General features: G+C 57.3%; 55 protein-coding genes (2 of these 55 running past the window's edge). 19 read left to right on the plus strand and 36 right to left on the minus strand.

The annotated features are described in order from the left end of the window. The 6 genes from ACR0JX_RS10180 to hslO form a co-directional block, all read right to left on the minus strand. On the minus strand, positions 1 to 815 hold the 5' portion of the coding sequence (locus ACR0JX_RS10180; protein ID WP_480543684.1) for a class I SAM-dependent RNA methyltransferase. The gene continues 415 nt to the left of window position 1, outside the view; only the first 815 of its 1,230 coding nucleotides appear in the window; its start codon is at positions 813 to 815; its stop codon lies beyond the left edge, outside the window. Positions 816 to 854: 39 nt separating this feature from the next. Beyond that, complete coding sequence (locus ACR0JX_RS10185; protein ID WP_480543686.1) at positions 855 to 2,687, minus strand: ABC transporter ATP-binding protein; 1,833 nt, start codon at positions 2,685 to 2,687, stop codon at positions 855 to 857. Next, complete coding sequence (locus ACR0JX_RS10190; protein ID WP_480543688.1) at positions 2,684 to 4,522, minus strand: ABC transporter ATP-binding protein; 1,839 nt, start codon at positions 4,520 to 4,522, stop codon at positions 2,684 to 2,686. Before ACR0JX_RS10190 ends, ACR0JX_RS10185 begins: the two co-directional genes overlap by 4 nt. A 191-nt stretch (positions 4,523 to 4,713) precedes the next feature. Next, positions 4,714 to 5,868, minus strand: coding sequence for a CCA tRNA nucleotidyltransferase (locus ACR0JX_RS10195; RefSeq protein WP_480543690.1), 1,155 nt, complete (start codon positions 5,866 to 5,868; stop codon positions 4,714 to 4,716). Beyond that, a complete protein-coding gene (locus ACR0JX_RS10200) occupies positions 5,865 to 6,479 on the minus strand; it encodes a CoA pyrophosphatase (protein WP_480543692.1) in 615 nt (204 codons plus the stop codon). Before ACR0JX_RS10200 ends, ACR0JX_RS10195 begins: the two co-directional genes overlap by 4 nt. Further along, positions 6,454 to 7,440 (minus strand): Hsp33 family molecular chaperone HslO, encoded by a 987-nt coding sequence (gene hslO, locus ACR0JX_RS10205; protein ID WP_480543694.1) that lies wholly within the window; start codon positions 7,438 to 7,440, stop codon positions 6,454 to 6,456. The genes ACR0JX_RS10200 and hslO overlap by 26 nt, the downstream gene beginning before the upstream one ends. Positions 7,441 to 7,516: 76 nt before the next feature. Here hslO and ACR0JX_RS10210 point away from each other — a divergent pair, with 76 nt between their 5' ends. Further along, complete coding sequence (locus ACR0JX_RS10210) at positions 7,517 to 7,960, plus strand: NUDIX hydrolase (protein WP_480543696.1); 444 nt, start codon at positions 7,517 to 7,519, stop codon at positions 7,958 to 7,960. On the opposite strand, the gene ACR0JX_RS10215 is transcribed toward ACR0JX_RS10210, so the two are convergent. Continuing rightward, positions 7,957 to 9,228: a PP2C family protein-serine/threonine phosphatase gene (locus ACR0JX_RS10215; protein ID WP_480543698.1), complete on the minus strand. Its 1,272-nt coding sequence runs from the start codon at positions 9,226 to 9,228 to the stop codon at positions 7,957 to 7,959. The two genes, ACR0JX_RS10210 and ACR0JX_RS10215, sit on opposite strands and share 4 nt — an antisense overlap. 155 nt (positions 9,229 to 9,383) lie before the next feature. Between ACR0JX_RS10215 and ACR0JX_RS10220 the strand changes: the two genes are divergently transcribed. Beyond that, entirely contained in the window at positions 9,384 to 9,713 is a 330-nt protein-coding gene (locus ACR0JX_RS10220; RefSeq protein WP_480543699.1) for an Hpt domain-containing protein, read from the plus strand. Here ACR0JX_RS10220 and ilvA read toward each other — a convergent pair. Together ilvA and ACR0JX_RS10230 are read right to left on the minus strand one after the other, a co-directional pair. Beyond that, positions 9,710 to 10,936 (minus strand): threonine ammonia-lyase IlvA, encoded by a 1,227-nt coding sequence (gene ilvA / locus ACR0JX_RS10225; protein ID WP_480543700.1) that lies wholly within the window; start codon positions 10,934 to 10,936, stop codon positions 9,710 to 9,712. The genes ACR0JX_RS10220 and ilvA overlap by 4 nt on opposite strands. A 59-nt stretch (positions 10,937 to 10,995) precedes the next feature. Then, the gene (locus ACR0JX_RS10230; protein ID WP_480543701.1) at positions 10,996 to 11,766 is read right to left on the minus strand and encodes a hypothetical protein; all 771 of its coding nucleotides are present in this window, start codon (positions 11,764 to 11,766) and stop codon (positions 10,996 to 10,998) included. 144 nt (positions 11,767 to 11,910) lie between these two features. On the opposite strand from ACR0JX_RS10230, the gene ACR0JX_RS10235 reads away from it, so the two are divergent. From ACR0JX_RS10235 to msrA, 3 genes are all read left to right on the plus strand, one after another. Beyond that, the gene (locus tag ACR0JX_RS10235; RefSeq protein WP_170534242.1) at positions 11,911 to 13,137 is read left to right on the plus strand and encodes an argininosuccinate synthase; all 1,227 of its coding nucleotides are present in this window, start codon (positions 11,911 to 11,913) and stop codon (positions 13,135 to 13,137) included. A gap of 134 nt (positions 13,138 to 13,271) precedes the next feature. Further along, positions 13,272 to 13,553 (plus strand): SCP2 sterol-binding domain-containing protein, encoded by a 282-nt coding sequence (locus tag ACR0JX_RS10240; protein ID WP_480543702.1) that lies wholly within the window; start codon positions 13,272 to 13,274, stop codon positions 13,551 to 13,553. A 95-nt stretch (positions 13,554 to 13,648) separates the two neighbouring features. Then, positions 13,649 to 14,320, plus strand: a complete 672-nt coding sequence (gene msrA, locus ACR0JX_RS10245) for a peptide-methionine (S)-S-oxide reductase MsrA (protein WP_480543703.1) — start codon at positions 13,649 to 13,651, stop codon at positions 14,318 to 14,320. Here msrA and ACR0JX_RS10250 read toward each other — a convergent pair. Then, a complete protein-coding gene (locus tag ACR0JX_RS10250) occupies positions 14,317 to 15,189 on the minus strand; it encodes a ribokinase (protein WP_480543704.1) in 873 nt (290 codons plus the stop codon). The two genes, msrA and ACR0JX_RS10250, sit on opposite strands and share 4 nt — an antisense overlap. A gap of 3 nt (positions 15,190 to 15,192) precedes the next feature. Continuing rightward, positions 15,193 to 17,448 carry an NADP-dependent malic enzyme gene (locus ACR0JX_RS10255; protein WP_480543757.1) on the minus strand — a complete coding sequence of 752 codons (2,256 nt, stop codon included), beginning with the start codon at positions 17,446 to 17,448 and terminating at the stop codon, positions 15,193 to 15,195. A 161-nt stretch (positions 17,449 to 17,609) separates the two neighbouring features. Here ACR0JX_RS10255 and mutS point away from each other — a divergent pair, with 161 nt between their 5' ends. After that, positions 17,610 to 20,222 (plus strand): DNA mismatch repair protein MutS, encoded by a 2,613-nt coding sequence (gene mutS / locus ACR0JX_RS10260; RefSeq protein WP_480543758.1) that lies wholly within the window; start codon positions 17,610 to 17,612, stop codon positions 20,220 to 20,222. Between the two features lie 58 nt (positions 20,223 to 20,280). On the opposite strand, the gene ACR0JX_RS10265 is transcribed toward mutS, so the two are convergent. Further along, positions 20,281 to 20,844 carry a nucleotide exchange factor GrpE gene (locus tag ACR0JX_RS10265; RefSeq protein WP_170534249.1) on the minus strand — a complete coding sequence of 188 codons (564 nt, stop codon included), beginning with the start codon at positions 20,842 to 20,844 and terminating at the stop codon, positions 20,281 to 20,283. 10 nt (positions 20,845 to 20,854) lie between these two features. Continuing rightward, positions 20,855 to 21,919 carry a heat-inducible transcriptional repressor HrcA gene (gene hrcA / locus ACR0JX_RS10270; protein ID WP_170534251.1) on the minus strand — a complete coding sequence of 355 codons (1,065 nt, stop codon included), beginning with the start codon at positions 21,917 to 21,919 and terminating at the stop codon, positions 20,855 to 20,857. A 112-nt stretch (positions 21,920 to 22,031) separates the two neighbouring features. Between hrcA and rph the strand changes: the two genes are divergently transcribed. From rph to ACR0JX_RS10290, 4 genes are read left to right on the plus strand one after another with little or no spacing between them, the layout of a single operon-like run. After that, positions 22,032 to 22,745, plus strand: a complete 714-nt coding sequence (gene rph / locus ACR0JX_RS10275) for a ribonuclease PH (RefSeq protein ID WP_480543705.1) — start codon at positions 22,032 to 22,034, stop codon at positions 22,743 to 22,745. Beyond that, complete coding sequence (rdgB, locus tag ACR0JX_RS10280; RefSeq protein WP_480543706.1) at positions 22,742 to 23,356, plus strand: RdgB/HAM1 family non-canonical purine NTP pyrophosphatase; 615 nt, start codon at positions 22,742 to 22,744, stop codon at positions 23,354 to 23,356. The genes rph and rdgB overlap by 4 nt, the downstream gene beginning before the upstream one ends. Beyond that, positions 23,346 to 24,500, plus strand: a complete 1,155-nt coding sequence (gene hemW, locus ACR0JX_RS10285; protein ID WP_480543707.1) for a radical SAM family heme chaperone HemW — start codon at positions 23,346 to 23,348, stop codon at positions 24,498 to 24,500. Before rdgB ends, hemW begins: the two co-directional genes overlap by 11 nt. Before the next feature lie 4 nt (positions 24,501 to 24,504). Then, entirely contained in the window at positions 24,505 to 24,858 is a 354-nt protein-coding gene (locus ACR0JX_RS10290; RefSeq protein ID WP_480543708.1) for a YbaN family protein, read from the plus strand. Here the strand turns inward: ACR0JX_RS10290 and ACR0JX_RS10295 are convergent. The 7 genes from ACR0JX_RS10295 to ACR0JX_RS10325 form a co-directional block, all read right to left on the minus strand. Further along, positions 24,848 to 25,744, minus strand: a complete 897-nt coding sequence (locus ACR0JX_RS10295) for a ParB/RepB/Spo0J family partition protein (protein ID WP_480543709.1) — start codon at positions 25,742 to 25,744, stop codon at positions 24,848 to 24,850. The genes ACR0JX_RS10290 and ACR0JX_RS10295 overlap by 11 nt on opposite strands. Before the next feature lie 21 nt (positions 25,745 to 25,765). Next, entirely contained in the window at positions 25,766 to 26,569 is an 804-nt protein-coding gene (locus ACR0JX_RS10300) for a ParA family protein (protein ID WP_353008488.1), read from the minus strand. After that, a complete protein-coding gene (gene rsmG, locus ACR0JX_RS10305; protein WP_480543710.1) occupies positions 26,562 to 27,182 on the minus strand; it encodes a 16S rRNA (guanine(527)-N(7))-methyltransferase RsmG in 621 nt (206 codons plus the stop codon). The genes ACR0JX_RS10300 and rsmG overlap by 8 nt, the downstream gene beginning before the upstream one ends. Further along, positions 27,179 to 29,047 carry a tRNA uridine-5-carboxymethylaminomethyl(34) synthesis enzyme MnmG gene (gene mnmG, locus ACR0JX_RS10310; protein ID WP_480543711.1) on the minus strand — a complete coding sequence of 623 codons (1,869 nt, stop codon included), beginning with the start codon at positions 29,045 to 29,047 and terminating at the stop codon, positions 27,179 to 27,181. The genes rsmG and mnmG overlap by 4 nt, the downstream gene beginning before the upstream one ends. Positions 29,048 to 29,059: 12 nt before the next feature. After that, complete coding sequence (gene mnmE / locus ACR0JX_RS10315) at positions 29,060 to 30,346, minus strand: tRNA uridine-5-carboxymethylaminomethyl(34) synthesis GTPase MnmE (protein ID WP_480543712.1); 1,287 nt, start codon at positions 30,344 to 30,346, stop codon at positions 29,060 to 29,062. A gap of 30 nt (positions 30,347 to 30,376) precedes the next feature. Further along, a complete protein-coding gene (gene rho / locus ACR0JX_RS10320; protein ID WP_170656900.1) occupies positions 30,377 to 31,648 on the minus strand; it encodes a transcription termination factor Rho in 1,272 nt (423 codons plus the stop codon). A gap of 122 nt (positions 31,649 to 31,770) precedes the next feature. After that, positions 31,771 to 32,220, minus strand: a complete 450-nt coding sequence (locus ACR0JX_RS10325; protein ID WP_480543713.1) for a CopD family protein — start codon at positions 32,218 to 32,220, stop codon at positions 31,771 to 31,773. Positions 32,221 to 32,624: 404 nt separating this feature from the next. Here ACR0JX_RS10325 and ACR0JX_RS10330 point away from each other — a divergent pair, with 404 nt between their 5' ends. Genes ACR0JX_RS10330 through dnaQ form a run of 4 tightly spaced genes read left to right on the plus strand, consistent with a single transcriptional unit; the run spans position 32,625 to position 35,359 of the window. After that, positions 32,625 to 33,224, plus strand: coding sequence for a Maf family protein (locus ACR0JX_RS10330; protein WP_480543714.1), 600 nt, complete (start codon positions 32,625 to 32,627; stop codon positions 33,222 to 33,224). After that, complete coding sequence (locus tag ACR0JX_RS10335) at positions 33,221 to 34,054, plus strand: shikimate dehydrogenase (RefSeq protein ID WP_480543715.1); 834 nt, start codon at positions 33,221 to 33,223, stop codon at positions 34,052 to 34,054. Before ACR0JX_RS10330 ends, ACR0JX_RS10335 begins: the two co-directional genes overlap by 4 nt. After that, positions 34,051 to 34,644, plus strand: a complete 594-nt coding sequence (gene coaE / locus ACR0JX_RS10340; protein ID WP_480543716.1) for a dephospho-CoA kinase — start codon at positions 34,051 to 34,053, stop codon at positions 34,642 to 34,644. The genes ACR0JX_RS10335 and coaE overlap by 4 nt, the downstream gene beginning before the upstream one ends. Continuing rightward, complete coding sequence (dnaQ, locus tag ACR0JX_RS10345) at positions 34,637 to 35,359, plus strand: DNA polymerase III subunit epsilon (protein ID WP_480543717.1); 723 nt, start codon at positions 34,637 to 34,639, stop codon at positions 35,357 to 35,359. The genes coaE and dnaQ overlap by 8 nt, the downstream gene beginning before the upstream one ends. 24 nt (positions 35,360 to 35,383) lie before the next feature. On the opposite strand, the gene secB is transcribed toward dnaQ, so the two are convergent. Together secB and ACR0JX_RS10355 are read right to left on the minus strand one after the other, a co-directional pair. Next, positions 35,384 to 35,884 carry a protein-export chaperone SecB gene (gene secB, locus ACR0JX_RS10350; protein WP_170534282.1) on the minus strand — a complete coding sequence of 167 codons (501 nt, stop codon included), beginning with the start codon at positions 35,882 to 35,884 and terminating at the stop codon, positions 35,384 to 35,386. A 54-nt stretch (positions 35,885 to 35,938) separates the two neighbouring features. Next, on the minus strand, positions 35,939 to 36,439 hold the full coding sequence (locus tag ACR0JX_RS10355) for an FxsA family protein (RefSeq protein WP_480543718.1): 501 nt from the start codon (positions 36,437 to 36,439) through the stop codon (positions 35,939 to 35,941). Positions 36,440 to 36,547: 108 nt separating this feature from the next. On the opposite strand from ACR0JX_RS10355, the gene ACR0JX_RS10360 reads away from it, so the two are divergent. The 3 genes from ACR0JX_RS10360 to ACR0JX_RS10370 are packed head-to-tail and all read left to right on the plus strand — an operon-like array spanning position 36,548 to position 38,831. Continuing rightward, on the plus strand, positions 36,548 to 37,207 hold the full coding sequence (locus ACR0JX_RS10360) for a Tim44/TimA family putative adaptor protein (RefSeq protein WP_170534284.1): 660 nt from the start codon (positions 36,548 to 36,550) through the stop codon (positions 37,205 to 37,207). Further along, the gene (gene mltA / locus ACR0JX_RS10365) at positions 37,204 to 38,244 is read left to right on the plus strand and encodes a murein transglycosylase A (RefSeq protein ID WP_480543719.1); all 1,041 of its coding nucleotides are present in this window, start codon (positions 37,204 to 37,206) and stop codon (positions 38,242 to 38,244) included. Before ACR0JX_RS10360 ends, mltA begins: the two co-directional genes overlap by 4 nt. Beyond that, positions 38,244 to 38,831, plus strand: coding sequence for a Smr/MutS family protein (locus ACR0JX_RS10370; protein ID WP_480543720.1), 588 nt, complete (start codon positions 38,244 to 38,246; stop codon positions 38,829 to 38,831). Before mltA ends, ACR0JX_RS10370 begins: the two co-directional genes overlap by 1 nt. Here the strand turns inward: ACR0JX_RS10370 and ACR0JX_RS10375 are convergent. The 3 genes from ACR0JX_RS10375 to hslU form a co-directional block, all read right to left on the minus strand. Beyond that, positions 38,828 to 40,048: an MFS transporter gene (locus ACR0JX_RS10375; protein ID WP_480543721.1), complete on the minus strand. Its 1,221-nt coding sequence runs from the start codon at positions 40,046 to 40,048 to the stop codon at positions 38,828 to 38,830. The genes ACR0JX_RS10370 and ACR0JX_RS10375 overlap by 4 nt on opposite strands. Further along, the gene (locus ACR0JX_RS10380) at positions 40,045 to 41,148 is read right to left on the minus strand and encodes an alpha/beta hydrolase (protein WP_480543722.1); all 1,104 of its coding nucleotides are present in this window, start codon (positions 41,146 to 41,148) and stop codon (positions 40,045 to 40,047) included. Before ACR0JX_RS10380 ends, ACR0JX_RS10375 begins: the two co-directional genes overlap by 4 nt. A gap of 100 nt (positions 41,149 to 41,248) precedes the next feature. Further along, the gene (gene hslU, locus ACR0JX_RS10385) at positions 41,249 to 42,556 is read right to left on the minus strand and encodes an ATP-dependent protease ATPase subunit HslU (RefSeq protein ID WP_480543723.1); all 1,308 of its coding nucleotides are present in this window, start codon (positions 42,554 to 42,556) and stop codon (positions 41,249 to 41,251) included. A gap of 188 nt (positions 42,557 to 42,744) precedes the next feature. Between hslU and ACR0JX_RS10390 the strand changes: the two genes are divergently transcribed. Continuing rightward, the gene (locus ACR0JX_RS10390) at positions 42,745 to 43,986 is read left to right on the plus strand and encodes an MFS transporter (protein ID WP_480543724.1); all 1,242 of its coding nucleotides are present in this window, start codon (positions 42,745 to 42,747) and stop codon (positions 43,984 to 43,986) included. On the opposite strand, the gene hslV is transcribed toward ACR0JX_RS10390, so the two are convergent. Beyond that, positions 43,978 to 44,535, minus strand: coding sequence for an ATP-dependent protease subunit HslV (gene hslV / locus ACR0JX_RS10395; protein ID WP_480543725.1), 558 nt, complete (start codon positions 44,533 to 44,535; stop codon positions 43,978 to 43,980). The two genes, ACR0JX_RS10390 and hslV, sit on opposite strands and share 9 nt — an antisense overlap. Before the next feature lie 197 nt (positions 44,536 to 44,732). Here hslV and ACR0JX_RS10400 point away from each other — a divergent pair, with 197 nt between their 5' ends. Further along, the gene (locus ACR0JX_RS10400; RefSeq protein ID WP_170534298.1) at positions 44,733 to 44,927 is read left to right on the plus strand and encodes a DUF1127 domain-containing protein; all 195 of its coding nucleotides are present in this window, start codon (positions 44,733 to 44,735) and stop codon (positions 44,925 to 44,927) included. Positions 44,928 to 44,988: 61 nt separating this feature from the next. On the opposite strand, the gene ACR0JX_RS10405 is transcribed toward ACR0JX_RS10400, so the two are convergent. From ACR0JX_RS10405 to regB, 10 genes are all read right to left on the minus strand, one after another. Further along, entirely contained in the window at positions 44,989 to 45,351 is a 363-nt protein-coding gene (locus tag ACR0JX_RS10405) for a Lin0512 family protein (protein ID WP_480543726.1), read from the minus strand. Next, positions 45,348 to 45,698 (minus strand): Lin0512 family protein, encoded by a 351-nt coding sequence (locus ACR0JX_RS10410; protein ID WP_480543727.1) that lies wholly within the window; start codon positions 45,696 to 45,698, stop codon positions 45,348 to 45,350. The genes ACR0JX_RS10405 and ACR0JX_RS10410 overlap by 4 nt, the downstream gene beginning before the upstream one ends. A gap of 75 nt (positions 45,699 to 45,773) precedes the next feature. Then, entirely contained in the window at positions 45,774 to 46,094 is a 321-nt protein-coding gene (gene trxA / locus ACR0JX_RS10415) for a thioredoxin (protein WP_170534304.1), read from the minus strand. 60 nt (positions 46,095 to 46,154) lie between these two features. Continuing rightward, positions 46,155 to 49,514, minus strand: a complete 3,360-nt coding sequence (gene addA / locus ACR0JX_RS10420; protein WP_480543728.1) for a double-strand break repair helicase AddA — start codon at positions 49,512 to 49,514, stop codon at positions 46,155 to 46,157. After that, positions 49,511 to 52,435 carry a double-strand break repair protein AddB gene (gene addB, locus ACR0JX_RS10425; protein WP_480543729.1) on the minus strand — a complete coding sequence of 975 codons (2,925 nt, stop codon included), beginning with the start codon at positions 52,433 to 52,435 and terminating at the stop codon, positions 49,511 to 49,513. Before addB ends, addA begins: the two co-directional genes overlap by 4 nt. Beyond that, complete coding sequence (locus ACR0JX_RS10430) at positions 52,428 to 53,114, minus strand: nucleotidyltransferase family protein (RefSeq protein WP_480543730.1); 687 nt, start codon at positions 53,112 to 53,114, stop codon at positions 52,428 to 52,430. The genes addB and ACR0JX_RS10430 overlap by 8 nt, the downstream gene beginning before the upstream one ends. After that, positions 53,111 to 54,115 carry an aminoglycoside phosphotransferase family protein gene (locus ACR0JX_RS10435; RefSeq protein WP_480543731.1) on the minus strand — a complete coding sequence of 335 codons (1,005 nt, stop codon included), beginning with the start codon at positions 54,113 to 54,115 and terminating at the stop codon, positions 53,111 to 53,113. Before ACR0JX_RS10435 ends, ACR0JX_RS10430 begins: the two co-directional genes overlap by 4 nt. Further along, positions 54,112 to 54,585 (minus strand): tRNA (adenosine(37)-N6)-threonylcarbamoyltransferase complex ATPase subunit type 1 TsaE, encoded by a 474-nt coding sequence (gene tsaE, locus ACR0JX_RS10440; RefSeq protein ID WP_480543732.1) that lies wholly within the window; start codon positions 54,583 to 54,585, stop codon positions 54,112 to 54,114. Before tsaE ends, ACR0JX_RS10435 begins: the two co-directional genes overlap by 4 nt. 41 nt (positions 54,586 to 54,626) lie before the next feature. After that, positions 54,627 to 56,135, minus strand: a complete 1,509-nt coding sequence (locus ACR0JX_RS10445) for a PAS-domain containing protein (protein ID WP_480543733.1) — start codon at positions 56,133 to 56,135, stop codon at positions 54,627 to 54,629. A 68-nt stretch (positions 56,136 to 56,203) separates the two neighbouring features. Then, positions 56,204 to 56,896, minus strand: partial view of a sensor histidine kinase RegB gene (gene regB, locus ACR0JX_RS10450; RefSeq protein WP_480543734.1) — the final stretch only. The gene runs 705 nt beyond the window's last position; only the last 693 of its 1,398 coding nucleotides appear in the window; its start codon lies off the right edge, out of view — the gene reads right to left on this strand; it ends in the stop codon at positions 56,204 to 56,206.

Raw genomic sequence — 56,896 nt, forward strand, 5'->3', positions numbered from 1 at the left:
CTACCCGCGAACAGATCTACAACGCGCTTGACACCTTGCGTTGCCTCCAGAACTGCCTGTGTTAGAGCCTGCTCACCATCCTTTGTGGCCTGCAGGAATGCGCCCGGAGGCGGTGTGACCGTCGCCTGCCCGAACCGTTGAATTGGGGGCTGGCGCATGGCGATGACCTCACCATCCCAGCTGAGCCGGGCAAGCCCGTGCTTTTCGGTCGCTTGCGCAAGGGCCAGCTCTAACTGCCCATCCAGCGGCTTGCCACCCGTAACCGCAACATCCAGCCCGCCGTCGGACAAGGTCAGTGTCACGGCCAGAACGCCCTTGCGGCTGCCGCCCAGCATCGCAAGCGCCTCGGCCACGGGAATACCGGCGATCAATGCGGGATCCAGCAGATGGCAATCCGGGATTTCTGTGATCACGTCAGATGAGCGCCCGTGAAACCCGGCGAGCGTACCTTTCTTTGTGCGCCTCACAGCGACCGTTGCACGACGGCGCGAGCGTTCGGGCGAGGTATGGATTGGACGCATAGGCGCCTCCAACCCCTGTGCGGACAACGCGTTTCGGACAACATCCACCTTCCAATCAGCAACAAAAGCGTCCGATGCATGCTGTAGCTGGCACCCGCCGCAGGCTTTGTAATGACGGCAAGGCGCTTTCACGCGTTGGTCCGATGGAATTTCCACGCGGATGTCCGATAGAAACTGACCCAACAACGTACCCGAAACCACCTCACCCGGAAGGGTGCGGGGCGCATAGACCGGGCCGTCGGCGATGCCGTCACCCTGATGGCCAAGCCGGTTTATGGTGTAGGTTTCGGTCATACTGGGCCTGATAACGGGGGTTTGGCCGCAACAAAACCCTTATTCGGCGGCTTCTGCCTGAATGAAACCACCAGACTGGCGATGCCAGAACCGCGCATACAGACCGCCCTGGTCCAACAGCGCATCATGCGTACCGGTTTCGACGATGCGTCCCTCATCCAGAACGACGATCCGATCCATTTCGCTGAGTGTGGACAGGCGGTGCGCAATGGCCAGAACGGTTTTGCCCTGCATGACCCGATGCAGCGCAGTCTGGATCGAGGCTTCGACCTCAGAATCCAACGCCGATGTGGCCTCATCCAGCACCAGGATCGGGGCATCTTTCAAAATGGCACGGGCCAAAGCGATCCGCTGCCGCTGACCCCCGCTGAGCTTCACGCCGCGCTCACCCAGATGCGCGTCATAGCCTTTGCGGCCCTGCGCATCCTCCAGACTCAGGATGAACTCATGCGCCTCGGCCTTTTCGGCGGCCTCGATCATCTCATCCTCGGATGCATCTGGGCGTCCATACAGGATATTTTCACGTGCGGACCGATTGAACATGGCCGTTTCCTGCGTGACCATGCCAATCTGGCGGCGCAAACTGTCCTGCGTCACCTGCGAGATGTCCTGCCCATCAATGCGAATGGCGCCATTTTCCCCATCGTAGAGCCTAAGAAGCAGCGAAACGAGGGTAGATTTGCCTGCCCCGGATGCCCCGACAATCCCAAGCTTTTCGCCCGGTTTAATGGTCAATTCCAGTTCTGAAACGCCCCCGATTTCCCGGCCGTAGGCAAAGCTGACGTCGTCAAATGTAATCGCACCATGAGTCACTACCAGATCTTTGGCGTGCGATGCGTCCTCGACCCGGTCGCGCTTGGCCAAGGTTTTCATCCCGTTCTCAATCTCACCAACATTGGCATACAGCCCCATCAGCGTGAAGCTGACCCAACCGGTCATCTGCGAAATACGGACCGAAACAGCCCCTGCCGCCACGATGTCGCCTGTAGTTGCAGCGCCGCTTTGCCAAAGCCACAGCGTCGCCCCGATCAGCATCACGGGCAACACGCCCGCCAAAGTCATCAGGATGACCCGAAAGCTGGCCGAAAGCAGCCCGAACTCTAACGAACGTTCGCGCAGGTCAACCATCGAATTGCGCGCTGCCTGATCCTCGTGTTGGGCATGTGCAAACAGCTTGACCGTTTTGATATTGGTGATCGTATCGACGATTTGCCCCGACACCATCGCACGCGCACCTGCCCGTGCACCTGATCGTTTGCGGATACGCGGCAAATACCAACGCACCAACATGAAATAGACCACCAACCAGGCAATAAAGGGCAGCATCACCAGCGGATGAATAGACCCTAACAAAAGCAAAGAGCCCACGAGAGAAGCCAAAGCAAACACAATCGCGCTGATCGTTTCCGAGACGACCGAAGCCAGAGCTGTCGCGGTCTGAACCTGTTTCTGTGCAATCCGTCCCGCGAAATCATCGTCGAAGTACGTGACAGACTGGCCCAGCGTCCATCGGTTCAGCTTGGCCAGAACAAGTGGCGGGATATTCGGCATGACGACATAGTTGTTCGAGAAAGCCGAGAACCCAAAAAACACAGGCCGCAACAGCATAAAGAACGCAACGCCGCCCAAAATCATCCAAAGATTGCCACCGGTCAGAAACCCGTCTGGCCCGCTGGTCGTGGCCACATCGATGACACGACCCAGGATCCAGGCTGTTCCCGCCTCCATCGTACCGGCTGCTGCCGAGAAGAAGGCCGCGACAAAAAGCATGGGCCAAGCTCCGGATAGCGCCCAGCGAATGAACGCCCCCAACGTTTGTGGTGGGGGCGTTTCGATGTTTTTGAACGGGTTGATGAGGTCAGCGACCCTCATTCAGCGGCCTCCGGGTTCATGAAGCCACCAGATTGCCGCGCCCAGAACTGCGCGTAAAGGCCGCCCTGCGCCAAAAGATCGGCATGCGCGCCCTCTTCCACGATCCGGCCCGCATCCATCACCAGAATACGGTCCATCTGAGCGATGGTGCTGAGCCTGTGGGCAATGGCGATCACAGTTTTACCTTGCATCATACCGTAGAGGGTTTCCTGAATAGACGCTTCAACCTCGGAATCTAGGGCAGATGTCGCCTCATCCAACAACAAGATCGGCGCGTCCTTCAAAATCACCCTGGCAAGTGTCACCCGCTGCCGCTGACCGCCGGACAGTTTCACGCCCCGCTCGCCCACATGGGCGTCATAACCGGTGCGCCCCTGCGGGTCTTGCAGGTCAAGAATGAACTCATGCGCCTCGGCCTGCTTCGCGGCGGAAATCATCTGTTCTTCAGTCGCATCCGGACGACCATAGAGGATGTTGTCGCGCACCGACCGGTGCAACAACGCGCTGTCCTGCTGAACCATTCCGATATGCCCGCGCAAACTGTCTTGTGCGACCTGGGCAATGTTCTGTTCATCGATCAGGATCGCGCCCCGTTCGACGTCATAAAACCGCAAAAGCAGCTTAACTAGAGTCGATTTCCCTGCACCAGATCGGCCAATCAGACCGATCTTTTCACCCGGCTGAATGGTCAGGTTAATATGATCCAGACCACCCGTCTCACGACCGTAGTGATGCGACAGATCGCGGATTTCGATCTGGCCTTTGCTCAATTGCAATGGCTTTGAGCCGGGCGCATCCAGCAGATCGATTGGCTGAGCAATCGTCTCCATCCCTTCGGCCACGATGCCAAGCTGACGAAAGAAGCTGGTCAGCGCCCACATGATCCACCCGGTCATTGCATTTAAACGCAGGGTCAGCGCCGTTGCAGCCGCAACAACGCCGACCGAAGCAGTACCCTGCATCCAAAGAGCAATTGCCCAGCCAACAACCCCAACGATCAGAAAACCGTTCAAAGTGACCAGAACCGCATCCATGATCGTGAATATCCGCATCTCGACCTGAAAGGTCCGACGCGTTTCCTCGATCGCTTCACGCGCATAATCCAGCTCCTGTCGGCCATGAGCGAACATCTTGACCGAGTGGATGTTGGTGTAGCTGTCGACAACCCGGCCCGTGACAGTCGAACGCGCATCAGACGCAGCCTGAGACGCGGGGCCGACTCGTTTAACCGTCCAGTGCACCAGCAGCCCATAGAACGCAAACCAGATGAGCAACGGGATCAGCAGGCGTGCATCAGCCGCATAAAGCAAGATCGCAGCACCAATCAAATAGGCCAACGAGAATGAGATGGCGTCAAAGACCTGAAACACCACCTCGCCCGCCGCAGGCGGGGTTTGCATGATGCGGTTGGCGATCCGGCCTGCAAAGTCATTCTCGAACCAGCCAACGGACTGACGCAGAACGTGTTTATGTGCCCGCCAGCGGATCAGCGTACCAAAGTTCGGCAGGATCGTGTTGTTCAGCAGCAGCACATCGACCAGATGCAGCAGCGGACGCAACAGCAGGATAAAGCCTGCCATCAACAACAGCTCGGTCCCGTGGTTTTGCCAGACCTCTGCGGGGGTGCCCCCCAACAGGTCCACGACACGGCCCATATAGTAGATCAACCCGATCTCAACAGCAGCCACGATGATGGAAATCAGCGCAGCCCAAAAGAAAACCCGGAAAAATGGGCGCGAGTAATCCAGCATGAACGGCCACAGCCGTGTGGGTGGCTTATCGGTCTCACGATAGGCGACAAAAGGGTCAACAAGGTTTTCGAAATAGCGAAACATGGAGAGTGCTCCGATTGAGCAGAAATACAGACATGCGAAGAAGAATGGCGCCTGAACACCACCCTTTACGGGGAAAGTGCCCTGGCTTTAGCCGAACCAGATCCCGTAATACATTCGCATTCCTCCATCCATGAGTCTGCCGCACGTAACCACAAACAAAATCGTTTGTCATCCCTTTTTGAGACTTCACTTCAACTGGCCAGCAATTCCTCGCGGGTCAGAGTGAAGTCAGACGCGATCCAACGCGCCTCAAGCTCGGTCAGCTTCTTGCCCAGCGCGGGGCCGGTAAAGTCAGGGATCAGGTCGGCGGCACTGATCGGAAAACGCGCTGCTGCACCGTGATGGAGAGCTTGGCGTAAGTCCTCGGACCAGGGGTGTTCGAAGAAGGCACAGCGCAGCAAGGTTTCGTGCAGGCCTCCGTCGTCGCCGTAGCGATAGCCCAACTCTTCGATGCTGGTTGAGGCCTGCGCCTCCTCGCGCATTCGGGTCATGCGTTGCAGTTGCGCCCGGCTCAAGCGCAGTGTCGCGGCATCCTCGGGTGTGGCGATCGCGGCCAGCCTGCGCACCGGATCAGGTTCTGCGCCGGCTGCCTGTTCTATGGCTATCAGCGGGGCCAAGGCACGGTCATCTGCGCCGGGCAACAGATGAGCCAAGACACCTGCACTACGCATCGCAGCCACCGAGGGCGCAGGGTCTGGCGCGCCCAACAGCTTGATCAGCTCGGCCCCGACCCGTTCACGGGATAGCGTTGTCAGCCCATCCAGATTGGACGCAATCGCAGCGAGCGCATCGGCGTCAAATCCGGCATCGGCGTCGCCATACCAGGCGTGAAACCGGAAATAGCGCAGCGAGCGCAGATAGTCCTCGCGGATGCGGTTTTCGGCCGTTCCAATAAACCGCACGCGCCGCGCCTGAAGGTCAGGCAAGCCTGACAGCGGGTCCAGCACCGTGCCGTCGGGCTGCGCGTAGATCGCGTTCATTGTGAAATCGCGGCGCGCGGCGTCTTCTTCAACGGTGTCGGCAAAGGCAACAACCGCACGGCGGCCATCGGTTTCCACATCGCGTCGAAAGGTCGTGACTTCATGTGGGGTATGATCGCAAACGATGGTAATCGTGCCGTGTTCCAACCCCGTCGGAATCGCCTTAAGGCCAGCCTTTTGAGCCAGTTCCATCACCCGTTCGGGATGCGCATCCGTGGCAATATCAATATCCGAAACGGGCGCGCCCAGCAGGGCGTTGCGCACGCATCCGCCCACGAACAGAGCCTGCGCCCCGCCTGTGGTGAGGGCTTCACAAACCGCCTGAGTCGCCGGGTCCGAAACCCAAGGCGCGCTGATCTGCTTCATTCACTTACCCGTGCTGCAAGCCCGCGCAATATACGAGCCGTCGCGCCCCAGATATAATAAGGACCATAGGGAACGGCGAAATATTTCCGCCGCTGGCCACGCCACCGGCGCGACTCGATCACATAATTCTCGGGCTTTAGCAGATGTGCAAGTGGAACCGAGAAAACCTCATCCACTTCGCCCGGCTCGGGCACTGGATCAAAACTCTGGCGGATGATGGCCACAACCGGGGTAACAGCGAACGAGGTCACGGTTTCATGGCTGGGTAGAAAGCCGATCACTTCGGGCAACTCTGGATGCAGGCCAATTTCCTCATGCGCTTCGCGCAGGGCGGCGGCGGTGATATCCGCATCACCTTCATCCTGTTTGCCCCCGGGAAAGGCGATCTGGCCGGGATGGTGTTTCAAAGCCGATGACCGTTTAGTCAGGATCAAACGCGGCACATCCCCGGAAACTGAGATCGACACTAGAACCCCGGCCGGACGCAATTTGCGCCCGGGGGGAAGTACAGTTTCAGGGTTCAGATCAAAATCACTGGACCCATGGCCCGGACGATGCAACGCCGCGGCGATCTGATCCGTCGGATCATGCACCGCTGGCGTCTTCCGCATCAAAACCAACCGTCGCGGGATCCAGCACATAATGCGCCCCGCAAAACTGACAATCGGCAGTAACCTTGCCTTCGGGCGTCGTCATCTTTTCAATGTCCCTAGCCGAATAGATCGATAAGCTTTGACGTACGCGTTCTTCCGAACAGGTGCAGCCAAACTGTACCATCTGCGCGTCATAGACGCGTGGGCTTTCCTCGTGAAACAGGCGGATCAACAGATCAGTCGGCGCGATAGATGGGCCGATCAGTTCCAGATCATCAACGGTATCCAGAAGGATGTTGACCCGGCCCCAGTTTTCACCTTCTTCGCCGTCGACCAGATCGTTGGCGGTGAGGATTTCACCCGTCCCCTCACCCGAGGCCGCAAAAGGCGAAGCTTTGGGCATGTGCTGCAACATGATCCCACCGGCGCGCCAATGCTCACCCACTTCAGGTTCGGTCGATTTGCCGAAGCTCAGCGAGAAGCGGGTCGGCAGCTGTTCGGACTGGGCGAAGTATGCCTCGGCCGAGGCGCTGATCGACGCTCCGTCCAACGGAGTAATGCCCTGATAAGGCTGCGTGCCTTCGCCCTGATCGATCATGATCGCGAAATACCCTTCGCCCACCTGATCAAATGGGGCGCTGTTAGTCAGTCGATCCCGGTCAAAGCTGGCATAGGCGCGGATACGCGCCGGTTCACCTTCGACAGTGGGCGCATAATAATCGGTTGCTATCATGCGCACCGCGCCCTTGGATTGAACCTGTAACGACAGCTTCCAACGCAACGAAACGGTCTGGCCAATCAATGCTGTCAGCAAAGCCATCTCGGCCACCAGCGCCTCGACCTGTTCGGGATAGTCATGCTGCTTCAGGATGCCATCCAGCACCCCGTCCAGGCGGGCGACGCGGCCACGCATGTCCGACACATCAAGTTGAAAGGGCAGGACGGTATCGTCCCACGCGATTTTTGTTCCAAGAGACATGGGGTTTCCTTACACGCCACAGGTTGGCATACCGGCACCATATAGGTCACAGAGTTTGGGTTGTAAGGGGCCATACATGATCAGACGGTTTGGTGAAAGCCCTGAACCCGGGCGATCCTATACGCGCAGGGTAGGCGCTTATGCGTTGCTTCCACGCGAAAAGCACCTGCTTTTGACCTGTCAGACCGAACCGGGCCCCGATCTGCAACTGCCGGGCGGTGGTATTGATCCCGGCGAATCGCCCATTACCGCGCTGCATCGTGAGGTTTATGAGGAAACCGGATGGCGCATCGCCACGCCGGAACGCGTCGGCGCGTTTCGCCGCTTCACCTATATGCCCGAATACGATTTATGGGCCGAGAAGGTCTGCCTGATTTACCGCGCCCGCCCTGTCCTGCAATTGGGCCCGCCGACCGAAGCCTTTCACGAGGCGCTTTGGATGCACAGCGCGGATGCGGTTGAACTGTTGGGAAATGACGGCGACCGCCACTTTGCAGCCCTGCACCTGAACGGTCTTTAGTGCCCGTTATATTCAAAAAATACCGCCGAAACGTCGTCTCCCATGCCTTCGTTGGGCGGCATGCGCTGGGTCAGCCGCCAGAACATATCATCCAGAAATTCTGATCCACCCTGGCCAGACGCACAGTCCAACGCCATTTCACGCAGCCCCTCCTCCTCCAGCAGCCCGCCTTCTGCCAGGTGACATTCCGTGAAACCATCAGAGTGCAGCAAAAGCCGGTCACCTGGATTCAGCGTTGTTTCAACCTGCTGAAAACTCGCGTCTGGGATCAATCCTATAGGAAGGCCGCCATCACCAAGATATTCGGTGCTGCCATCCTGCCGCAGCAGCAACGGGTGCGGATGTCCGGCCTGCACCATTTTCATATGCCCGCTGCGCAGATCGACAATGGCGTAGACCATGGTGAAGTATTCCTCGATCCCGGTGTCCACCATCAAACGTGAATTGAGCGTTTCGGCCACTTGCTGCGGTGGCAACAGCGCATAGAACTTGTTCATCCGCTTTTCCAGCGCCACATTCTGATCGAAATGCTGGCTGGACAGATAGCCACCTAGTCGCGCGGTCATCATCGCTGACGTGATCCCATGGCCCGAGACATCGATACTGTAGAATCCCAATCGGTTCGGACCGGGCGAGAACATGCCCACCAGATCGCCGCCAATGTGACCGCAGGGCTTCAACAACAGACTGACCCGGGAAACACCGAACTCTCGCGTCAATTCCGGGACCAGTGATTCCTGTATCTTGCGGGCCTGTTTCAGGTCTTTGTCGATCGCATCATGGGCTAGCTTCAGTTCGTCGAGTGCAGATTCGATCAGTCGGTTCTTATCCGAAAGCTCTCTCTGCATATCCAATATGCGTGCGCCAGCAGAAATACGGGCCCGCAATTCATCTGCCTCTAGCGGCTTGATTAGAAAATCATCCGCCCCGGCATCCAGCCCACGCGCGACTTCCTGCTTTTCGCTTTTCGATGTCAGAAGGATGAAATAGCTGTAGTGTTCAGAATCGAGCGCGCGAAAATCACGGCAGAACTCCAGTCCGCTCATGCCTGGCATCACCCAATCGCTGAGCACGAGATCAGGTGCAAATTCAGCGCAAAGCTCCAGGGCCTTTTCACCGTTGTCTGCCTCAAGCACCTCAAATCCCCATTTCTTGAGCGAGGCCACCAGAATGCGCCTTTGCAGGCGGCTGTCATCCACGACCAGCACCTTTCGGATCGCACCGAAATCCAGTTCAGAACCGGTTTGTTCAAGACTTAGTGCTGACACCCTTTAACCCCAGGCTTCCTTCTTCAGGGACGCGGCAAACCTATCGCGCTGGGGTTTAACATCCCGTGAAGGCGCTATGGTCTTTGGCCTTAACCGCACATTTACCGGACATGCGTTAGCAAAGATCACCCTTATTCCGATTCAGGAGGATGACGATGATCCACTGGCCGCGAGTCAGACAATTGCGGGACGAGGTCGGCGCAGATGAAATTGATGAGGTCATCGAAATCTTTCTGGACGAGGTGCAGGAAGTGATCGCGCGCCTGCATGCCGATACCGAACGACTTGAGTTGGAACAGAACCTGCATTTCCTCAAAGGCAGCGCCATGAGCTTGGGCTTCAATCAGTTCTCGAAACTCTGTCAGGATGGCGAACGCCGGGCTGCCGCCGGGCAAGCGGCGGAGGTTGATTTAGCCGAAATCCTGGCCGCTTATGACGCATCCAAATCTGTGTTTCAGGCCGAATTACCTAGCAATCTGACCTAAATCACGAACTGTGCCAGCGTCTCATCTTCGGTGATGTCGGTATAGGTAAACCCGGCCTCATCCAGATGCGCAAACAGGCGCGCAAAATTCTCGGGCTTGCGGGTTTCGATCCCGATCAGGACTGACCCGAAGTTGCGCGCGGATTTCTTCATGTATTCAAACCGGGCAATGTCATCCTCGGGGCCTAGGATGTTCAGGAACTCTTTCAACGCGCCAGGGCGCTGCGGCAGGCGCAAAATGAAGTATTTCTTGACCCCGGAATAGCGCTGCGCGCGCTCCTTGACCTCGGGCAGGCGTTCGAAATCGAAATTGCCGCCCGATGTCACGCAAACAACAGTTTTGCCGCGAATAAAGCTTTGCACATCTGCAATCGCTTCGATTGCCAAGGCGCCAGCGGGTTCCAGCACGATGCCCTCGACATTCAGCATCTCGATCATGGTAGTACAAATGCGGTCTTCGGATAGAACCAGCACATCTGACAAATGCCGCGATTTCAAGAGTTCGAATGGCTTGGCCCCAATCTTTCCAACCGCTGCGCCATCGACGAAGTTGTCCACGTGATCCAACGCCGTCGGATGCCCCGCCGCCATCGCCTCATGCAGACAGGCGCCGCCCTTGGGTTCAACAAACAGGCAATGGGTGCGACCCCCGAACCAGGTCGCCACACCAGCGGACATACCGCCGCCACCCACAGGCAGCAGCACATGGTCAGGCACCTGACCCAACTGTTCTTCGATCTCGACCGCCAAGGAGGCCTGACCTTCGATCACGTCCTCATCGTCGAAGGGCGACAGAAAATGCCCGCCCTGCGCCGCGCACCACGCCTGCGCCGCGGCCAGAGTGTCGTCGAAATAGTCCCCGGTCAGGTGAACCTCGATATTGTCACCACCAAAGATGCGGGTTTTTTGGATTTTTTGCTGCGGGGTCGTCACCGGCATGAAGATCACGCCCTTCACGCCCAGATGCTTGCACATATAGGCCACGCCCTGCGCGTGGTTGCCCGCGCTGGCGCAAACGAACAGGTCCTGCCCCTGCTGTTTGCGCATCGCATTAAACGCGCCACGAATCTTGTAGGACCGCACCGGGCTGAGGTCTTCGCGCTTCAGCCAAATATCCGCACCATAACGGTCGGACAAATGCGCGTTTCGCTGCAACGGCGTTGCAGGGAACACGGTACGCATCGCCTGTTCGGCGGTTCGGGCGCGGGTCATGAAGTCAGTCATGACCGTTTCAGTGGCCTATCCCGACTAAAAGGGCAAGGAATACATATGTGTACGAGGGGTCAGGTGAGCTCGCGCTTTTCCACAACGTAGCCATAAACCGTCGTTAGGATACTAATGTTCAGAATCGCCAAGAAGACTTGAAAGGCAAGTGACAGAATACCGTGAATGGGCGGAATGAACTGAAGCAAGTTGATTGCAAAGCTCACAATCAGTTGAAACATCACGTAGAAGAAAATCAGCCCCAAAGCGGTCCTCCCCGGGTTGTGGATTCGGCTCCAAGCGTTCCAACCCTCTGACAGGCCCATCGCTTTATCGACAGCAAATGAGGGCAAAACAAGCGACCATCTCAGGAAAGCGACGCCAACCAAAACCAACACAAAAACCAAGCCCGCCAACGCAACGGGCCAAATGACTTGGGCGACGTTCATAAGCACGAAACCAGTCGGAATAGCAATTGCCAAGAAAATGATTCCCAACAGAAACAGTCTCAGGACGTAACCAACTGCTAGCTTGATATCAAACCGGGGAATGAAGCCCGAGGTAAACTCTTCCAGCAAGATATATCGGTGCCAGGTGGTAACACCCCAAGCGCTTATGATGGCTGTCAGAATCCAGATCAAAAAGAACCATACAAAAAAGAAAGAAGGAATGTTTTCTTTTGGAATAGTTACGGTCTTGCCCCAAACTAGGTAGTCGCTCATACCGGACAAATAGAGAAACGATCCTATCACCGCGATGCTAAGCGCGGCAGGTGCCCAAAATATCCGAATGACCGCTGTCACGTTTCCGAGAACCATTACAACTGCGTGCGCAAAAATCTTCCAACTCAAATCCAAAACTCTGCCCTCTCAACCAATCCTTGTTCTCTATCCGCCCGTTTCACCCCAATTCCCATGCATGGTCAACGCACACAACTTGCCCCCGCGTTCAAAACCCGCTAGGGGCCAGTCGTTCTTCGCACAAAGGGAAATCAGATGTCCGCGCCCAAGAAAGTTGTTTTGGCCTATTCCGGTGGCCTTGATACCTCGATCATTCTGAAATGGCTGCAGACCGAGTATGGTTGTGAGGTCGTGACCTTCACCGCCGATCTGGGTCAGGGCGAGGAGCTGGAACCCGCTCGTCAGAAGGCCGAGCTGCTGGGGATCAAGCCCGAAAACATCTATATCGAAGACATCCGCGAAGAATTCGTCCGCGACTTTGTCTTCCCGATGTTCCGCGCCAATGCTCAATACGAAGGCCTGTATCTGCTGGGCACCTCGATCGCGCGGCCTCTGATCTCGAAACGTCTGGTTGAGATTGCTGAGGCGACCGGTGCTGATGCCGTTGCCCACGGCGCAACCGGCAAGGGCAACGATCAGGTGCGGTTCGAACTGGCGGCTTACGCGCTCAACCCCGACATCAAGGTTATTGCGCCTTGGCGTGAATGGGACCTGTCCAGCCGCACCAAGCTGCTGGAATTTGCCGAACAGAACCAGATCCCGATTGCCAAGGACAAACGGGGCGAGGCGCCCTTCTCGGTCGATGCCAACCTGCTGCACACCTCGTCCGAGGGCAAGGTACTGGAAGACCCCGCCGATATGGCGCCCGATTATGTCTATCAGCGCACCGTCCACCCCGAGGACGCGCCGAATGAGCCCGAGTTCATCGAGATCGGTTTCGAAAAAGGTGACGCCGTCAGCATCAATGGCGAGGCGATGAGCCCGGCCACCATCCTGACCAAGCTGAACGAATATGGCGGCAAGCACGGCATCGGTCGTCTGGACCTGGTCGAAGGCCGGTTCGTTGGCATGAAGTCGCGCGGTATTTATGAAACGCCCGGCGGCACCATCCTGCTGGAAGCACATCGTGGTATCGAATCCATCACCATGGACCGCGGCGCAATGCATCTGAAAGACCAGCTGATGCCGCAATATGCGGAACTGATCTATAACGGCTTCTGGTACTCACCCGAGCGCGAAATGCTGCAGGCCGCCATCGACAAATCGCAAGAACATGTCACCGGAACCGTACGGGTGAAACTGTACAAAGGTCTGGCCTCGACCGTGGGCCGCTGGTCGGATCATTCGCTCTATTCCGAGGCGCATGTGACCTTTGAGGAAGACGCTGGTGCCTACGATCAAAAAGATGCGGCAGGCTTTATCCAGCTAAACGCGCTGCGCCTGAAACTGCTAGCAGCGCGCGACAAGCGGCTTAGCAAGTAAGCCGTCCCAGAACAATTTGGAAACCCGGCAATCCTTTGGATGCCGGGTTTTTTATATGCTGCTTCCCGTAGGGTCAGGCTTGCCTGTTGGGTCTGGATATCTTTACGCCTGCGTCAACCAAGAAGGGACGCTCAATGCTGCAAGATATCGCCGACGGAATTCAAAAAGGGCTGAACGGCAAAAGCTTTGATGGCTCGCTCAAGTTCGATTGCGGCGAGGCGGGTGTCATCGTGCTGGCCGACAATCAGGCCAGTACGCTGGATCGGGAAACCGACTGCACGATCCGGATTTCACAGGACAACCTGACCAAATTGCTGACTGGTAAGCTGAATCCGATGACCGGCGTGGCCATGGGCAAGCTCAAGATTTCGGGCAATATGGGCGTTGCGATGAAGCTGGGGCAGCTGCTGGGATAGACGATAAAATCGTCTCACCAGCGCGTGACAATCGATGTCAGCGCATTGCAAGGCGAGGCATCTACGGGCAGCTTGGTCTCGGAAGGAGACCTGCCATGACCCGGACTGCTTATCTCGATTGTATAAAACCCTCCTTACTTTTTGTGCTAATCTTGCTGGCGGCACTACTGCGCGCCCTGCCGGGTTCTGCCGCAGAAACCGAAACGCTAACGGTCGCCGGCGGATGTTTCTGGTGTGTCGAATCCGATTTTGAAACGGTACCCGGCGTAATTGGTGCGGTGTCCGGTTATACCGGTGGCACCACCGCCAACCCCAGCTACAAGGACGTGACCAAGGGCGAAACCGGCCATTATGAGGCGGTTCAGATCACCTTTGATCCCAGCAAAGTCTCTCGGGATACCTTGCTGGACATGTTCTTCCGTTCTGTTGATCCCACCGATGCAGGCGGACAGTTCTGCGACCGGGGTGACAGCTATCGCACAGCTATTTTCGTCTCTAACACAGGCGAAAAAGCCTTAGCCGAGCAAGCAAAGGCTGAGGCCCAATCCGCGCTCGGCCAAACCGTTGTGACGCCCATTCTACAGGAAACCACCTTTTATCCGGCCGAAGCCTATCATCAGGATTACTATAAGGGCGAAAAGGTTGTGTTCACCCGCTTTGGGCCAAAGCGCCAAAAGAACGCCTATAAGGCTTATCGCAAAGCCTGCGGTCGGGACGCGCGGGTCAAACAGCTTTGGGGTACAGATGCACCGTTTGCCGGGTCCTAATCGAACTGCGCGTCGCGCACCTCCCGCAGGTCCGGAATAACATCCGCCGTGCCGTGCCGTGTCACCATCAAGGCAGCGGCGCGGTTGGCTTGCAGAATTGCCTGTTCCATCGGCATACCCCGATCCATTCCCGCCAGCACGTAGCCGGTGAAAGTATCGCCTGCCCCGGTTGTATCCACGGCCTGCACCTTATGCGCAGCAAAATCGACCGGATCGCAGCCTTGCTGTAGATACCGCGCGCCCTTGGACCCAAGCGTCACGATCACATGTCGTACAGGCAGTTCGGCCGCACTTAGACCTGTTTCCTGTTTCAACTGTTCAGCTTCAACCTCATTCAGGATCAGGAAATCCAGATAGGGCAGCACGGCCTGAACCGCCTCGGCCTCGAACGGGGCAGCTGCATAGCAAACGGTCAGACCAAGCTCGCGCGCCATGCGGGCGGCCTCGACCTGTGCGTTGGTTTCATTCTGAAAAACAAGCAGATCGCCGGTGTTGGCAGACGCAAGCGCCTGCCCGATCTGTCCATCTTCAAGCGCGTGATTGGCGCCCGGATACAGAATGATCAGGTTCTCACCCTGCGCATCGACCGCAATGATAGCATGGCCCGTGGGGCTGCTGACCTCAGCTATGAACCGCGTGTCGACGCCATATTCCGTCAACCGCTCTTGTGCCCAGCGCCCATCGGCGCCAACCGCTCCGATATGGCTGACGTGTGATCCCGCCCGCGCGGCAGCCACCGACATATTGGCACCCTTGCCACCCAGAAACTTCTCGAGCCCGCTTGCCGCCAGAGTTTCCCCCGGCGCAGGCAGATGCGGCAAGGCATAGACCATATCCGCGTTGATCGAGCCGAGGTTCCAGATTGTCATCGCTTACCCTATCTCACACGAGGCCAGAATGGCCATGTTCAGGATATCGTTGGCCGTTGAAACCGTCGAACAAATCTGAATTTGCTTACCTATGCCGGACAAGATCGGGCCAATCACGGTGGCCCCGCCCATTTCCTGCATCAACTTGGTTGAAATGCTGGCCGAATGGCGCGCGGGCACGATCAGAATGTTGGCCGGGCCGGTGAGGCGCTGAAACGGATACGCCTCCTGCTGGTCCACATTCAGCGCGACATCGACGGTCATTTCACCTTCGTATTCGAAATCCACGCCGCGTTGATCAAGCACTGCGGGGGCCACGTGCATTTTCTCAGCCCGTTCCGAGACCGGGTAGCCAAAGGTTGAGAAACTGACAAAAGCCACCCGAGGCTCTATCCCCATGTGGCGGGCCACGGCTGCGGCGCGCTCGGCGATATTGGCCAGATCGTTTTCGTCCGGCCATTCATGGACCAGTGTGTCGCCGATCAGCACAATCCGCCCCTTGTGCAACAGCGCGGTTACACCCGCAGCGCCGTGTTGGGCGTCAGCATCAAACACGTGGTTTATGCGATCCAGCACATGTGCCGATTTTCGGGTCGCGCCAGTGACCAGACCGTCACCATGTCCATGGGCCAGCATAAGCGATGAAAACACGTGCCGGTCCCGCGCCGCCAGACGATGAATATCCTTGTGATCAAAGCCTTTACGTTGAAGACGTTGATAGAGGAAGTCTTTGTAGCTGTCCAAATGCGTCGTGTTGGCCGCGTTCACGACCTCAAGCTCGCGCACCGCATCGCCCAGTCCAGCTGCTTCCAGCTTTTGCTTCACATCGTCTTGGCGACCAACCACCATCGCCTTGCCGAAGCCAGAACGCTGATACATCACGGCTGCGCGCAGCACGCGTGGATCGTCGCCTTCGGCAAAGATCATCCGGCTTTGTGCCTGGCGGGCACGGGCGTTCAGGCCGCGCAGGATGCTGGCGGTCGGGTCCATGCGGGACTTGAGGCTCAGCTCATAAGCGTCCATGTCGATGATCGGACGGCGGGCCGCGCCTGTGTCCATACCAGCCTTCGCCACGGCGGGTGGGATACGGTGGATCAGGCGCGGGTCAAACGGCGTCGGGATGATGTAATCGCGGCCAAAGGTCAGCGACTTGCCATAGGCCATGGCAACCTCGTCCGGTACATCCTCGCGCGCCAGACGGGCCAGCGCATGGGCGCAGGCGATCTTCATCTCGTCATTGATGGCACGCGCGTGGATATCCAGCGCACCGCGGAACAGGTAGGGGAAGCCCAGAACGTTATTGACCTGATTGGGATAATCGCTGCGCCCGGTCGCGACGATCGCGTCAACGCGGACCTCATGCGCCTCTTCCGGTGTGATCTCAGGGTCGGGGTTCGCCATCGCGAAAATCACCGGGTTATCAGCCATGCTGGCAACCATATCCTGCGTCACGGCGCCCTTGACCGAAACGCCCAGGAACACATCCGCACCCTTCATAGCGTCTTCCAGCGACCGCAGATCAGTCGAGATCGCATGGGCCGATTTCCACTGGTTCATCCCCTCGGTCCGGCCCTGATAGATCACGCCCTTTGTGTCACAGACGATGCAGTTCTCATGCCGCGCGCCCATCGACTTGAGCAGTTCGATACAGGCAATCCCCGCCGCGCCCGCACCGTTCAGAACAATCTTAACGTCTTCGATCTTCTTGCCCGAAATATGCAGCGCGTTGATCAGACCCGCTGCGCAGATCACCGCCGTACCATGCTGGTCGTCATGGAAGACCGGGATGTCCATCTCTTCCTTCAGGCGCTGTTCGATGATGAAACACTCGGGCGCCTTGATATCTTCCAGATTGATGCCGCCAAAGGTCGGCCCCATCAACCGCACCGCGCGGCAGAACTCATCCGGATCTTCGGTGTCCAACTCGATATCGATCGAGTTCACATCAGCAAAGCGTTTGAAGAGAACCGATTTCCCTTCCATCACCGGCTTCGAGCCCAGTGCACCAAGGTTACCCAGGCCCAGCACAGCTGTTCCGTTTGAGATCACAGCAACCAGGTTGCCCTTATTGGTATAGTCATACGCGGTCTCAGGTGCCTCGGCGATGGCTTCACATGGAACAGCGACGCCGGGGCTATAGGCCAGCGATAGATCGCGCTGCGTAGTCATGGGGACGGTGGCCTGCACCTCCCACTTGCCGGGGGTTGGGTCCAGGTGAAAGGCCAGCGCCTCTTCTTTGGTGATCTTCGCTTTGGGCATTTTGAACGTCGTTTCCATGACTTCGGGGCTCATGCCTCATAGCGCAGGCAGGCGCGCGCCTCAACGGGAATGAGTTTTCGGCTTTTACAGAAGATGCGGGGTTTGTAAGGTCGCGTCCGGAACACGCCAGAAGGGGACCACTTTTGTCCACAGTCACGCCAATGATGGCGCAGTATCTTCAGATCAAAGAGGCCCATTCCGATGCGTTGTTGTTCTACCGCATGGGCGATTTCTATGAGATGTTCTTCGAGGACGCCGTCAACGCCGCCGAAGCGCTGGACATCGCCCTGACCAAGCGCGGCAAACACAATGGCGACGACATCCCGATGTGCGGTGTCCCGGTTCATGCAGCCGAAGGCTATTTGCTGACCCTGATCCGCAAAGGGTTCCGCGTGGCCGTCTGCGAACAAATGGAAAGCCCGGCCGAAGCGAAAAAAAGAGGCTCTAAATCGGTGGTAAAACGCGATGTCGTGCGTCTGGTGACGCCCGGCACGCTGACCGAAGACGCCCTTTTGGAAGCCCGCCGCCACAACTTTCTGGCCACTTATACTGAGGTCCGGGATGAGGCCGCACTGGCTTGGGCCGATATCTCGACCGGCGCGTTTCACGTGATGCCTTTGACCTCCGTGCGCCTCAGCCCCGAGCTGGCCCGACTCGCCCCTTCCGAGCTGATCGTTGCCGGCGGGATGGAGCAATCGCTGAACGAAACCGTCCGCGACCTTGGGATTTCGCTGACGCCTGTCGGGCGGGCCAGTTTCGACAGTACCGCAGCGGAAAAACGCATCTGCGGGTTGTTTCATGTGGGCGCGCTGGAGGCGTTCGGGTCCTTTGGCCGGGCGGAGATTTCGGCCATGGGTGCCTTGATCGACTATCTTGAGATCACGCAGAAGGGCAAACTGCCCCTCCTGCAAACACCCTTGAAGGAATCCGAAGACCGCGTGGTACAGATCGATGCCGCAACGCGGCGCAATCTGGAGCTGACCCGGTCTCTGTCGGGCGGTCGCGCCGGATCGTTGTTGTCGGTGGTTGACCGCACAGTCACGCCGGGCGGGGCACGGTTGCTGGAACAGCGCCTCTCAAGCCCGTCTCGCAATTTGGATGTGATCCATGCCCGTCTCGACGCTGTCAGCTTTGCCGCCGAAGACAGCCTGATCGCCTCGGATCTGCGCGAGGCCCTGCGCAAAACCCCCGATCTGGACCGCGCCCTGTCTCGCCTGTCGCTTGAACGTGGCGGGCCTCGCGATCTGGCCGCCATCCGCAACGGCCTGACCCAAGCCGCCGCAATTGCCGACATCTGCGAAGGGCAGGATCTGCCGGTCCTGCTAGCAACCGCCTTGCAAAACCTCGTTGGTTTTGACGACCTTCTGAACCTGCTGGATGAGGCTTTGGTGGCTGAACCACCCCTGCTGGCCCGCGACGGAGGTTTCATCGCCCCCGGCTTTGACCCCGAACTGGACGAAGCGCGCACCCTGCGCGACGAAGGCCGATCAGTCATCGCCGGGTTTCAGCAGAAATATGCGGAACACACGGGCATTACCTCGCTGAAGATCAAGCATAACAACGTGTTGGGCTATTTCATCGAAACCACGGCTACGCATGCCGAGAAGATGCTAAACCTGCCGTTCTCCGAGACCTATATCCATCGCCAAACCACCGCCAATCAGGTGCGGTTCACGACCGTCGAACTCTCGGAAATCGAAACCCGTATCTTGAATGCTGGAATCTTGGCGCTTGAGATCGAAAAGCGGCTCTATAAAAGACTTTCTGACGAGATTCTGGCCCTCGCCGCCCGTATCAACCAGGCCGCCCGAGGGCTGGCCGAACTCGACCTGACCACAGCCCTTGCCGATCTTGCGCGTGGTGATAACTGGTGCCGCCCACAGGTCGACACTTCGCGCGCCTTTGAGGTTCAGGGCGGACGCCACCCGGTGGTCGAACACGCGCTGCGCCAGCAAAGCGGCGACGCCTTCGTCGCCAATGACTGCGACCTCAGCGCCGAAGACGGGGCTGCCATCTGGTTGCTGACCGGTCCCAACATGGCCGGTAAATCAACCTTCCTCCGCCAGAACGCCCTGATCGCCCTACTGGCCCAAATGGGCAGCTACGTCCCAGCGGAACAAGCACATATCGGCCTTGTCAGCCAGCTTTTCAGCCGCGTCGGAGCGTCAGACGATCTGGCCCGAGGCCGCTCGACCTTTATGGTCGAGATGGTCGAAACCGCTGCTATTCTGAATCAGGCCGATGATCGCGCCCTGGTCATTCTGGATGAAATCGGCCGCGGGACCGCCACCTATGACGGCCTGTCCATCGCTTGGGCCACGCTAGAACACCTGCATGCCGCCAACCAATGCCGCGCCTTGTTTGCCACGCATTACCACGAACTCACTGCGCTTGCCGGAAAGCTCAAGGGAGTCGACAACGCCACCGTCACCGTGAAGGAATGGGAAGGTGAGGTCATCTTCCTGCACGAGGTTCACAAGGGCGCCGCCGACCGGTCCTATGGTGTACAGGTCGCCCAACTGGCGGGTCTGCCTGCCTCAGTTGTTGAACGTGCCCGCATCGTATTGGATCAACTGGAAAAAACAGAGCGTGAGGGCGGTAAACAAAAATCCCTGATCGACGACCTTCCGCTCTTCTCTGCCGCTCCACCACCGCCGCCTGCACCGAGAGCCTCACCGGTCGCGGACATGCTGAACGACATCCTGCCCGACGAGCTGACCCCTCGCGAAGCACTCGACCTGATCTACAAGCTGAAAGAGGCGGCCAAATCCTGACCGCCCCTTCTTCTGTTCAAAAATACCTTCGCCGGAGGCTTGGCCTCGCAGAGGCCAATCAGCTCGCAGGTGTCGACGACACGCCAACCTGCGCCGGGCGCAGCAAGCGGTCGTGCAACATGAACCCTTCAGCCGAAACCTGAATGATGTCCCCCGCGCGTGTTCCCGGTACTGGCGCTTCAAACATCGCCTCATGCACATTAGGATCGAACCGATCACCAACTTCAGGCGTGATCACCTCAATCCCATGCTTCTGAAAAACATCTTTCAGCGCCCGCATGGTCAGTTCAACACCTTCCAACAGGGGGCCAGCAACCTCTTTCTGCTCATCGGTCGCGGCCTCAAGCGCGCGCTTCATGTTGTCGTAAACCGGCAGCATGTCGCGGGCCAGCTTTGATCCGCCATACTGTTCTGCGTCTCGACGCGCTTTGTCGCCACGCTTGCGCGCATTCTCTGCATCCGCCAACGCGCGCATGAACTTGTCTTTGTAATCGTCCCGCTCGGCGCGCAGCGCGTCGACTTCCAACGCCTCTTCGCTGATATCCATTAGTTCCTCAGCCAGCTCTTCCGCTTCGGCCGTTGCGATATCGTCCAGAAAATCTTCGTTCTTGGGCTCTGCCATCTCTTACCCTCTAGCTCCGGTCGGATATCAGCTTGCCGACCAGTTGCGCCGTATAATCCACGATCGGCACGATCCGTCCATAGTTCAGACGTGTGGGCCCGATGACCCCAACCGCACCAATTATCTTACGATCAGCGTTCATATATGGAGACACCACCAAAGAGGAACCCGAAAGTGAGAAAAGTTTGTTCTCAGAGCCAATAAAAATGCGCACACCTTCGCCTTCTTCGGCCAATTCAAGGAATTCCGCGATGTCGCGCTTGCGCTCCAGATCGTCAAACAAGGACCGAATACGCTCTAGCTCTTCTTCCTGACCAGATTCACCCAACAGATTCGCCCGCCCGCGCACGATCAAACGGGCCGAGTCAGTCCCGTCACCATCCCAGGCCGCTATTCCGCTTTCGACCATCGCGCGGGCCAGAACGTCAATTTCTTGCCTGCGCGCATCGATCTGGCTTTGCATCTGCCGTCGTACTTCGCTGAGCGTACGTCCCTCAATCAGCGCATTCAGGAAATTCGCCGCCTCCCGCATTGAGCTTGGCGTCTGTCCTGGCGGCGGCGTGAAAAGCCGGTTTTCCACGTGACCATCGGCAAAAACCAGAACCACCAGCGCGCGATCATGAGCAAGTGAGACAAACTCGATATGCTTGATCTCGGATTCATGTTTGGGCGTCAAAACCAGTGACGCTCCATGTGTCACGTGTGACAATGCAGAGCCCACACGATCCAGCATCCCGCCGACATCGCCAGCGTTAGAGCCTAAAGTCTCATCCAGTTTCTGACGGTCATCCGCGCCCAGATCACCCACTTCCAGCAGCCCGTCCACAAACATCCGCAGCCCTTGCTGCGTTGGAATGCGTCCCGCGCTGACGTGGGGACTGTCCAACAGGCCCAGAAACTCCAGATCCTGCATCACATTCCGCACGGTCGCCGCGCTGACTTTTTCCGAAAGGGTGCGTGTCAGGGTGCGACTGCCTACTGGCTCACCGCTGTCCAGATAGCTTTCGACGATCAGCCGGAAGACCTCACGCGACCGGTCGTTCATCTCACTCAGAATTTTGCTCGCTTCGCTCATCCGCGCACCCTTGCTGGACAGCCATTAAATAGCAGGCACAAGAAAGGTCAATCGGGGTTGCATCGTAACGCTGCACGGCGGTATCCCCAATCCAGCAAACAAAGGAATTCCCATGCGACCCTCAGGACGTAATCTAGACGAAATGCGCGCTGTTTCCATTGAAACAGGTTTCACCAAACATGCCGAAGGGTCCTGCCTGATCAAGATGGGTGACACCCATGTGCTGTGCACCGCCACGATCGAGGATCGCGTGCCGCCCTTTATTAAAGGCTCGGGCCTGGGTTGGGTCACTGCCGAATACGGCATGCTGCCCCGCGCGACGAATACGCGGATGCGACGCGAGGCGGCATCGGGCAAGCAAGGCGGGCGTACTGTTGAAATTCAACGCCTGATTGGCCGCGCTCTGCGCGCCGGCGTGGATCGTGTTGCCCTGGGCGAGCGCCAGATCACCGTTGATTGCGACGTGATTCAGGCCGATGGCGGCACCCGCTGCGCCTCGATCACCGGTGGTTGGGTTGCGCTGCGTCTGGCGGTGAACAAGCTGATGAAGGCGGGCGATGTGATCAGCGATCCGCTGGTCGATCCCGTCGCTGCCGTGTCTTGTGGTATCTATGCAGGCCAACCTGTACTGGATCTGGATTATCCGGAAGACAGCGAGGCGGGCGTTGATGGTAACTTTATCATGACTGGATCCGGCAAACTGATCGAAGTGCAGATGAGTGCAGAAGGGTCTGTCTTCAGTCGCACCCAGATGGACCAACTGATGGATCTGGCCGAAAAAGGCGTGGCTGAACTGTCCGCAACTCAGAAAGCCGCTACCGCATGACCCGTAAGTTCGACGGGGACAGGCTATTGGTCGCAACCCACAACAAGGGCAAGCTCGAGGAGATGGCACATCTGCTTGAGCCCTTTGGCGTGACCGTGGTTGGTGCGGCTGAGATGGAGTTACCTGAGCCGGAAGAGACCGAAGACACTTTTGTCGGCAACGCTCGGATCAAGGCCCATGCCGCCGCAAAAGCTACCGGTCTGCCTGCCCTGTCGGACGATTCCGGGATCACCATCGATGCGCTGAACGGAGCGCCCGGAGTCTATACCGCCGATTGGGCTGAAACCAGCAATGGCCGCGATTTCCTGATGGCGATGACCCGCGCGCATAGCGAGCTGGAAGCCAAAAACGCCGCGCATCCCCGCCTGGCTCAGTTCCGTTGCACGCTGGTTCTGGCCTGGCCCGACGGGCATGATGAAGTGTTCGAAGGCGTCGCCCCCGGCCATCTGACCTGGCCAATCCGTGGCAAGGACGGGTTTGGGTATGACCCAATGTTTGTCCCTGAAGGCCACGACATTACTTTTGCGGAAATGGATCGCTGGGAAAAGAATAAGATCAGCCACCGCGGCCGCGCGGTGGAAATGTTCGTGAAAGGCTGCTTTGGCGGATGATTGGCGCAACGGGGGCTTTGGCCTGTATGTGCATTGGCCCTTTTGCGAGGCCAAATGCCCCTATTGCGACTTCAACAGTCATGTTTCCCGTGAAATCGATCAAAAACAGTGGCTTGAGAGCTATCTTAGCGAGCTAAAGCGTTCAGCCGCCGAAACGCCTGATCGGGTGCTGAACACAATCTTCTTCGGTGGCGGCACGCCCTCACTGATGGCCCCTGACACCGTCGACGCCGTGATCGACGAAGCCCGCACTCTCTGGCGCCCTGCCAACGACATGGAGATCACGCTCGAAGCCAACCCAGGCTCTGTTGAGGCGGGCCGGTTTGCAGCTTATGGCGACGCTGGGGTGAATCGGATATCCATGGGAGTTCAGGCACTGAACGACGAAGATTTGCGCCGATTGGGCCGCATTCACACAGTCGCCGAGGCACGCGCCGCGTTCGATATCGCTCGCACTTGCTTTGACCGCGTCAGTTTTGACCTTATCTATGCCCGGCAACATCAAACCTTGGGCGCTTGGAAAGCCGAACTGACCGAGGCACTGTCGATGGCTGTTGACCACATGTCTCTGTATCAGCTGACGATCGAAGACGGCACTGCCTTTGGCGACCGATACGCTGTCGGCAAGCTGCGGGGCCTACCCGAAGATGACAGCGCCGCGGATATGTATCTTACCACTCAGGAGATTTGCGACGCATATGGCCTGCCCGCCTACGAAGTATCAAACCACGCAAAACCTGGCGCCGAGTCGCAACACAACCTGATCTATTGGCGATATGGCGACTATGTCGGGATTGGTCCTGGCGCACATGGCAGGATCACCGTTTCCGGGCAGAAACTAGCGACCGAAACTTATCTGTCGCCAAACGGATGGCTGATCGCGGCACAAAACGGGTCAGGAGAGAAAAGCCGCACCGCCTTACCCCTGCAAGATCAAGCAAATGAATACCTTATGATGGGTCTTCGTGTTTCAGAAGGACTAGATATAGATCGATATAGTGCGTTAGCCGGAAAGCCGCTGGAGCAATCCAAACTGGATCACTTGACGCAGATCGGCATGATCTCACAACACGGAAACCGTGTGTCAGCAACCAAAGACGGGCGCGCCGTTCTAAATGCGGTCATCCGAGAGCTATTGAGCTAGGTACATGCGGTATGTTTGGGCCACATTCGGATTACTCTGCGTTGCACTGGCCATGATCGGCGTTGTTCTTCCTCTATTACCCACGGTTCCGTTTCTTCTGCTGGCGGCATTTTTCTTTGCCAAATCCTCATCCCGCCTCCACAACTGGCTTCTGACGCATCGGCTGTTCGGGCCGATGATCGAAGATTGGCAGCGCTCCGGCGCTATTCGTCCAGCTGCAAAAAAAGCGGCAACTGTTTCAGTCGCCGCCGTCTTTGGCATTTCTTTAATTCTATCCGTCCTACCCTATGTCCTGATCATTCAAGCCATCGTCCTGAGCGCTGTGCTGACCTTTATCTGGACGCGCCCTAACGGCTAAGTTTCGCGCAGAGATCGTCGAGCTGATCCAGGTTTTCATAGGTCAGAACGACTTGACCGCTTTCAGTGCCCGGCTTGTGGTTGATCACCACTTTCATTGCCAGAATGGCCGAAAGATCCTTTTCCAGCGCGCGCGTATCCGCATCCTTACCTGCATTCAAGTTGCGGGACTGAGGCGCTGTCCGGGGAGCATCCCCTTGCTGTTGCTTTTTCACCAGCGCCTCGGTCGCCCGAACCGACAAGCCATCTTTGACAACAAGTTTTGCCAATTCAGACGCATTTTCTGCCATAATAAGCGCCCGCGCGTGGCCAGCTGACAGCTTGCCTTCGATCACCAGTGCCTGAACATCCATTGGCAAAGACAAAAGGCGCAACAGGTTTGCGATATGGCTGCGGCTTTTGCCTAAAGCCTCGGCCATTTTTTCCTGCGTATGACCAAATCGGTCCATCAACTGCTTATATCCAGCAGCCTCTTCAACCGCATTCAGATCAGCGCGTTGGATATTTTCGATAATCGCTACTTCCAGCACTTCGGTATCATCAAAATCACGAATTATGACTGGAATATCATGTAGTTGCGCCATTTGCGCCGCACGCCAGCGGCGTTCGCCCGCAACAATCTCATATGCCCCGTCTCCAATCGACCGCACAATCAAAGGCTGGATGATGCCCTTTTCTTTGACAGAGGCCGCAAGCTCGTTCAGCTGTTCGGGCAAAAATGTGCGGCGCGGCTGATCGGGGTTGGCCTTCAGCTTTTCAATCGGAACGGTCATGTCCGGGCGGCGCGGCTCTGACGGCGGGCGCCCATCTCCGTCCTGTGTCACATCCGCCATCAACGCAGATAGACCGCGCCCAAGGCCTCTTGATTTTGTTTTCTTGGCGCTCACGTCGCCCTCCTGACTTGTCGCTTATGCGGCGACTTTGTTGTTCTTGTGCATGACTTCGCGCGCCAGGTGCCGATAGGCCATCGCCCCAAGCGACCCCGAGTCATACTGCAGAACCGGCAACGCAAAAGATGGTGCCTCACTGACCCGCACATTTCTTGGTATCTTGGTCTTAAAAACCATCTCACCCAGATTGTCACGCGCGTCTTTTTCGACTTGGCGGGACAAGTTGTTGCGGTTGTCATACATGGTCAACACAACACCTTCGATTCTAAGGTCCGGATTCGCGGTCTGTCGAACCTCTCTGATCGTCAGCATAAGCTGCGAGAGGCCTTCCAATGCAAAAAATTCACTTTGCAGTGGAACCAATACCGAATGTGCAGCAACCATTGCGTTTACGGTCAGCAAATTCAGCGAAGGCGGACAATCAATCAGAACAAAATCCAGATCAAATTCATCGATTGACGTCTGTCTTAGGGCGTCGTGCAACAAATAGCTGCGTTTTTCATTTGAAATCAGCTCGATATCAGCCGAGCTTAGGTCCACCGTGGCCGGTATGACGAACAAACCGCCGATCTCGGTTTCCTGAACAACTGCCTCAAGCGGTGCATCGTCAAGAATTAGATCGTAAGTCGTCCAATCCCGGTCTTCAACGCCCAGCCCTGTCGATGCATTCCCCTGCGGATCAAGATCAACGACCAAAACTCGGCATCCAGCCTCGGCGAGCCCAGCCGCAAGGTTTATTGCCGTCGTGGTCTTTCCAACGCCACCCTTCTGATTGGCAACCGCGATTATCCGGGGCCCGGAAGGACGAGACAGATCAACCACGTGATACTCCTTTGATCTTAAGGATAACGGCCTGAGGTTCAGTTAAACTTGTAATCGGCTCCGCGTCGAATTTCCATTCCTCGCGCGCCTCGTCCATCTCTTTTTTCCAATTTGCGCCTTTCGGCAACAAGGCTAGGCCGGATTCGCTTAAGTGCCTGTCACAAAATGACAAAAGCGTCTTGAGATCAGCCAAGGCCCGAGCCGATAGGATATCCACGCCCAGCGGGTCAACTGCCTCGATCCGCTTTGAGATCACCTCACAATGAACACCGCATTCTCGCGCCACATTGCGCAGAAAGGCCGATTTGCGCTGATCGCTTTCGACAAACTGAAAACGCGCCTGTGATGCCTCGTCCGCGGCCATAATAGCGCAGACCATTCCTGGAAACCCGCCCCCGCTTCCAAGATCGACCCATGTTCGAAAGGACTTCGCGCAACGGAACACTTGCACTGAGTCCAGGACGTGCCGGTTCCAGATATCCTCCAGGCTCTTGCGGGAAACCAAATTGATCTTGGGGTTCCAACGCTTGACCAGCTCGACATAAGTTGTGAGGCGATCGAGTGTTTCACGTGAAACATCTAGTGCGTTGAACTCCGGAAATTCAGACGTCATGCCTGCCGCAGCCTCTCGTCACGACGAAGCCTTGCCAGCACAAGTGTCAGCGCCGCTGGTGTCACACCTTCAACCCGGCTGGCTTGTGCGATGTTGGCTGGGCGCGCGGCAGATAACTTCTGCTTCATCTCTGCAGACAGTCCATCGAGCGTACTATAGTCAAAACTCTGCGGGATTACGTAAGCTTCATCACGCTTCATCGCCTCCACATCACGCTGCTGCCGAGCTATGTAGTTGGCGTAGAGCGCGTCCCGCGAGATTTGCCGGCGAATTTCCGGTGCGGTATCATGCAGATCGGGGATTAAGGGGACTATGTCTTCAAAAGACACATCTGGAAACGCCAGAATCGCAAGGCCGTCACGGCGGTTTCCATCCTGATTTACGTTGATGCCGGCGGCTTTGATCTCTTTCGGAGTGTAGGTGCGATCAGTAAGTATCGCTTTTGCACTCTCCAGCTTCGCCATCTTACTTTCAAAAAGCGTGCGCCTGTTTTCACCAACGCAGCCGAGCTGCACCCCGACCGGTGTCAAGCGTTGATCCGCGTTATCCGCCCTCAGTGACAATCTGAACTCAGCCCTTGAGGTGAACATACGATAAGGTTCAGCAACACCCCGGGTCGTTAGATCATCGATCATAACCCCAATGTAGCTATCCGCTCGAGTGAAATGCACAGGTTCTTGCCCCTGCACCTCTAGCGCGGCATTCAGGCCAGTGACCATACCTTGGGCTGCCGCTTCCTCATATCCTGTGGTTCCATTTATCTGACCCGCAAGATATAGGCCTGGCACTGAAGCAAGCGACAGCGAGGCAGTCAGGATTCTGGGGTCCACATAGTCATATTCAATTGCATACCCAGGTTGCAGAATTTCGGCCTGCTCAAGCCCTTTGATGGACCTAACATAATCCTGCTGAACATCCTGCGGCAATGAGGTCGAGATGCCATTGGGATAGATGGTGTGATCATTTACACCTTCAGGCTCTAAGAAAATCTGGTGTGAGGCTTTGTCAGCAAACCGAACAATTTTATCCTCAATGGATGGGCAGTATCTTGGACCAACACCATCGATATGCCCTCCATACATTGCCGACTTGCTGAGATTATTCTCAATAATCTCATGTGTGTGGGCATTCGTATGGGTGATGCCGCATGAGATTTGGGGCGCGACTACAGATGCCGATAAGAACGAGAACAACGTTGGTTCATCATCTCCATCTTGCCTTTCCAAATCCGACCAATCGATCGTCCGTCCATCAAGCCTGGGTGGTGTGCCAGTTTTCAGCCTGCCAATGGGCAGCTCGTAGCTGTCCAATCTCTGAGCCAGCTTCGTAGATGGTCGATCTCCCATACGACCACCCGGTCGCGATACATCGCCGATATGAATCACGCCACGCAAAAAAGTGCCCGACGTTAGAATTACCGCGCGTGCTGAAACCCCCGATCCGTCACCAAGGATTACGCCTGCAACGCGGTCCCCCTCCATTTTGAAATCGACAACCTCCCCAACCAGAACGGTTAAATTCTCTTGCTGATCCGTTTCCGCTTGCATCGCTGCGCGATACAATGCTCGGTCAGCTTGCGTTCTCGGTCCTTGAACGGCTGGGCCTTTGCGGCGGTTAAGCAGTCGAAACTGAATACCTGCGCGATCTGCAACGCGACCCATGACCCCATCCAGCGCATCTATCTCTCGCACCAGATGACCTTTACCCAGGCCGCCAATCGCAGGGTTACAGGACATCACACCGATATCGGTTGCTGACAGAGTCACGAGCGCGGTCGACGCACCCATTCGTGCAGCCGCATGGGCAGCTTCCGTTCCCGCGTGCCCCGCGCCGATAACGACGACATCAAAACCTGAATGTTTCACGTGAAACACTCCTTATTTCCCAAGGCAGAAACTTGAGAAGATTTCATCCAATAGATCTTCGACACCTATTCTGCCCACCAAAGATTCAAGCGCCCGGATTGCAGTACGCATTTCCTCTGCTGCGATATCATACAGGTCTGGACCTGATTCCAGAACCGACATTGCGCTGTCCAAAGCACGCTTTGCAGCAATCAGCGCAACCCTGTGCCGCTCCCGTGTAGCTATACCCTGGCTAGTGGTACGACCATTCAACACACGCGATATGTTGTTAATCAACAGATCAATTCCCTGGCCGGTTTTCCCGGAAACCCCATCTTCGATATCTGGTCGAAGATCTGATTTCGGTCGAACCAGGATGTCCCCCGCTTGAATTGGTACGCCAAGTTCCAAGGGATCGTCGGAAAGAAAAACGCGCAGATCAGCAGTTTCTGCGCGTTTGCGCGCCCGTTCGATGCCAAGGTTTTCAACATGGTCTTCGGTTTCTCGCAAACCAGCGGTGTCCAACAGCGTTACAGGCAACCCCGAGAGGTCCATGCGTACCTCAATCACGTCCCGCGTGGTTCCCGCATATTCCGAAGTGATAGCAGCCTCGCGCCCCGCAAGCGCGTTTAGCAGGGTTGATTTACCTGCATTCGGCAGCCCAATGATCGCCACTTCAAACCCGGTTCGAATGCGTTCAGCAATCTGAACACCATCAGCCTCGCGCTGAATGTCATCAGCAACACCAGAAATCAGCTGTCGAACTTCGGGCGTAACATCTGTTGGAACCTCCTCATCCGCGAAGTCAATCACAGCTTCCAACAACGAAGCTGCTCGGATCAGGTCGCGCCGCCAACGTTCGGCAAGCTGCCCCAACTCCCCTGCTAGTATGGTTTGAGCTTGCTGTCGCTGTGCTTCGGTTTCAGCGTCGATCAGATCGGCAAGGCCTTCGACCTGTGTCAGGTCCAATTTACCATTTTCCAACGCCCGACGGGTGAATTCTCCGGGGTCGGCCAAACGCACGCCATCCACATCAGACAGGTATCGTATCACAGCGTCCACGGTAGCTGTACTGCCGTGAATTTGCAGTTCAGCAACGTCTTCGCCGGTAAAACTGGATGGCGCCTGGAAAGTCAGGACCAACCCATCGTCCAACCGAGAGCCGCAAGGATCACGCAAGGTGCGAAAGGCCATACCTCGCGGTGACAGGGCACCGCCCGACATCCCGGCCGCAGCGTGATGTGCTTCAGGACCCGAGAGGCGGATGACCGCCACCCCAGCTTTGCCCTGCGCACTGGCCAAGGCGAATATCGTATCCATTCGAAGGCCTCGCGTCAGTTAAGACCTGTGTCAAGTGTTCATCGAATCGAAGAACTCGCCGTTTGTCTTGGTCTGTTTCAACTTCGACAACAGGAATTCGATTGCGTCGGTCGTGCCCATCGGGTTGAGGATGCGACGCAGAACAAAGGTCTTGGCCAGATCGCCCTTGTCGACCAGTAGGTCTTCTTTCCGGGTACCGGACTTGAGAATATCGATCGCCGGGAACACGCGCTTGTCTGCAATTTTGCGGTCCAGAACGATTTCCGAGTTACCGGTTCCTTTGAATTCTTCAAAGATGACCTCGTCCATCCGGCTGCCGGTATCGATCAATGCAGTCGCGATGATGGTCAGCGAGCCACCCTCTTCAATGTTCCGCGCAGCACCAAAGAACCGCTTGGGCCGTTGCAGAGCATTCGCATCCACACCACCGGTCAGAACTTTACCCGAGGATGGGACCACAGTGTTAAACGCCCTACCAAGTCTTGTGATTGAGTCGAGAAGAATAACAACATCTCGTTTATGTTCGACCAAACGCTTGGCTTTTTCAATGACCATCTCCGACACGGCCACGTGGCGCGTTGCAGGTTCGTCAAAGGTCGAGGACACAACCTCACCCTTCACCGAACGCTGCATGTCCGTCACCTCTTCCGGGCGCTCGTCGATCAGCAGGACGATCAGGTAACATTCCGGGTGGTTCTGTTCGATCGAGTGTGCGATGTTTTGCAAGATCACCGTCTTACCGGTCCGCGGCGGCGCCACAATCAGCGAGCGCTGACCTTTACCGATGGGCGAGACCAGGTCGATCACACGGGCCGACTTATCCTTGATGGTCGGATCCTCGATCTCCATCTTCAGACGCTCATCTGGGTAGAGCGGCGTCAGGTTGTCGAACAGGATCTTGTGCTTGGCCTTCTCAGGATCTTCAAAGTTGATCTTGGTGACCTTGGTCAGCGCAAAGTAACGCTCATTATCATCGGGCGCCTTAATCTCACCTTCGACAGTGTCGCCGGTCCGCAGCGAATGCAGACGGATCATATCGGGCGAGACATAGATGTCATCAGGACCCGGCAGATAGTTCGCCTCGGGCGAGCGGAGGAAGCCGAAGCCGTCTTGCAGGACTTCCAGCACGCCGTCACCGCCAACGGTCCAGCCCTCATCCGCGCGTTCGCGCAGGATCTGGAACATCATTTCGCCTTTACGCATGGTCGAGGCGTTTTCGATCTCCAGCTCTTCGGCCATCGCCAGAAGGTCTTTGGGGCTTTTGGCTTTCAGATCGGCCAGATTCAGGGATTCAGTTGTCATGATACATACCTTCACCGCTGATAGTGCGGCACGAAGTGGAATTTCAGTACGGAAAATACGCCGCCCGGACGGGCGTGTTGCGGTGTAGATAAGCGCTTAGTTGGAAAGAGTCAAACAGGCCGTCAGAACTTCAAAACAACCGACAGGACGATGATCACCATCAAAACGGTCGGAACCTCATTCATCATGCGATACTGACGCCCTGTGAGCGTGTTTCGGCCTGCAACAAAGTCCTTTCGGCGCGCCATGAGCCAATGATGAAACCAAGTCATCCCGATCACAGCCGCCCCTTTGGTCCAAGGCCAGACAAAATCCCAACTGACGATGCCTGGTGTGAACAGCATGATCATCCCACAGGCCCAAGCCACGATACTGGCCGGTCCCATGATCACCCGAAGTAGCTTTTCTTCCATTTCAAAGAAAATTTCTTTTGCACCATCGACCGATTGTGCCTTTTCGACGTGATAAACAAACAGGCGTGGTAAATAGAACAAGCCGGCCATCCATGAGATCACGGCCATAATATGGAGCGCCTTCACCCACGGGTAGATCGTGAAAAGAAGATCAGTCATTCTGGCTCCGAACGTTGTTCGACCCTTTCCCTAATAAAAAAAGAAGAAAGAAGAAAGGATGATGGTTTTGTAGTGTAGGTAATTTTCGTGGATTACTTTTTTGCCCTTCAGTTTTCCCCAGGTGGACAATTTTACCGAAGCTTAGATGATTATTGTGAATTTCATAAATATCATATATATATCAATTACTTATAACTTTATCATTCTTAGAAAGCTGGGGATAACTGACGGAATATCTATGGGGGATAGAGTTATCCTGTGATCCAGACTTATCCTTGTCCCGGCTGGACAGTGTTTGAGCGACTCAGGGAAGTTTTGCGGGGTTTTCCCGGGCTTGCGTGTCAATCTGAAAACCATACAAAGCGTTCAAGACCGCTCATTGATTTGCACACGGGGTTTTCCACATGTCTGTCCCCATCATCCTGGCCTCGGGCTCAACCATTCGTGCACAGCTGCTGAAAAATGCAGGTGTGCCTTTTAGTGTTCAAGTGGCGCGTGTGGACGAGGATACCATGAAACGTGCGCTTTTGGCTGAGGATGCCGCGCCGCGTGATATCGCTGATGCGCTCGCGGAAATGAAAGCGCGTAAGATCAGTGATAAATCTCCTGGCGCGATGGTGCTGGGGTGTGATCAGGTGTTGGATTTTGAGGGGCAACTGCTATCGAAACCGGACACGCCCGAAGACGCGTTTTCGCAACTCAAGGCAATGCGGGGCAAGCGGCATATGCTGTTGTCTGCAGCGGTGATTTATCAGGATGGAGAGCCGATCTGGCGGCATGTGGGTCAGGTCCGTCTGCGGATGCGGATGAGCTCAGATGCCTATCTGCGCGACTATGTTGACCGGAACTGGGATAGCATTCGCCACGCGGTTGGGGCCTATAAACTGGAAGAAGAAGGTGTACGCCTGTTTGCGACCATTGACGGCGACTACTTTAACGTTTTGGGTATGCCCCTGTTGGAGCTGCTCAATTACCTGGCTGTCAAAGGGGTGATCGATCAATGACGGACTATCGTGTTCCCCTGGCCGGGGTGATTGGGCATCCGATCGGGCATTCGCGGTCGCCCAAACTGCACGGGCATTGGTTAAAAACCTATGGCTTGCCCGGACACTATATTCCAATGGATGTGGTCCCAGCGGATCTTGAGGCTGTGTTGCGAACACTGCCCAAGGCCGGGTTTGTCGGCGCGAACGTGACCGTGCCCCATAAAGAAGCCGCTTTGCGGATTGCTGATCATGTCTCTGACCGGGCAACGGTGATCGGGGCTGCGAATACATTGGTGTTCCGCGAAGATGGTTCAATTCATGCCGACAACACCGACGGCTTCGGGTTTATGGAAAACCTTCGCAACGGCGCGCCGGATTGGAACGCCAAGGATGGCCCGGCGGTTGTGTTCGGCGCAGGCGGCGCGGCACGGGCAGTGTTACAAGCGTTGGCGGATGCGGGGGTGCCCGAGATTCTGCTGACCAACCGCACCCGTGCGCGGGCGGACCACCTGAAAGAAGAATTCGGTCAGCGCATTACCGTGGTCGATTGGGTTCAGGCCGGAAATGTCGTTGAAAATGCAGAACTTGTGGTGAACACAACGTCTCTGGGCATGCAGGGCCAACCGGAACTGCGGGTGCCATTGGATGGGTTGCAGCCTGGTGCGGTGGTGACTGATCTGGTTTACGCGCCGCTGAAAACCAACCTTCTGAAAATGGCGGAAGAGGCCGGGTGCACCACGGTCGATGGGTTGGGCATGTTGCTGCATCAAGCGGTTCCTGGGTTCGAGCGCTGGTTCGGCGTTCGCCCAGAGGTCGACGCCGACACCCGCGCGGCGGCCCTGGCATGAGTTTTGCGCTTGGCCTGACCGGCTCGATTGGTATGGGCAAAAGCACCACGGCTCAGATGTTTGTCGACGAAGGCTGCGCGCTGTGGGATGCGGACGCGGCTGTGCACCGGCTTTATGCGCCGGGTGGTGCGGCGGTTGCCCCGATGGGTACGGCCTATCCTGACGCCATCATTGACGGAGCGGTCAGCCGGGAGGCGTTGAAACAGATTATTTCACAGGACGGGTCTGCGTTGAGAGCCATTGAGGCCATTGTCCACCCTCTGGTCGCGGCAGACCGTGCCACATTCCGCGAAAACGCAACAGCGGATATTCTGGTCTTTGACATTCCCCTGCTATTCGAAACCGGCGGCAATGAAGCCATGGACGCGGTAGCCTGTGTTTCTATTCCACCCGAAGAACAAAAGCGCCGGGTCATGTCGCGAGGCACGATGACCGAGGCGCAGTTCGAACAGATCCGCGCCAAACAAATGCCAAATGACGAGAAATGCGCGCGGTCGGATTATGTGATCGTGACCGACACTCTGGACCACGCTCGCGCACAGGTGCAAGATGTGGTCAGGCAGATACGGGCGGGGACGGCAGATGCGTGAGATTGTACTTGATACCGAAACCACTGGGTTCGATCCCGAAAGCGGGGATCGGATCGTGGAAATCGGCGCGGTTGAATTGTGGAACCATGTCGCCACGGGTGAGACCTATCATGTCTATATCAACCCCGAACGGTCCATGCCGGAAGAGGCGTTTGGTGTGCATGGGATTGGCCCCGACCTGCTGGAAACTCCGCGCCCGGCTGAAAAGGGTGAAGTTACATTGAAAGACAAGCCGGTTTTCGCCAAGGTCGGTCAGGGGTTTCGCGATTTTGTCGGCGACGCAAAGCTGGTGATCCACAACGCCTCATTCGACATGAAGTTCCTGAACGCAGAACTAAAATGGATGGGTATGGCCCCGCTGCCGATGGATCAAGCAATTGATACGTTGGCCATCGCGCGGAAACGCTTTCCCGGCTCGCCTGCGTCTTTGGATGCGCTATGCCGTCGGTTCAACATCGATAATTCGAACCGGGTGCTGCACGGGGCCTTGCTCGACTCGGAGATCTTGGCCGAGGTCTATCTGGAACTGATCGGCGGCCGTCAGCCAGATTTCGGCCTGTCCACCTCTGCTGCCTCGGGTCCAGGTGGAGCAGATGATTGGCGGCCAAGCCCACGCGCAACACCGCTGCCCTCTCGGATCACCGATGAGGAACGCGCAGCGCATGAGGTATTTGTCGAGAAATTGGGCGACAGCGCCCTGTGGACCCGCGCCTGATCCATTCAGGCACGGGTCAGAACCTTAGGCGTCGGTCTTTTCCGCCTGAGCTGCCTGACGGCGCATCAACTCGTTGCGATACAGCGCGACGAAATCGATATTGTCCAAGTTAACCGGTGGGAAACCACCGTCACGGGTTACATCGCTGACGATGCGGCGCAGGAACGGGAACAGCATCCGGGGGCATTCGATCATCAGGAACGGGTGCATCTGATCTTCTGGCACACCTTCCACATGGAATAGGCCACAATAGTCAAGCTCGCATAGGAACAGGACATCATCCATGCCTTTGGCTTTGGAGGTCAGGTTCAATTTGATCGACACTTCGAACTGATGCTCGTTCGGGCGTTTCTTGGCATCCAGGTTAACCTGAACCTGAATTTCGGGCTGTACGTCACCCGACACGCCTTTTTGCGCCATCACGTTTTCAAAGGACATATCGCGGATGAACTGTCCCAGAACGCGCATTTGCACCTGAGGGGCAGTTTGTGCCGCAGTGTTTTCTGCAGCGTTTTCTTCGGCCATGGATCTACTCCAAAAATGAAATTCGCCACTGCTTATCAACTTGGGCGCGGCACCTCAATGCTCGTGGGGGCCTTCGACCCATTTCGATGGTTTTGACGGGTCTTTCCGAGGGCGCACCTCGGTAAATTCTCCGTCAATCACATCGCCCTGATCGAAAGGGCGACGCTGGGTATGAAAACCCGCTCCTGACCCCATCTGGAATTGGGTGACTTTGACTTTGGACTTTAGGTAGCGGAACACCGCGACCCGGACACCCGGGATAAGCAGTGCAAATCCAATAGCATCGGTGAAAAAGCCGGGCGTCAGAAGCAGCGCGCCTGACAGCAAGATCATCGCGCCATGGGCCAGCGGTTCGGTCGGGTCATCCAGTTTGGCAAAGGATTGCTGCAACTGTCCCAGCGCCATGCGACCTTGTGTCCGCACCAAAACAGTGCCCAAAACCGCTGTAAAAACCACAATTCCCAGCGTTGGCCACAGGCCAATCAGACCACCCACTTGAATAAACAGAGCGATTTCGATGATCGGCACCAACAAAAATGCCAAGAACAGGTACATTTGCGCTATCCTTTCCATATGGCCCGGCTGTGGACTTGCCTCGCACTGTCACCTACATAGTGGCAAGAGGCCGCGTACACAAAGTCTTGGCTCTGAGAAGAGGATGAAATGAACGAACCCATGATCCAGTTGCTGGTCCTGGCCGGAATTGCCGTTTTCCTGATCCTGCGCTTAAAAAGCGTATTGGGTTCGCGTGAGGGTTTTGAAAAGCCACCTGTCCCGCATCAGCCCGATACAGGCTCGTCGCGCCGTGATTTTGAGGTGATCGAGGGCGGACCCGATCATGACATCACCGACCATGTTCCCGAAGACAGCGATCAGGCGCAAACTCTGGCCGCGATGAAGCGGATTGAGCCCAGCTTTTCCGTCAGCGAGTTTGTTCAGGGCGCACGCGGTGCCTATGAGATGATCGTGATGGGCTTTGAAAAGGGCAACCTGGATGAAATCCAACCCTTCCTGTCGGAAGAGGTGTTTGACACGTTTGTTTCGGTTGTTGCCGACCGCGAAGACAAGGGCCTGACGATCGAGGCGGAATTCATCGGCGTGCGTGAAACCACCCTGACGGATGTGAAATTCGACAAGGACACCAACGAGGCCGAGATCACCATGAAGTTCGTGGGTGAGTTGACTTCGGTCGTGCGGGATCGTGGTGGTGACATCATCGAAGGCAATCCGAACACCGTTAAACGCCAAAAGGACAGCTGGACCTTTGCCCGCGTGATGGGCAAGGACGATCCGAACTGGCTGCTTGTTGCCACGGACGCATGATTGCAACGCTCCGGTCGCTTTTTCTGGTGGGTGCAATGACCACCGCCAGCGCCACCGGAGCAGAGGTGACGCGATCCATTCTGTCATTTGATGACTTGCAGGGCTGGGCCGAGGATGATCACGGCGCGGCCCTTTCCGTTTTTCTGAACACCTGCGGTGATCTGGGACATCCGGATTGGCGCTCGCTTTGCGGTGTTGCGCGCAGCTATGATGCGGATGCCGCACGCGCCTTCTTCGAGCTGTTCTTTCGCCCGGTTCTGGTTGAGGATGGCGAGGACGCGTTGTTCACCGGGTATTTCGAGCCTGAACTCGATGGTTCGAGGGTCCGCACCGAACGCTTCAAATATCCGATCTACAAAATGCCGCCCGAAGCCCGAAGTGATGGGCCATGGTTGAGCCGTCGGGAAATCCTGACCAGTGATGTGATGCAAGGCCGTGGCCTGGAAATTGCTTGGGTTGATGATCCGGTCGAACTTTTCTTTCTGCAGATTCAGGGCTCGGGCCGGGTAAAGCTGCCCGATGGTGGCGCATTGCGCGTTGGCTATGGTGGTGCCAATGGGCACCCTTATCGGTCGATAGGCGTTGAACTGATCCGGCGCGGGATTCTGGGATCGCACGAAGTCAGCGCCCAGATGATCCGCGCTTGGGTGCGCAAGAACCCACAGGCTGGGGCCGAGCTGCTGTTTCACAACCCTTCCTATGTGTTCTTCCGCGAAGTGAGCCGCGTTGCGCCCGAATTGGGGCCGTTGGGCGCCATGAACCGGTCTGTGACCACCATGCGCAGTATTGCCGCCGATCCGGTGTATACACCGCTGGGTGCACCGGTCTGGGTCGAGAAAGATGGTGCAAACCCTCTGCGCCGATTGATGATTGCACAGGATACCGGATCTGCCATCAAAGGTGCGCAGCGGGCTGATATCTTTTTTGGAACTGGTGACGAGGCCGGACAAGCTGCGGGTAGGTTGAAAGATCCGGGCCGGATGATCCTGTTGTTACCCATTCAACGTGCTTACGCCCTGTTGCCGGATGAATTCTGATGACCCGGCGCAAACTGACAAGTGACGAGATCGAGCTTTGGCGCAAGGTCACTAAACAGGCTGAACGGTTGCATCCCGAGATGCCTCAGACCGTGCGCCCGACAACCCTGCCCAAGCCGACACCCAAGAAGCTGCCGAAACCTCGGCTCGAAACTTTTGAACTGGGCCAGACCCATCAAGGCAGACCTTCCGGAAACAGTTTGAAGCCGTCGATAACGGAAACGTTGCGCGCTGCGCCAGTTCAGATGGACAACAAGGCGTTCGGTCGGATGAAGCGCGGCAAGCTGAAGCCCGAGGGCAAGCTGGACCTGCATGGGATGCGGATTGAAACAGCACATCCGGCACTGGTGCGCTTTGTTCTGACGGCGCAGGCACAAGGCAAGCGGCTGGTGCTGGTGATTACCGGCAAGGGTAAGGATCGGGACGAACCCGGCCCTATCCCGACCCCGCGCGGCGTGCTGCGCAATCAGGTGCCGCACTGGTTGTCCATCCCGCCGCTGGCGCAGGCGGTGATGCAGGTGACCCCGGCCCATATCAGCCATGGTGGAGACGGGGCTTACTACGTCTACCTAAGACGCACACGTTAGAAATCAGTTCTCGCGCGCCGGATACCCAAACCGATTAATGCACAAACCAGCAGGAAAAACGCTGCGATCCACAAGAATTGCAGGCTGAGCGGGACACCAATGTCGATCAAAACACCGGTCAAAACCGGACCGATGGCAGAGCCCAGCACCATCAGTGCTGTCGCCAAGGCTTTGATCGCCCCGATATGCCGGGTGCCGTAGAACTCGGCCCAAAACGCGCTGGGCAATGTGTTATGGGCCCCGCCGGTGATGCCCATGAAGATCAGGCCAATCAAAGCAATACCAATGGTGTCTGCGAAGGCCATGACGCCAAAGCCCATCGCCATTGGTATCTGATAGAATGGCATGATCCGGGCGGTGCCCCATTTGTCCAATGCCCATCCCGCCGCAAACATTGAGAAGATCGAAACGACGGTAAAGATCGGGAACAAGGCCACCAATTGGATATGAGCCCAGTCTTTGACCTCGGCCAAATGGACCTGATGGAAGAAAAAGGCCGTGATGAACGCCGAGGGCCCCAGAATAGCTGGCGCCATGCACCAAAACAGCGGATGCAAAAGCGCCTCACGGCGGGTCCAGTGACGGCCCTGCATTCCCGTTGACGCATATTCATCCGCAAGGCTTTGGGGTGTTCGCTCCTGACGCAGTAGACGGATCAGAACCGGAATACCCAGCAGGATCAGACCTGCCACCAAAACCCAAAGCCAGCGCCAATCCACAAAAGCCATTGCAGCAACAAAGCTGAGGGGCAGCAGAGCCTCACCGATGGAATAGCCCAGCGAGGCGATTGACAGGGCCTTGCCACGTGATGCGGTAAACCAGCGTGCCATGGCGACTTGTGCCAGATGTGTGCTCATCCCCTGCCCGAACAGCCGCAGCAGAAAGATGACCACCGGCAAAAGCGCGACCCAAGTGTTCCAAGCCAGCGCAAGTGCTGCTAGGGCAAGCCCCGCAAGGACAACAGGCCCCAGAACGCGGACGCGGAACACATCTGTCAGGCCACCGGCCCAGATCATCACCCCTGCTGCCACCAAGGTGCCCAGTGAGTAAAGCCCGCCCCAGGCCCCATGGCTCAGCCCATAGGCTGCGCGGATTTCCCCAGCAAAGACCGAGATGAAGAATGTCTGCCCAAAGCTGGACAGGAAGGTCAACAGGACACCAGCGCCAAGCCAGGTTGCATTGTCATGAAGGAATTGACGCAGGTTGAACCGCGTCACGGCGTTGTCACCTCTGCCTGTCCGGTTTCGGTCAGCACAATTTCGGTTGCGCCATCGGGGTTGCGTTGATCTTCAGGCACCAGAGTGTTGATGCCCCGACTGCGCCCGTCATCTGGTCCGAACGTGCCGCTGACGCGCCGGACCGAGCCGAGAATCGCCAAAAGCGCTGGCGAAGTGGCTGCCACGAAATGCGAGGATTGCGCATCACTGTTGAACGCAGTTGTGTCGATCACGTTGATCGGAAATTCCTCTAGTGCATCGATCGAACTGATGTTCCCCAAACGCTCACCTTCTGCAGTCCCGCGCAGACGGGCCGAGATATTGAGTATCTTGTCCTTCTGCGACACCATCACGATGAACGGGTCGGGCGGGTTTGCAATCCGGGTCATCTGAGATCGAAAGAGATCAACATCCAGATCGGGTGAGATCAGAACAACACCCTCCAGATTTCTTTTGGCCCAGCCAGGTTCTTTCAACTCGGCCTGTCGCATCATCTCCATCGACAGCGCGCCGCCCATGGAATGCGCGACCAGAACAACGCGTTTCACGCCCATGGATTTCAAACTGCGAACCGTTTGTTCCAGCCCATCGCGCGCGAACAGCATGCTGTCCAGATCATAGGCATAGCCAAAACCCGTTGCGCGGCTGGGCCATGAATAAACCAGGATCGAGCCGGGTATTCCGATATCATTCGACAGCTGCGCCGCCCGGAACAGGGTTTCGGTCTGGGTCGAATTGTAGCCATGGACGAAAATCGTCACGTCATCCTGACCCTGCAGATTTTCTTTTAACCCGTTCGGGCCATCCAATTCAGTCACATTGGCCAGCACAAACTCTTTCTTCGGGTTTGCATTGGCGTATGAAAACTTAAGCGTCCCGGGTGTATGGGTCGGGGGGATTGAAACAGTGGTTTCAAGAAAGCGAAGGCTGTCGCCGCGCCGGAACCCATAGGATCCATCCGGTTCTTTTGCGCGCGAGGTGCTGGCGAACACCGTCTTGGGTGTACCAATAGACAGTGCCGAGGGCACTGTTTCTGTGACGGTTCTGTCGACACAGGCCCCAACCGAGAAAATCAGAAACAGAATGACCACATAGCGCAATGCACAAGACCTTCGGAAATGCTTTGCGCTAAGCTATCGATTTCTGCCCTCGCGTCCAGTGACACGGGGAATCTGCGGCGGCAAAATCCAGCTGAATCTGTTACAGAACGTAACGGCTCAGGTCGGTGGATTTGGTCAGCTCGCCCAGGTTTTCTTCGACGAAGGCGGCATTGACGGTGATCTCGGTCCCGGCCTTGTCGGGTGCGGTAAAGGACAGTTCCTCAAACACACGCTCTATCACGGTGTAGAGCCGCCGCGCGCCGATGTTTTCGACGCTCTGGTTCACATCCGCCGCGATCCGCGCCAGCGCCGCAATGCCGTCTTCGGTAAAGCTGACCGTGACCTCTTCGGTACCCATCAGGGCGGTATATTGGCGGGTCAGGGCGTTGTCAGTTTCGGTCAGGATGCGCACGAAATCTTCTTCGGTCAGGGCGCGCAGTTCTACACGGATCGGCAGGCGGCCCTGCAGTTCGGGCAATAGGTCTGATGGCTTGGCGATGTGGAAGGCCCCGGACGCGATGAACAGGATGTGGTCGGTTTTCACCGGGCCATGTTTGGTGCTGACCGTCGTGCCTTCGATCAGGGGCAGCAGGTCGCGCTGTACCCCTTCGCGGCTGACATCGCCGCCGCGTGCGTCCGAGCGGGCGCAGACCTTATCGATTTCATCCAGAAAGACGATGCCGTTTTGTTCGACGGATTCCAGCGCGATGCGGTTGACGGTTTCATCATCCAGCAGCTTGTCGGCCTCTTCGCCGATCAGGGCGTCATAGCTTTCGGCAACGGTCATCCGTTTCTTGACGGTACGCCCACCGAAGGCTTTGCCGAAGATATCGCCCAGATTCATCATCCCCATCTGGCCACCCGGTTGGCCGGGAATATCGAACATCGGCATCGGGTTTGCGGTTTCCGATAGCTCCAGCTCGATCTCCGTATCATCCAGATCACCCGCTTTCAGCTTTTTGCGGAACATCTCACGCGTGCCCTCGCGTGCGTCTTCGCCTGCAATAGCGGTGATTACACGATCCTCGGCGGCCTGATGCGCGCGCGCTTTGACATCCTCGCGCATGTATTCACGGGTTTGAACGATGGCGGCGTCAGCTAGGTCGCGGACGATCTGCTCAACATCACGGCCCACGTAACCGACCTCGGTAAACTTGGTGGCCTCGACCTTGATAAAAGGTGCGCGCGCCAGCTTGGCCAGGCGGCGGCTGATCTCGGTTTTGCCCACACCGGTGGGGCCAATCATCAGGATGTTTTTTGGATAGACCTCATCGCGGATGTCATCAGACAACTGCTTGCGCCGCCAGCGGTTGCGCAACGCCACGGCAACGGCGCGCTTCGCATCTTTCTGACCAATGATGAAACGGTCCAGTTCCGAGACAATCTCGCGCGGGGTCAGGTCGGTCAAGGCGCAGTCCTTTCAGTCGGCGGGTCAAACTTGGGCTTAGGTAATCATGTGCAGCATGAAAACAACCAAGTGGCTGTATTGGCAGCGTTGGTTAGCAATGCACCACCCGGTTTGCAATGCTTTCTATAGGTGAAGCGCGCCTGCTCTGTTACAGTGATTTCAATGCCTTGCGGGTCAGGAGCGCAGAGATGACGAAAATCGCCAAGATCACCCTGTTATTTGTGGTGTTTGTGGACCTGATCGGACAAGGCCTTGTTTTTCCGATAATCAACTCGCTGATCATGGAAACGAAATCGGGCTTCCTGCCCGACAGCACGCCCGAAGGACGGCGGCATTTCTACTATGGTCTCGTGATTGGGTGCTTCTTCCTGTCCTGGTTTCTTGGTGTGGTCTATGTCTCGAAAGTCTCAGATTCCATCGGGCGCAAGAATGCTTTGCTGGTTTGTCTGGGCGGGGCGCTGGTAGGCTATGCGCTGACCATCGCGGCGCTCTATATGAACAGTCTGATCATGCTGATTGTCGGTCGGTCGATCACCGGGTTCACGGCAGGCAACCAGCCCATCGCGCAGGCAGCAATGATCGACGGTAGCACAGATGCTGCGGACCGTGACCGAAACATGGGGTATATCGTGACGGGCGTCAGCTTTGGCCTTGTGGGCGGCCCGATTATCGGAGCCGTCCTGTCAGATGCCGCCCTGCTAGGCAGCTATGCCACCCTAAAAACCCCGTTTTATGGCGCGTTTGTCCTCGTGCTGATCGCCATCTTCCTTGTGATGACATATTTCAAGGACACCCGCACCGAACGCGAGCCCTTTGTCTTTCGCCCGCGTGACATCACCGACAGCCTGATCGCCGTGCGCGGCCATCCGATGGTTCTGAAAATCATGCCGGTCTATGCGTTGTTCATGGTCGCCAACGTGACCTTCTATGTCTTTGTCGACAATTTCCTGACCAGCGCCTGGGGCTACGGCGTGATCGGCGGCAGCATGGCGATGGTGGTCATCGGTTTTGCGCTGGCCTTTTCCAGTACTTTCCTTGTCAAGCCGGCGCAGGAGAGATTCAGTAAGCACCAGATCATCTACACCTCATTGGTCATCATGGTGATCTGCGGCTTCGCTTTCGCCTTCAGCCCCAGCGGAGTGCTGAGCTATGTGCCGGTCTTCTTCTTCTACTTCTTCTTCGGCGTGTCCTATCCGACGCTGTTGGGCCTGTTTTCCTCCAGCGTTGCCGAAACGGATCAGGGTTGGGTCATGGGTGTGACCACAGCCGTCTTCTGCCTTGCGGGGGGCATCATGTCGCTGATCGGCGGCGGATTGATGAGCATCGATATCCGCCTGCCCTACTACATCGTGATCGCGACGGCCTTGATGGGCCTGATCGGGATGCACCTGAGGTGGAAAGGGAAAGAAATCAAGGCGCTGTTAGCCTGAGATTGTCTCGACCGTCAGGTTGCCGTTGGTGTAGACGCAGATATCCGCGGCAATGGCCATGGCCTCACGCGCCACTTGCTCGGCCTCTTTGTCGCTGTCCATCATCGCGCGTGCTGCGGCGAGGGCGAAGTTCCCACCCGATCCGATGGCAGCCACGTTGTGCTCGGGTTCCAGCACATCCCCTGCCCCAGTGATCACCAACAGGTCCTTGCCATCGGTGACAATTAGCATCGCCTCAAGCTTTTGCAGGTATTTGTCGGTGCGCCAATCTTTGGCCAGTTCCACAGAGGCGCGGGCCAGTTGGCCGGGCGTGGCTTCAAGCTTGGCTTCCAACCGCTCCAGCAGCGTGAAGGCATCGGCAGTTGATCCGGCAAAACCAGCAAGCACCTCGAACCCACCGGGCGACAGACGGCGCACCTTGCGGGCGGTGCCCTTGATCACGGTTTGGCCCAGACTGACCTGCCCGTCCCCGGCAATGACAACCTGCCCGCCTTTCTTGACACCAATGATGGTCGTGCCGTGCCAACCGGGGAAATCGCTGTCTGCCATGAAAGCCTCCGTTCTGCTTGTCGCTATATATGGGCCGGGCGCTGGATCGGCGCAACCCGTTCTAAAACTGCGTAAAAGATATGCAATAGACGCAGATCGGGACTGTCAAACGAGCAATTGTGAGTCCGGGTCGCGCATCCTACATGAGGCTTACAACCGACAACGGGTCGGCTGTTTCAAATCCAAGGACTGCGCAAATGGCAACCACTGCAAATATTCATGCGCCGCTCGGAGCAGCTACCATCCTGCACGTAGTGGACGCGTTCTCGAACGCTTTTGAAACCGTTGTTGAATGGAACGAGAGCCGCAAAACCCGCAAACTGCTGTCTCAGCTGACCGACGCTCAGCTGGAAGACATCGGCTTGGTTCGCGCGGATATCGCGAAGCTCTGATCCTTCGACCGGATCACCAAATCGGAACAGCCGCCCGGATCCCCGAGCGGCTTTTTCTTTGTCAGCTTTGGACGTATTTCCCTAGCTGAGATGGCACAAAGGCCTCAATCGCGGCAGTGGCAACCACATGTCGCGTGCCAGCGGCCTTATCCACTACATCCTGTCCACCCAGAACCGCGCGCACCTCAGCTTTGCCGCGTGGTAGATCGTCTGCGACCAGATCACAATCGACCAGATCGGGGTTTTGCACACCAATCGTCACTTGGACCCGCATCTCAGCGTGATTGATCCCCAGGTTCGAAAACAATGTGATCGAGGAATGATGTAGTGCATCCTGCACCGCCCGTCGTGCAGCCTTGGTGTAATCCTGACCATACAGGTCGTTCCCCATCCCCATTTCAAGAATGATACGCTGTTCGCTCATTGCACGGCCTCCATATCAAACGAAACCGCCAACGCAGCGTTAGCGATCACCGTTCGGCCCTCCTCACCCGGTTTCTCGATATCAAGCCCTCCCTTGGCGACCGAGACGCTGGGGTTTCCATAGGGAAACACAGCCAAGAGCTGGTCGGTGTCCACCTGTTCGGGCTGCTGCACACCGATTTCGACATCTATGACCATCGAATCTTTGGGAAAGCCGAACAGCTCGGCCATGTTGATCGAGTTATGCCACAGCGCGTCCTTGATCGCCCGTCGCGCGGCTTCGGTGTAATCCTCCCGGCGCAGGGACGTTCCCATTCCGAATTCCACCAATACCCGTGTTTTGGCCATCTGCCCCCTCCGATCTTTCAACAAAAAAGGCGCCCGGGTACAGGCGCCTTTGGTCTTTCTCTGATCTCAGACAGATCAGATGGATTCGTCGATCCAGCTTTGCAGAGCGGCCTTCGGCGCCGCGCCTGCCCGGTTCGAGACGACCTGGCCGTCCTTGAAGATGAACAGCGCCGGGATGCCACGCACGCCCATGGCGGCGGCGGCGTTCGGGTTGCTATCCACATCGACCTTGGCGATTTTCACCTTGTCGCCATACTCGGCGGCCAGTTCTTCCAGCGCGGGGCCGATCTGTTTACAGGGGCCGCACCATTCGGCCCAGAAATCCACAACTACGGGAACGGCCGAATTCTTGACTTCGGCGTCAAAGGTGTCGTCGGTAACGGCAACGGTCGACATATTCTGTCTCCTGAATGGGGTAAACTTGGGATCAGAACGTAGGTGCCGCCGTAGGGAAGGTCAAGATATCTGGGTGCGGGCCAGTGCGTCCGTCACAAGATCGTGTGGCAGCCACATCAGTTCAGCACTGCGCGTCCAAAGGATCGCGGTGCGGATGGTCTTGTCAGGATAAATCTGTGTCAGCGCTTGCGCATAAGCCCCCATCTGACGCAGCAGGCCTTCGGGGCAGGCTTCGGCGTTTGTGGGAACCGTAGCATTTGATTTGAAATCAATAACATGTACTTCGGTGTCGGTCACGATCAACCGGTCGATAACCCCACGCATGCGCTGCCCGTTCAGGTCGGCAGACACGGGAACCTCTGCCAGAGCATCGGGGGCGAATATTGGTTGCAGGTGTGCGGCTGTCAGAACTGCTGTGGCTTCGGCCAGCAGCTCATTTCGTTCCCCGTCATGCATATCGGGCAGAACGCGGGCGCAAAGCTCGGGCCAGCTATCGTGCGCCGTGCCGGGCAAATACTCCAGCAGCAAGTGCAGTCGGGTGCCGCGCAGCTTTGCGGCCTCTTCATCCTGGCCCGCGTCACCAGGAAGCGCCTTGGCCCCGCCCAGATCGGATGGGCTGACGGTTTCAAGGGTCTCAGGCGCATCTTGCATCGGGAGCGCGTAGAAGTCGGGCAGATTGGGGGATGTTTCCGACGGCTCTGAATGCGCGACCAGAGGCAAAGCATCCCAATCGCCATGTGCCAACCTGCGTGTATCTGTTGCCTCCAGCTGTGTCGCCCCTGCCCGCGCCATCGCGGCCTCAACCATTTGATACCAGCTAGACCCGTCCTTGCCGACATCACCAGCCGCTGCCATGATCAACCACTTTTCGGCCCGAGTTAGAGCCACATAGAGCAATCGTAACCGCTCATTTTCTTCCCGACTACGTGCCTCCTCCCGCGCCCGAGTGATCAGTTTGGGTGAGGCATCCGCCGGAACTTTCCAAAGCGGCACCCCATCTGCGACCATGATCTCGGCATCGCGCGGGGCCTGGCGTTTTCCGGTGTCGGGCAGGATCACAATGGGCGCCTCCAACCCTTTTGAGCCATGCACCGTCATGACGCGGATCATGTTGCCCACACCGCTCATCTGCCGTTTGATTTCCAGATCATCGGTCTGCATCCAGACCAGAAAGCCGGTCAGGCTGGGAATATCGGTGCGTTCATAGGCCAAGGCCTGCGATAGCAGGGCATTGATTCCATCCTCGGCTTCTGCCCCAAGCCGCCCGAGCAGCTTTCGCCGCCCGTCGTGGCGGGTCAGAATGCGCTCGATCAGGTCGTAAGGCCGCAGAAAGTCGATTTGGCTGCGCAAATCGTTGAGCATGGCGAGCGTTTCGGGGAATTCTTCCGCCCGGTTACGCAGCGCGGCCCAAAGATAGGTTTCCTGCCGTCGATGGGCCAGATCAAACAACGACTGTTCGGTCCAGCCGAACAGCGGGGATTTTAGAACAGTGGCCAGCGCCAGGCTATCCTCAGGCGTCGCAAGAAAGCTCAGCAATGCCGCAAGGTCTTTGACCGCCAGTTCTGCGCCCACTTTCAATCGATCCGCCCCTGCGATGGGCAGCCTTTTGGCCTTACACGCGCGTATGATCTCGGCAAACAGGTCCGAGCGACGCTGAACAAGGATCAGAAAATCACCCGGCTGTATTTTGCGACGCACGAAAGTGCCGGGCTCTTGACCGTCCTCGGGGATCGTTACATCGCCATCAATCATTTCCTGGATCGATGATGCAATCTGGTCGGCAAGAAGAACCGTGTGATGGCGCGATCCGGGCCGGTCTACCGGGTCGGTCCAGTCGCCGTCTTCATCATCCTCAACCTTCTCAATTGCTGGCCAAAGATCGACACGCCCTGGCAAGCTTTCCTTGAAAGCAATGTGAAGCGCCTCGTCCTGAAAGCCCGCTTCAGCGTGCTCTTCAAACAGAATATTGACTAAAGAAAGGATCGCGCTTGAGGAACGAAAGGAATAAGCAAGTTCAGATTTCTCCAACTTAGAGCCTGATTCCGCCAGTTTCCGCCCAAACTCTGCCTGCATCCGATCAAAGGCTTGCGGGTCTGCGCCCTGGAACGAATAGATCGATTGCTTCTTGTCCCCGACCACGAAAATCGTGCGTTCGACCCCGGACCGGGCCCCTTCCCCGCTGGTGAATTCCTGTGCCAGTTTTTCGATCACATCCCATTGATCCGGGCTGGTGTCCTGTGCCTCGTCGACCAGAATGTGGTCGATGCCACCATCCAGTCGATACAGTACCCATTCCGCCACGGCCGGGTCGTTCAGCACCTGTCGCGCGCGCAGGATCAGATCGTCGAAATCCAGCCAGCCGCGCAGCTGTTTGCGGCGCTCATATTCCGGCAGGAAGGCGGCGGCAAATCGGTGCAGAACGGCGGTTTTCTGGGCGGCGACCAGTGCCAGGCGCTGCTCCCGCGCCGCTTCGATCCGCAACATCAGCACCTCAAGCTGCGGCATCCGGTCAGCCAGCGCGCCTTCGCGCAAGGCTTTCGTGGGGAAGCTGCCGATTTTAGCAGAGAACGGGTCTTTCGCCGCCTTGCCTGTCAGCAAAACCCCTTCGAGCAGCGGCAGTTGCGTCAATCGCGCCTCTGTGAATCCGGCCAGTTTTGTTGCTGCCTTGGCATTGTTGCCGCCGCTTTCCATAAGCACGGGCAGGAGCGATTGAATCAACTCAACCTCACCGCCCATAAATACCTGGGACAGCAGACTGTTTTCATCAAACTCATTCGGCAGACCAAAGCGATCCAAAAGGTCAGACCACTGCAAAGGCTGATCAAACAAGCTCCGCCTTTGGGTCACTGCCGCTGTCAGCCTGTCAAATCCGGTATCGGTGATGAACCGCGCGACGTCTTCGATCAGAGGCGCCTGAGGGCCCTCGGCGAAATCTTCGATGATCTCTTCACGCAACAAGGCTGCGGCGCGATCTTCCATTTCTGCAAATTGCGGACTGACGCCCGCTTCCAACGGAAAACGACGTAGGAGTGAAGCGCAGAACGAGTGGATCGTCTGAATTTTCAGCCCCCCCGGCGTTTCGATCGCACGGGCAAACAAGGTCCGCGCCTGCGCCAACCGATCTGGGTCAATCGCCCCTGTTACTCCCAAATCGACCAATTCGCCTTCAAGCCTGTGGTTAGCCAGCATTGCCCATTCACCCAGGCGCTTGAACAACCGGTTTTGCATCTCGCTGGCCGCAGCCTTAGTGTAGGTCAGGCACAGGATGTGCTGCGGCTGCACCCCATCCAACAAAAGTCGTGCCACGCGGTCGGTCAGAACCCGTGTCTTGCCCGAGCCCGCATTGGCAGCGAGCCAGGTCGAGGCGTCGGGGCGCGCGGCCTGTACTTGCCGCTCGGTCGCATCGTTGCGCGCGGTCATGTCAGATCCTCTGGTCGGGTTTCGGCAGAACGGTCCCATTCACCGAACCGCGCCAGATGATCATAGTCGCCAATATCGGTGTCCTTGTGCAGCATCCGGCGGGATGAAAACCCTTGATCAGGCTCTAAATAGGCGGAAATGAGCTGTTTCAGCTCGGTCAGGACCTTCTCGGTCGGTTCTTTGACTAGGGGGGCTGCGACCTCTTTGTAGCTGCCACCCATCCCGATAAAGATCGCCTCGGCCACGTCTGTTGGATCGATCCCTTCAATGGCCCCTTGTTCGGCCATCGCCGCCTCGATCAGCAATTGTTTGTCAAACTTGGCCTGCTGGCTTTCGCTCGGCGGCACACCGGTTTTGTAGTCGATGATCCGCAACACACCCCGGCTGTTGCGGTCAATCCGATCGGCGCGCCCGGCAATGGTGAAATCTAGTGGAGTCAGCGCCAGTTTCATTGCCGCTTCAAAGGCCACCGGTCCGCCATCACCGCGTCGGGCGGTCTCGGCGCGCAGAAAATCTTCGGCAATTCGGTCTAACCGCGCCAGCCAAAGCTTGCGCGCGGTGGGCCATGCGACGTGCTTTTCCAGCAAATCATGGGCGCGTTTCAAGAAATTCTCGCGCGTCAGCAAGGCGGCATCCAACACGCTTTCCTTGACGAAATGTTCGAGAATTTCATGAACCACGATCCCCCGCAGCAGCGCATCCGGGGCTTGCACCAGTGGATCAAGCGGTCTTAGTCGCAGTACATGTTTGGCGTAGATCGCGTAAGGGTCGCGGATCAGCCGCTTGATCTCGGTCACCGACAAACGGTTCGGTCGCGCAGCAACCGGAGGGCGCGGCGATGGCCGGTGTGCAGGGTCGACCCGAGGCGCCTGTTCCAATGTCTTGGCCCAACTCAGGTAGGTTTTCCCCCGCGCTTTCATGTCAGACAACGCCGCCCGGCCCCCCTGATCTGGCAGGCCATTCAGCAGATTGGTCAGGCGGTTCAGCCAACGGGAGGGCACAGTTTCCGCGTCATCCGAGCGGATTGCACGGGTCAGCCAGACCTCAGGCGCGCCGATGGCTTGCTGAAAATCATGTGCCGAAAGGCCGATCCGGCGTTCTGGCAGCAACAGGCCTGCCTTATCGCGCATCTGACGGTTCAGCCAGGGGTCCGGTGCCGGAGCCTCGGGCCAGCTGCCTTCGTTCAGGCCACCCAGAATCAGCAGATCAGCCCCTTGCACCCGTGCCTCAAGCGTGCCCCAGATCATGATATAGGGATGCGGTGCGTCGCGGTCGCGCACCTCTTCCCCGGCCAGCAAAGCCCCCAAAAGGTCTGCAAAGTCATGTGCGGTCATTGGGCCGCCATGTTGGGCCTCATCTTGCAGGGCAGTCAGGACGCCCAGCGCTTTTTGGCCTGCGTTTTTGTCCCAGAGCGTACCCTGTTCTCCGGCAGAACCAGCCGAGATCGCCTCGGCCAGATCCCGTAACCGCCTGACCCAATCGGAAAGCGGATGCGTGCCCGAAACCTGCTGATCGCAGAAATACTGACCAACCCAGCCAATCCAGTCTGTGGATGCTTCGGTTCGGATAGCCGACGCCGTTAGGCTGACACGATCCGGAAACGGGGGGCCATGGCGACGCAGGTCCAGTTCCAGATCGCGGGTCTGTAGCAGATGGGTGCCACGCTCTCCACCATCATGGCAGAGGGGGTGTTTCAGAAGGGTCAACAGCGCCTCACCGTCCAGACGCCGGGCAAACAGGCCCGCAACATGGCGCAGGAAGCGGCCCGGAGGTGACAGCTGCAAGGGCAGACCCGCGCTGTCATCGGGCAAAATGTTCCACCGGTCCAGCGCTGCGCTGACTTGCCGGGTCAGCATCCTGTCAGGGGTGATCAGCGCGGCTGTCTGGCCAGTTTCTGCGGCCTCACGCAGGCGCAAGGCGATGGCCAGCGCTTCGGATCGGGGTGAATCCGCCTCGACCAGTGTCAGGTCTTTTGTTGCCTGATCCAGATCTGTCAGCTGCGGCCCTTCGGACATCCACGCATCGGTGATGGGTGCCGGGCGTAAGGCTAATGATACCAAACGGTTACGTGCGCGAGAGGGGGGCTCACCCCCTGTCCAAGACTGGATTTGATCTGGGGTCAAGCCCAGCTCTCGCATCAGTTTTCGGAACCGGAACTGCGGATGGTCTTCCGAAATCAGCGCCTCATCCAACCGATCCCAGACCGCCCGCGGCTGGTCGAAATCAAACCCCGGCAGGATCAGTGCCCCCTGCGGCAGTCTCGCGATGGCCTGCATCAGCATCAAAGTGGTGCCCCGCGATCCAGTTGAGCCCGCCAGAATGACCGGGTGCTGAGGAGGGGACTCTGCCCACCGCGCGATCAGGGCCTCAACCACCCGGCGTTGCCGGGTCGGTGCATCCATTGTTTGATCGCCCGCATCGACGAAATGATCTGCGATCCCGATGAAAGCCTGTGCGCGTGCCCAATGCCCGGACAAATCACTGACATCCAGCTGACGGATCGCATCGGGATGTACACCTTCGCCCTGCATCTCATCAATCAATGCGGCCAGGCTGTCGGACAAATCGAACAGCGAAGCCCGCGCTGCCAAATCCGGTTGTTGATCCAGCAGTTTGGCGACCAGCTGTGTCAGCTCCAAGCGCCGTCGCAGCGGCGGGATGGCGGGTGGAATTTGTGCCAGATCAGCGCTTTCGCCCAGATCTGTGACCAAAGACAGCCGGGGCAGCAGACAAGGCGGCCCCTCATCGAACAGGTCCCGTACGCGGCGCGCCATCCGGCGGGTATTGACCACCAGTTGCACGCGGGCCAGTGCTTCGGGCGGGCCAGCGCTGCGCTGGCGTAGCCCGTCAACCAGTGCTTTGGGAAAATCCGCGCCGGGTGGAACGGCAAAGACACGGGGCAGGGGGCTGGCGTCAAACATCGGCCAGCAGCCCCTCGGCCAGCGCGATCCCTTCGGGTCGCCCAACGTCGCACCAGCGGCCGGGATACTCGACCGCAAACAGGCGACTTTGCGCGTGCATCCGGTTCCAAAGCAGGTTCAGCGAAAAGGCCGGTTCAGCGAAATCCTGCAACCCGTCGGTCTTGATGATCTGCGCCCCGCCATAGACCAGCCCTGGCCCGCGTGTGATCCGACCGTCTGCATCGGCGGTGAAATCCCCGTCACCGCCGTGACCAATCGTGCGCCCAATCGGGATACACATCAGTAGCGCATCCATGCGCTCGGGATCCCACGCTTGTTGCAGCAATGTCAAAGGGTTCGGACCGGCCCAGATGGCATCTGTGTTCATCGTGAAAACCGGGTTCGAGCACAGCAGGGGCAAGGCAGCACGCAACCCCCCGCCGGTCTCCAATATCTCAGGCTCTTCCCGCGACAGGAGCACACCCTTGGGTATCAGATGCGCCGCCAGTTGATCGGCGCGGTAGTGCAGATTGGCCACAACACGTTCCGGCCCCAGCGTCTCAACATGATCCAGCGCGTGATCAATCAAGGCGCGGCCAGCCACTTCGATCAGCGGTTTGGGGCGATCCTTCGTCAACCCTCCCATCCGGGTGCCAAACCCGGCAGCAAACATCATGACAGCGGTTGGAGTGTCGGTCATGCGGCCCTCAGCTTGGCCAGATTGTCGGGCGTGGGTTCGGGCAAAGCGTCTCGCAGCAATTGGGCCACCGGGATCAGGGCAGGGTGTTCCAGATCGCGCATCAAATGAGACCAGGTGGCCGGAATCAGATCGATGTATTTCGGCTTGCCGTACTCCATGGCCAGACGAGAGAAACCGCCCAAAATGCGCAGATTCCGCTGTGCTCCAAGCACCGCATAGGCAGCTCTGAAGTCGTGATCGTTTGCACCAGAGGCCGTGATGTAGCGATTGATCATCTGCATTTCGGTTCCTGCGGAAACCGAGCGGCGCACATCTTGCAACAGCGACACCAGATCATAGGCTGGGTGCCCCAGCATCGCGAGTTGAAAGTCCAGCAATCCGACACGTTGCACGCCGTCCCGGTCCGGTAACCAGATCAGATTCTCGGCATGATAATCCCGCTGGATGACAACTTTCTGACCCGAAGTTTCCTGATGCAGCAGGTCCGAAAACCGGGTTTGAAATCGGTCCATCGCTGCGTGGTCATAACCGCCCTGAATGCCTTGGGCGTATTTGGTGAACGACAGGGCCGAAAGGTCAGTCATCAGGGCAGGGTCGTATGATGGCAGTGACAGCAGTGGCGCCTGATGCAGGTGCACCAGAACATCGGTTGCGGCCCCATAAAGCAGTCGCTCTTTACCCGGATCATGATCCAGAACACGCGCAAACAGATCGTCGCCAAAATCCTCTAGCAGCAGAAAGCCGAACTCGGAATCTTCCGCGTAGATTTCCGGCGCATTCAGCCCGACCGAGCGCAGATATTCGGCGACACGCACAAAAGCGTCGACATCCTCACCCTTTTCTGGTGGTGCATCCATGAGAACGGCAGTCCGACCGGTCGCCGGGTCGGTCAGCCGTTCATATCGTCGGTTCGAGGCATCCCCTGCCAGGTGCGCGCGCTGGGCGCCAGCCCATGGTGTCTGCGCGATCAGGGCCTCGGCCAATACGGCACGGTTTGTCATGTGATCGCCTCCAGTCTATGCGTCCATTTCGGGTCAGACCACGTAAGTGTCAGATGCCGTGTTTCGGTTTCATTCGGATCTATCGCAAAGGACATGGTCAGCGCGGATTGCGGAGCTAAAGGACCTAGCTTATCGGGCCATTCGACAAGGCAGATTGCGGTCTCAAAGGCATCGATCAGGCCCAGTTCCTCAACCTCATCGACCGAGCTGATTCGGTAGAGATCGCAGTGCCAGATTTCGCCTGCCGCAGTGTCATAGCCCTGCACCAGCGTGAATGTAGGTGAAGGCACGTCCTCGGGCACCTGCATCAGAGATTGGATCAGGCTGCGTGCGAAATGGGTCTTGCCGCTGCCAATCGGACCTTGCAGTAGTAGAACATCGCCAACGGCCAATTCCGTCCCCAATCGGGCCGCCAATGCGAGCGTGTCTTCGGGTGAAACCAGGGTCATGGAATGGGGCGGCATTGTCATGCCGCCACAATGGCCCCACGTCTGGGCGGCTGCAACCCGGTTCAGGCGCTGATTTGTTCGATTGTAGGCTGCCTGCTGATCAGAGCCTCATGACCAAATCGGACAATGGTCGCACCGTTCTGCATTGGGGTTACGGTACAGTCCAATTTCGTGCCGTCGCGCATGCCAATCTCGGCCGACCATTCGGCCCGGTTATCGCGCATTTCGATGAAATCGCGAATCTCACCCAAAACAGGTGTTGCGACACAGTGCTCCTGCCATTTCCGGGTGACATCCATGGCTGTTTCCGCCTGAAACCCCGCATCCGCCGGATCGCCCCATAGCTGTTGATAAGCGTAGTTTGTAAAGGCCAGCGTGCCGTCATCGGCAAACACCGCGATTGCATCTGCCAGCTTGTCAAAGATGGATTGCATCAGGTCCATTTCTGACCGGAAACGGCGGGTCAACGTGATCTCGGCGGTGATGTCTTCGAACAAAAAGGCCACCGCGCCATCGGGATGTGGCCTCCCACTGACCGAATAGACCGACCCTGAGGGTAAAGACCAGGTTTCCTGATAATTTCCATCCTCTGCCGCTTCGAGCAGATCGTTCATCTGATTGCGCCACGAGCGGTAGTTCTTTGGCTCTGGCATCATGTGTTGTTCGCGCAGCATGTCAAAAAAGCTGGAGAGGCTGGGGCGACAGCTGAGAAAGTCAGGCGGCAATGTCGTCAGATCGATCAGTGCCGGATTGAACAGGGCCAGTTGGCGGTTGCGGTCGAAAATGGCCAGACCAATTGACAGCTGCGCAAAGGTTTTTGTCATCGTCTGCACGAATTTGCGCTGGGCGGTTTCTGCCTGGACAATGGCGTTGATGTCGACTGCGTAGCACAGACACCCTTGTTCGTCATCAACTTGAGTCAAATCGAACCAAAGCTGGCTGTCGCAATCATCAACCTTGACCGCGACACGCGCTTTGCCACTGGGCCCCGGTTTGTCATCCGCATTGGAAAACAGGGGCGCGGTCAGGTCCACGTCCGGGCCACGCGCCTTGCGCGCGACAGCAATATAGGCGGTGTTGCACCATCTGACCTGTCCGTTGTGATCCAGCAGCCAAACCGGATAGGGGGCCTGATCCATCGCATGCCGGATCGGGTCATTGGGGTCGCGCATATGTGTTTCGGTTGGTCGGGTAGGTTCGTGTAGTTGTACCCGGACAATTCCGTCGATCCATTCGCACAAAACCTCGCGCTCGACCGTGCAGTCGATGGCCGAGACAACCAGATTGCCTTGATCGCGCACTAGGTCAGGCGTTTCAGGGAAGGTGGGAAAATCCCTTTGCAAGAGGCGGCGCAGACCGCTCCAGTTTTTGACATCGTCAAATCCGGCCAGAGCGATGTCCGAATGGCTGATCAACCGAGCCCCATCGAACAGGAAGACGGCGTCAAACAAGGACGAGTTTGAAAACAGTCCATAGCTGTCATCCCGCCGCGGGCGCCGCGGCAATAGCCATTGAACGGCCAGACAACATGAAACCAAACTGATTGAGGCCAGGATGATCCAGTCAGCCATAGGAAACCCCATGCCAGATTACGTGCTGGGATCAGACTATTGCTCCGATTGGTTAACGCACTGTTAACTCACGCCCGAATGCGCTGGTTGCTGCCGGATGGCACTGGCGTGTCACCTTTTTGCGCGTCAATCATTTTGCGCGGCCATGAAACGCGCACGATAGCCCCCCGATGTGCCGGATTATCTGACAAATGCTGATAAGGGTCTGAGCCATTGGCAAATTCAAGCTCGGCTCCACTGCGTTCCAGTAGGGTTTTGGCGATAAACAGGCCCAACCCCATCCCTTCGTATTCGGGGCGCGCGCGTTGGTCTGACTCGGCCCGCCTTCGGCGCATGAACGGATCACCGATCCGGCCAATCAGGTGCGAGGGATATCCACGCCCATCGTCCATGATGCTGACGGTGATCTGATCTGTGGTCCAATGCGCCTCGACCCAGACATTGGAGCGCGAAAAATCCACCGCGTTCTGGATCAGGTTGCGCAGCCCGTGAATGATTTCGGGCTTACGCAGGATCGAGGGCTGCTGCACATCCCCATCCAACGCTGGGCCTTCGATGAAATGCACCAGCTTACCGCGTTCAATATGCGGTTCCGCGGCCTCGTGGATAACAGTCGAGATCGGGGCCTGGCGCAAATGCAAATCGTCCTTACCTGCCCGCCCCATATCACGCAGAATATCGCGGCAGCGATCAGCCTGTTCACGGATCAGGGCGGCGTCATCTTTCAGATCGGGGCGATCCTCAAGCTCTTCGATCAGTTC

This window comes from Ruegeria sp. AH7, from assembly GCF_056541325.1.

Coding starts and splice junctions, on each gene's coding strand:
- ACR0JX_RS10185 (WP_480543686.1), bottom strand. CDS start 2,687: ATGAGGGTCGCTGACCTCATCAACCCGTTCAAAAACATCGAAACGCCC.
- ACR0JX_RS10190 (WP_480543688.1), bottom strand. CDS start 4,522: ATGTTTCGCTATTTCGAAAACCTTGTTGACCCTTTTGTCGCCTATCGT.
- ACR0JX_RS10195 (WP_480543690.1), bottom strand. CDS start 5,868: ATGAAGCAGATCAGCGCGCCTTGGGTTTCGGACCCGGCGACTCAGGCG.
- ACR0JX_RS10200 (WP_480543692.1), bottom strand. CDS start 6,479: ATGCGGAAGACGCCAGCGGTGCATGATCCGACGGATCAGATCGCCGCG.
- hslO (WP_480543694.1), bottom strand. CDS start 7,440: ATGTCTCTTGGAACAAAAATCGCGTGGGACGATACCGTCCTGCCCTTT.
- ACR0JX_RS10210 (WP_480543696.1), top strand. CDS start 7,517: ATGATCAGACGGTTTGGTGAAAGCCCTGAACCCGGGCGATCCTATACG.
- ACR0JX_RS10220 (WP_480543699.1), top strand. CDS start 9,384: ATGATCCACTGGCCGCGAGTCAGACAATTGCGGGACGAGGTCGGCGCA.
- ilvA (WP_480543700.1), bottom strand. CDS start 10,936: ATGACTGACTTCATGACCCGCGCCCGAACCGCCGAACAGGCGATGCGT.
- ACR0JX_RS10235 (WP_170534242.1), top strand. CDS start 11,911: ATGTCCGCGCCCAAGAAAGTTGTTTTGGCCTATTCCGGTGGCCTTGAT.
- ACR0JX_RS10240 (WP_480543702.1), top strand. CDS start 13,272: ATGCTGCAAGATATCGCCGACGGAATTCAAAAAGGGCTGAACGGCAAA.
- msrA (WP_480543703.1), top strand. CDS start 13,649: ATGACCCGGACTGCTTATCTCGATTGTATAAAACCCTCCTTACTTTTT.
- ACR0JX_RS10250 (WP_480543704.1), bottom strand. CDS start 15,189: ATGACAATCTGGAACCTCGGCTCGATCAACGCGGATATGGTCTATGCC.
- ACR0JX_RS10255 (WP_480543757.1), bottom strand. CDS start 17,448: ATGCCCAAAGCGAAGATCACCAAAGAAGAGGCGCTGGCCTTTCACCTG.
- mutS (WP_480543758.1), top strand. CDS start 17,610: ATGATGGCGCAGTATCTTCAGATCAAAGAGGCCCATTCCGATGCGTTG.
- ACR0JX_RS10265 (WP_170534249.1), bottom strand. CDS start 20,844: ATGGCAGAGCCCAAGAACGAAGATTTTCTGGACGATATCGCAACGGCC.
- hrcA (WP_170534251.1), bottom strand. CDS start 21,919: ATGAGCGAAGCGAGCAAAATTCTGAGTGAGATGAACGACCGGTCGCGT.
- rph (WP_480543705.1), top strand. CDS start 22,032: ATGCGACCCTCAGGACGTAATCTAGACGAAATGCGCGCTGTTTCCATT.
- rdgB (WP_480543706.1), top strand. CDS start 22,742: ATGACCCGTAAGTTCGACGGGGACAGGCTATTGGTCGCAACCCACAAC.
- ACR0JX_RS10290 (WP_480543708.1), top strand. CDS start 24,505: ATGCGGTATGTTTGGGCCACATTCGGATTACTCTGCGTTGCACTGGCC.
- rsmG (WP_480543710.1), bottom strand. CDS start 27,182: ATGACGTCTGAATTTCCGGAGTTCAACGCACTAGATGTTTCACGTGAA.
- mnmE (WP_480543712.1), bottom strand. CDS start 30,346: ATGGATACGATATTCGCCTTGGCCAGTGCGCAGGGCAAAGCTGGGGTG.
- rho (WP_170656900.1), bottom strand. CDS start 31,648: ATGACAACTGAATCCCTGAATCTGGCCGATCTGAAAGCCAAAAGCCCC.
- ACR0JX_RS10325 (WP_480543713.1), bottom strand. CDS start 32,220: ATGACTGATCTTCTTTTCACGATCTACCCGTGGGTGAAGGCGCTCCAT.
- ACR0JX_RS10330 (WP_480543714.1), top strand. CDS start 32,625: ATGTCTGTCCCCATCATCCTGGCCTCGGGCTCAACCATTCGTGCACAG.
- ACR0JX_RS10335 (WP_480543715.1), top strand. CDS start 33,221: ATGACGGACTATCGTGTTCCCCTGGCCGGGGTGATTGGGCATCCGATC.
- coaE (WP_480543716.1), top strand. CDS start 34,051: ATGAGTTTTGCGCTTGGCCTGACCGGCTCGATTGGTATGGGCAAAAGC.
- dnaQ (WP_480543717.1), top strand. CDS start 34,637: ATGCGTGAGATTGTACTTGATACCGAAACCACTGGGTTCGATCCCGAA.
- secB (WP_170534282.1), bottom strand. CDS start 35,884: ATGGCCGAAGAAAACGCTGCAGAAAACACTGCGGCACAAACTGCCCCT.
- ACR0JX_RS10355 (WP_480543718.1), bottom strand. CDS start 36,439: ATGTACCTGTTCTTGGCATTTTTGTTGGTGCCGATCATCGAAATCGCT.
- ACR0JX_RS10360 (WP_170534284.1), top strand. CDS start 36,548: ATGAACGAACCCATGATCCAGTTGCTGGTCCTGGCCGGAATTGCCGTT.
- mltA (WP_480543719.1), top strand. CDS start 37,204: ATGATTGCAACGCTCCGGTCGCTTTTTCTGGTGGGTGCAATGACCACC.
- ACR0JX_RS10370 (WP_480543720.1), top strand. CDS start 38,244: ATGACCCGGCGCAAACTGACAAGTGACGAGATCGAGCTTTGGCGCAAG.
- ACR0JX_RS10390 (WP_480543724.1), top strand. CDS start 42,745: ATGACGAAAATCGCCAAGATCACCCTGTTATTTGTGGTGTTTGTGGAC.
- hslV (WP_480543725.1), bottom strand. CDS start 44,535: ATGGCAGACAGCGATTTCCCCGGTTGGCACGGCACGACCATCATTGGT.
- ACR0JX_RS10400 (WP_170534298.1), top strand. CDS start 44,733: ATGGCAACCACTGCAAATATTCATGCGCCGCTCGGAGCAGCTACCATC.
- ACR0JX_RS10405 (WP_480543726.1), bottom strand. CDS start 45,351: ATGAGCGAACAGCGTATCATTCTTGAAATGGGGATGGGGAACGACCTG.
- ACR0JX_RS10410 (WP_480543727.1), bottom strand. CDS start 45,698: ATGGCCAAAACACGGGTATTGGTGGAATTCGGAATGGGAACGTCCCTG.
- trxA (WP_170534304.1), bottom strand. CDS start 46,094: ATGTCGACCGTTGCCGTTACCGACGACACCTTTGACGCCGAAGTCAAG.
- addA (WP_480543728.1), bottom strand. CDS start 49,514: ATGACCGCGCGCAACGATGCGACCGAGCGGCAAGTACAGGCCGCGCGC.
- addB (WP_480543729.1), bottom strand. CDS start 52,435: ATGTTTGACGCCAGCCCCCTGCCCCGTGTCTTTGCCGTTCCACCCGGC.
- ACR0JX_RS10430 (WP_480543730.1), bottom strand. CDS start 53,114: ATGACCGACACTCCAACCGCTGTCATGATGTTTGCTGCCGGGTTTGGC.
- ACR0JX_RS10435 (WP_480543731.1), bottom strand. CDS start 54,115: ATGACAAACCGTGCCGTATTGGCCGAGGCCCTGATCGCGCAGACACCA.
- tsaE (WP_480543732.1), bottom strand. CDS start 54,585: ATGACAATGCCGCCCCATTCCATGACCCTGGTTTCACCCGAAGACACG.
- ACR0JX_RS10445 (WP_480543733.1), bottom strand. CDS start 56,135: ATGGCTGACTGGATCATCCTGGCCTCAATCAGTTTGGTTTCATGTTGT.